The sequence below is a fragment of the Paraglaciecola aestuariivivens genome (assembly GCF_052983255.1).
In genome coordinates, this window is the sequence record NZ_JBRKBA010000004.1 from 230,687 (window position 1) to 288,357 (window position 57,671).

General features: G+C 40.2%; 56 protein-coding genes, 1 tRNA gene and 1 riboswitch (2 of these 58 running past the window's edge). Of the genes, 36 read left to right on the plus strand and 21 right to left on the minus strand.

The features are described from left to right. Positions 1-630, minus strand: partial view of a tRNA(Met) cytidine acetyltransferase TmcA gene (locus ACVCDT_RS07935; RefSeq protein WP_447132232.1) — the 5' end (the start) only. The gene continues 1,470 nt to the left of window position 1, outside the view; only the first 630 of its 2,100 coding nucleotides appear in the window; the start codon lies at positions 628-630; its stop codon lies beyond the left edge, outside the window. Between the two features lie 202 nt (positions 631-832). Next, a riboswitch (TPP riboswitch) is annotated at positions 833-938 on the plus strand. 55 nt (positions 939-993) lie between these two features. Between ACVCDT_RS07935 and ACVCDT_RS07940 the strand changes: the two genes are divergently transcribed. The 7 genes from ACVCDT_RS07940 to rimI all read left to right on the plus strand — a co-directional run bounded on the left by ACVCDT_RS07940 (position 994) and on the right by rimI (position 6,965). After that, positions 994-3,090 (plus strand): TonB-dependent receptor, encoded by a 2,097-nt coding sequence (locus ACVCDT_RS07940; RefSeq protein ID WP_447132233.1) that lies wholly within the window; start codon positions 994-996, stop codon positions 3,088-3,090. A 57-nt stretch (positions 3,091-3,147) separates the two neighbouring features. Next, the gene (locus ACVCDT_RS07945) at positions 3,148-3,405 is read left to right on the plus strand and encodes a hypothetical protein (protein ID WP_447132234.1); all 258 of its coding nucleotides are present in this window, start codon (positions 3,148-3,150) and stop codon (positions 3,403-3,405) included. Next, positions 3,405-4,013, plus strand: a complete 609-nt coding sequence (pnuC, locus tag ACVCDT_RS07950) for a nicotinamide riboside transporter PnuC (protein ID WP_447132235.1) — start codon at positions 3,405-3,407, stop codon at positions 4,011-4,013. The genes ACVCDT_RS07945 and pnuC overlap by 1 nt, the downstream gene beginning before the upstream one ends. Next, the gene (locus ACVCDT_RS07955) at positions 4,006-4,797 is read left to right on the plus strand and encodes a phosphotransferase (protein WP_447132236.1); all 792 of its coding nucleotides are present in this window, start codon (positions 4,006-4,008) and stop codon (positions 4,795-4,797) included. Before pnuC ends, ACVCDT_RS07955 begins: the two co-directional genes overlap by 8 nt. A gap of 126 nt (positions 4,798-4,923) precedes the next feature. Beyond that, positions 4,924-5,000 (plus strand) — tRNA-Trp (locus tag ACVCDT_RS07960). A gap of 983 nt (positions 5,001-5,983) precedes the next feature. Continuing rightward, positions 5,984-6,487 (plus strand): DNA polymerase III subunit psi, encoded by a 504-nt coding sequence (locus ACVCDT_RS07965; RefSeq protein ID WP_447132237.1) that lies wholly within the window; start codon positions 5,984-5,986, stop codon positions 6,485-6,487. A 28-nt stretch (positions 6,488-6,515) separates the two neighbouring features. Next, the gene (gene rimI / locus ACVCDT_RS07970) at positions 6,516-6,965 is read left to right on the plus strand and encodes a ribosomal protein S18-alanine N-acetyltransferase (protein WP_447132238.1); all 450 of its coding nucleotides are present in this window, start codon (positions 6,516-6,518) and stop codon (positions 6,963-6,965) included. Between the two features lie 21 nt (positions 6,966-6,986). Here the strand turns inward: rimI and ACVCDT_RS07975 are convergent, their stop codons facing one another. After that, positions 6,987-7,241: a helix-turn-helix transcriptional regulator gene (locus ACVCDT_RS07975; protein WP_447132239.1), complete on the minus strand. Its 255-nt coding sequence runs from the start codon at positions 7,239-7,241 to the stop codon at positions 6,987-6,989. Between the two features lie 403 nt (positions 7,242-7,644). Between ACVCDT_RS07975 and prfC the strand changes: the two genes are divergently transcribed. From prfC to ACVCDT_RS07990, 3 genes are read left to right on the plus strand one after another with little or no spacing between them, the layout of a single operon-like run. Then, positions 7,645-9,222 (plus strand): peptide chain release factor 3, encoded by a 1,578-nt coding sequence (prfC, locus tag ACVCDT_RS07980; RefSeq protein WP_447132240.1) that lies wholly within the window; start codon positions 7,645-7,647, stop codon positions 9,220-9,222. Positions 9,223-9,255: 33 nt separating this feature from the next. Further along, positions 9,256-10,992 carry an arginine--tRNA ligase gene (gene argS / locus ACVCDT_RS07985; protein ID WP_447132241.1) on the plus strand — a complete coding sequence of 579 codons (1,737 nt, stop codon included), beginning with the start codon at positions 9,256-9,258 and terminating at the stop codon, positions 10,990-10,992. A 26-nt stretch (positions 10,993-11,018) separates the two neighbouring features. Continuing rightward, positions 11,019-11,597 (plus strand): NADPH-dependent FMN reductase, encoded by a 579-nt coding sequence (locus ACVCDT_RS07990; RefSeq protein WP_447132242.1) that lies wholly within the window; start codon positions 11,019-11,021, stop codon positions 11,595-11,597. Positions 11,598-11,638: 41 nt separating this feature from the next. Here ACVCDT_RS07990 and ACVCDT_RS07995 read toward each other — a convergent pair whose 3' ends face one another. Together ACVCDT_RS07995 and ACVCDT_RS08000 are read right to left on the minus strand one after the other, a co-directional pair. Beyond that, complete coding sequence (locus ACVCDT_RS07995) at positions 11,639-12,067, minus strand: ATP-dependent zinc protease family protein (protein WP_447132243.1); 429 nt, start codon at positions 12,065-12,067, stop codon at positions 11,639-11,641. A gap of 15 nt (positions 12,068-12,082) precedes the next feature. Then, complete coding sequence (locus tag ACVCDT_RS08000; protein ID WP_447132244.1) at positions 12,083-13,108, minus strand: succinylglutamate desuccinylase/aspartoacylase family protein; 1,026 nt, start codon at positions 13,106-13,108, stop codon at positions 12,083-12,085. A gap of 144 nt (positions 13,109-13,252) precedes the next feature. On the opposite strand from ACVCDT_RS08000, the gene ACVCDT_RS08005 reads away from it, so the two are divergent. From ACVCDT_RS08005 to lysS, 4 genes are all read left to right on the plus strand, one after another. Next, a complete protein-coding gene (locus tag ACVCDT_RS08005) occupies positions 13,253-13,402 on the plus strand; it encodes a hypothetical protein (RefSeq protein WP_447132245.1) in 150 nt (49 codons plus the stop codon). Next, a complete protein-coding gene (locus tag ACVCDT_RS08010) occupies positions 13,386-14,234 on the plus strand; it encodes a mechanosensitive ion channel family protein (RefSeq protein WP_447132246.1) in 849 nt (282 codons plus the stop codon). Before ACVCDT_RS08005 ends, ACVCDT_RS08010 begins: the two co-directional genes overlap by 17 nt. 127 nt (positions 14,235-14,361) lie before the next feature. Beyond that, positions 14,362-15,460 (plus strand): peptide chain release factor 2 gene (prfB, locus tag ACVCDT_RS08015; RefSeq protein WP_447132247.1). Its coding sequence is split into 2 segments (ribosomal slippage): positions 14,362-14,436 and positions 14,438-15,460, totalling 1,098 coding nucleotides; the frame shifts between segments, so codons are not numbered across the junction. A gap of 32 nt (positions 15,461-15,492) precedes the next feature. Then, positions 15,493-17,037, plus strand: a complete 1,545-nt coding sequence (gene lysS / locus ACVCDT_RS08020; protein WP_447132248.1) for a lysine--tRNA ligase — start codon at positions 15,493-15,495, stop codon at positions 17,035-17,037. Between the two features lie 27 nt (positions 17,038-17,064). Here the strand turns inward: lysS and ACVCDT_RS08025 are convergent, their stop codons facing one another. Genes ACVCDT_RS08025 through ACVCDT_RS08035 form a run of 3 tightly spaced genes read right to left on the minus strand, consistent with a single transcriptional unit; the run spans position 17,065 to position 19,215 of the window. Further along, a complete protein-coding gene (locus ACVCDT_RS08025; protein ID WP_447132249.1) occupies positions 17,065-17,991 on the minus strand; it encodes a ketopantoate reductase family protein in 927 nt (308 codons plus the stop codon). Further along, positions 17,958-18,656, minus strand: coding sequence for a TIGR01621 family pseudouridine synthase (locus ACVCDT_RS08030; RefSeq protein WP_447132250.1), 699 nt, complete (start codon positions 18,654-18,656; stop codon positions 17,958-17,960). The genes ACVCDT_RS08025 and ACVCDT_RS08030 overlap by 34 nt, the downstream gene beginning before the upstream one ends. Before the next feature lie 10 nt (positions 18,657-18,666). Next, on the minus strand, positions 18,667-19,215 hold the full coding sequence (locus ACVCDT_RS08035) for an Hpt domain-containing protein (RefSeq protein ID WP_447132251.1): 549 nt from the start codon (positions 19,213-19,215) through the stop codon (positions 18,667-18,669). Between the two features lie 192 nt (positions 19,216-19,407). Between ACVCDT_RS08035 and gshA the strand changes: the two genes are divergently transcribed. Continuing rightward, positions 19,408-20,991, plus strand: a complete 1,584-nt coding sequence (gshA, locus tag ACVCDT_RS08040) for a glutamate--cysteine ligase (RefSeq protein ID WP_447132369.1) — start codon at positions 19,408-19,410, stop codon at positions 20,989-20,991. Positions 20,992-21,094: 103 nt separating this feature from the next. Continuing rightward, complete coding sequence (locus ACVCDT_RS08045; RefSeq protein ID WP_447132252.1) at positions 21,095-21,739, plus strand: transglycosylase SLT domain-containing protein; 645 nt, start codon at positions 21,095-21,097, stop codon at positions 21,737-21,739. Here ACVCDT_RS08045 and ACVCDT_RS08050 read toward each other — a convergent pair. Beyond that, the gene (locus ACVCDT_RS08050; RefSeq protein WP_447132253.1) at positions 21,732-22,373 is read right to left on the minus strand and encodes a hypothetical protein; all 642 of its coding nucleotides are present in this window, start codon (positions 22,371-22,373) and stop codon (positions 21,732-21,734) included. The two genes, ACVCDT_RS08045 and ACVCDT_RS08050, sit on opposite strands and share 8 nt — an antisense overlap. Before the next feature lie 161 nt (positions 22,374-22,534). After that, positions 22,535-23,110 (minus strand): endonuclease SmrB, encoded by a 576-nt coding sequence (smrB, locus tag ACVCDT_RS08055; RefSeq protein ID WP_447132254.1) that lies wholly within the window; start codon positions 23,108-23,110, stop codon positions 22,535-22,537. A gap of 97 nt (positions 23,111-23,207) precedes the next feature. Here smrB and prmB point away from each other — a divergent pair, with 97 nt between their 5' ends. The 4 genes from prmB (at position 23,208) to cspE (ending at position 27,067) form a co-directional block, all read left to right on the plus strand. After that, positions 23,208-24,161 (plus strand): 50S ribosomal protein L3 N(5)-glutamine methyltransferase, encoded by a 954-nt coding sequence (prmB, locus tag ACVCDT_RS08060; protein ID WP_447132255.1) that lies wholly within the window; start codon positions 23,208-23,210, stop codon positions 24,159-24,161. Between the two features lie 34 nt (positions 24,162-24,195). Further along, on the plus strand, positions 24,196-25,299 hold the full coding sequence (gene aroC / locus ACVCDT_RS08065) for a chorismate synthase (RefSeq protein WP_447132256.1): 1,104 nt from the start codon (positions 24,196-24,198) through the stop codon (positions 25,297-25,299). Positions 25,300-25,431: 132 nt separating this feature from the next. Continuing rightward, the gene (locus ACVCDT_RS08070; RefSeq protein ID WP_447132370.1) at positions 25,432-26,532 is read left to right on the plus strand and encodes an MFS transporter; all 1,101 of its coding nucleotides are present in this window, start codon (positions 25,432-25,434) and stop codon (positions 26,530-26,532) included. Positions 26,533-26,860: 328 nt separating this feature from the next. Further along, the gene (gene cspE, locus ACVCDT_RS08075) at positions 26,861-27,067 is read left to right on the plus strand and encodes a transcription antiterminator/RNA stability regulator CspE (RefSeq protein ID WP_006994582.1); all 207 of its coding nucleotides are present in this window, start codon (positions 26,861-26,863) and stop codon (positions 27,065-27,067) included. Positions 27,068-27,158: 91 nt separating this feature from the next. On the opposite strand, the gene ansA is transcribed toward cspE, so the two are convergent. Further along, complete coding sequence (ansA, locus tag ACVCDT_RS08080) at positions 27,159-28,166, minus strand: asparaginase (RefSeq protein ID WP_447132257.1); 1,008 nt, start codon at positions 28,164-28,166, stop codon at positions 27,159-27,161. Positions 28,167-28,288: 122 nt separating this feature from the next. Here ansA and ACVCDT_RS08085 point away from each other — a divergent pair, with 122 nt between their 5' ends. After that, positions 28,289-29,617: a M24 family metallopeptidase gene (locus ACVCDT_RS08085; protein WP_447132258.1), complete on the plus strand. Its 1,329-nt coding sequence runs from the start codon at positions 28,289-28,291 to the stop codon at positions 29,615-29,617. 124 nt (positions 29,618-29,741) lie between these two features. Here ACVCDT_RS08085 and ACVCDT_RS08090 read toward each other — a convergent pair whose 3' ends face one another. Beyond that, the gene (locus ACVCDT_RS08090; RefSeq protein ID WP_447132259.1) at positions 29,742-30,326 is read right to left on the minus strand and encodes a hypothetical protein; all 585 of its coding nucleotides are present in this window, start codon (positions 30,324-30,326) and stop codon (positions 29,742-29,744) included. A gap of 453 nt (positions 30,327-30,779) precedes the next feature. Here ACVCDT_RS08090 and ACVCDT_RS08095 point away from each other — a divergent pair, with 453 nt between their 5' ends. The 4 genes from ACVCDT_RS08095 (at position 30,780) to ACVCDT_RS08110 (ending at position 36,228) form a co-directional block, all read left to right on the plus strand. Continuing rightward, positions 30,780-33,167, plus strand: a complete 2,388-nt coding sequence (locus tag ACVCDT_RS08095) for a S8 family serine peptidase (RefSeq protein WP_447132260.1) — start codon at positions 30,780-30,782, stop codon at positions 33,165-33,167. Positions 33,168-33,318: 151 nt separating this feature from the next. Further along, positions 33,319-33,666, plus strand: coding sequence for a Fis family transcriptional regulator (locus ACVCDT_RS08100; protein WP_447132261.1), 348 nt, complete (start codon positions 33,319-33,321; stop codon positions 33,664-33,666). 457 nt (positions 33,667-34,123) lie between these two features. Further along, entirely contained in the window at positions 34,124-35,014 is an 891-nt protein-coding gene (locus ACVCDT_RS08105; protein WP_447132262.1) for a DMT family transporter, read from the plus strand. Further along, complete coding sequence (locus ACVCDT_RS08110; protein WP_447132263.1) at positions 35,011-36,228, plus strand: M24 family metallopeptidase; 1,218 nt, start codon at positions 35,011-35,013, stop codon at positions 36,226-36,228. The genes ACVCDT_RS08105 and ACVCDT_RS08110 overlap by 4 nt, the downstream gene beginning before the upstream one ends. A gap of 85 nt (positions 36,229-36,313) precedes the next feature. Here the strand turns inward: ACVCDT_RS08110 and ACVCDT_RS08115 are convergent, their stop codons facing one another. The 5 genes from ACVCDT_RS08115 to ACVCDT_RS08135 all read right to left on the minus strand — a co-directional run bounded on the left by ACVCDT_RS08115 (position 36,314) and on the right by ACVCDT_RS08135 (position 40,755). After that, complete coding sequence (locus tag ACVCDT_RS08115; protein ID WP_447132264.1) at positions 36,314-37,162, minus strand: peptidylprolyl isomerase; 849 nt, start codon at positions 37,160-37,162, stop codon at positions 36,314-36,316. A 73-nt stretch (positions 37,163-37,235) separates the two neighbouring features. Then, positions 37,236-37,601, minus strand: a complete 366-nt coding sequence (locus ACVCDT_RS08120; protein WP_447132265.1) for a hypothetical protein — start codon at positions 37,599-37,601, stop codon at positions 37,236-37,238. Further along, a complete protein-coding gene (locus tag ACVCDT_RS08125) occupies positions 37,601-37,777 on the minus strand; it encodes a DUF3820 family protein (protein ID WP_447132371.1) in 177 nt (58 codons plus the stop codon). Before ACVCDT_RS08125 ends, ACVCDT_RS08120 begins: the two co-directional genes overlap by 1 nt. Before the next feature lie 31 nt (positions 37,778-37,808). Further along, positions 37,809-39,614, minus strand: a complete 1,806-nt coding sequence (locus tag ACVCDT_RS08130) for an ABCB family ABC transporter ATP-binding protein/permease (protein ID WP_447132266.1) — start codon at positions 39,612-39,614, stop codon at positions 37,809-37,811. Positions 39,615-39,666: 52 nt separating this feature from the next. Then, entirely contained in the window at positions 39,667-40,755 is a 1,089-nt protein-coding gene (locus ACVCDT_RS08135; RefSeq protein WP_447132267.1) for a GGDEF domain-containing protein, read from the minus strand. A gap of 345 nt (positions 40,756-41,100) precedes the next feature. On the opposite strand from ACVCDT_RS08135, the gene ACVCDT_RS08140 reads away from it, so the two are divergent. Next, positions 41,101-43,185: a M13 family metallopeptidase gene (locus tag ACVCDT_RS08140; protein ID WP_447132268.1), complete on the plus strand. Its 2,085-nt coding sequence runs from the start codon at positions 41,101-41,103 to the stop codon at positions 43,183-43,185. Between the two features lie 66 nt (positions 43,186-43,251). On the opposite strand, the gene ACVCDT_RS08145 is transcribed toward ACVCDT_RS08140, so the two are convergent. Next, positions 43,252-44,370: a zinc-binding dehydrogenase gene (locus ACVCDT_RS08145; protein WP_447132269.1), complete on the minus strand. Its 1,119-nt coding sequence runs from the start codon at positions 44,368-44,370 to the stop codon at positions 43,252-43,254. A gap of 175 nt (positions 44,371-44,545) precedes the next feature. Continuing rightward, on the minus strand, positions 44,546-45,943 hold the full coding sequence (gene asnS / locus ACVCDT_RS08150) for an asparagine--tRNA ligase (RefSeq protein ID WP_447132270.1): 1,398 nt from the start codon (positions 45,941-45,943) through the stop codon (positions 44,546-44,548). 238 nt (positions 45,944-46,181) lie between these two features. On the opposite strand from asnS, the gene ACVCDT_RS08155 reads away from it, so the two are divergent. Both ACVCDT_RS08155 and ACVCDT_RS08160 read left to right on the plus strand, forming a co-directional pair. Beyond that, complete coding sequence (locus ACVCDT_RS08155; protein ID WP_447132271.1) at positions 46,182-46,574, plus strand: hypothetical protein; 393 nt, start codon at positions 46,182-46,184, stop codon at positions 46,572-46,574. A 109-nt stretch (positions 46,575-46,683) separates the two neighbouring features. Then, entirely contained in the window at positions 46,684-47,229 is a 546-nt protein-coding gene (locus ACVCDT_RS08160) for a DUF6817 domain-containing protein (RefSeq protein WP_447132272.1), read from the plus strand. Positions 47,230-47,302: 73 nt separating this feature from the next. Here the strand turns inward: ACVCDT_RS08160 and cysK are convergent, their stop codons facing one another. After that, the gene (cysK, locus tag ACVCDT_RS08165; RefSeq protein WP_447132273.1) at positions 47,303-48,304 is read right to left on the minus strand and encodes a cysteine synthase A; all 1,002 of its coding nucleotides are present in this window, start codon (positions 48,302-48,304) and stop codon (positions 47,303-47,305) included. 144 nt (positions 48,305-48,448) lie between these two features. Here cysK and ACVCDT_RS08170 point away from each other — a divergent pair, with 144 nt between their 5' ends. The 5 genes from ACVCDT_RS08170 (at position 48,449) to ACVCDT_RS08190 (ending at position 53,178) form a co-directional block, all read left to right on the plus strand. Then, entirely contained in the window at positions 48,449-48,898 is a 450-nt protein-coding gene (locus tag ACVCDT_RS08170) for an Lrp/AsnC family transcriptional regulator (RefSeq protein ID WP_447132274.1), read from the plus strand. A gap of 85 nt (positions 48,899-48,983) precedes the next feature. Beyond that, a complete protein-coding gene (locus ACVCDT_RS08175; RefSeq protein WP_447132275.1) occupies positions 48,984-50,357 on the plus strand; it encodes a Na+/H+ antiporter NhaC family protein in 1,374 nt (457 codons plus the stop codon). Between the two features lie 194 nt (positions 50,358-50,551). Then, positions 50,552-50,752, plus strand: a complete 201-nt coding sequence (locus tag ACVCDT_RS08180) for a hypothetical protein (protein ID WP_447132276.1) — start codon at positions 50,552-50,554, stop codon at positions 50,750-50,752. A 114-nt stretch (positions 50,753-50,866) separates the two neighbouring features. Then, on the plus strand, positions 50,867-52,654 hold the full coding sequence (locus ACVCDT_RS08185) for a GGDEF domain-containing protein (RefSeq protein ID WP_447132277.1): 1,788 nt from the start codon (positions 50,867-50,869) through the stop codon (positions 52,652-52,654). A 53-nt stretch (positions 52,655-52,707) separates the two neighbouring features. Then, positions 52,708-53,178 (plus strand): DUF2919 family protein, encoded by a 471-nt coding sequence (locus tag ACVCDT_RS08190; protein ID WP_447132278.1) that lies wholly within the window; start codon positions 52,708-52,710, stop codon positions 53,176-53,178. A gap of 8 nt (positions 53,179-53,186) precedes the next feature. Here ACVCDT_RS08190 and ACVCDT_RS08195 read toward each other — a convergent pair whose 3' ends face one another. Next, positions 53,187-53,600 carry a hypothetical protein gene (locus tag ACVCDT_RS08195; protein ID WP_447132372.1) on the minus strand — a complete coding sequence of 138 codons (414 nt, stop codon included), beginning with the start codon at positions 53,598-53,600 and terminating at the stop codon, positions 53,187-53,189. A gap of 167 nt (positions 53,601-53,767) precedes the next feature. On the opposite strand from ACVCDT_RS08195, the gene ACVCDT_RS08200 reads away from it, so the two are divergent. Next, positions 53,768-54,400 carry a hypothetical protein gene (locus tag ACVCDT_RS08200; RefSeq protein WP_447132279.1) on the plus strand — a complete coding sequence of 211 codons (633 nt, stop codon included), beginning with the start codon at positions 53,768-53,770 and terminating at the stop codon, positions 54,398-54,400. A 1-nt stretch (position 54,401) separates the two neighbouring features. On the opposite strand, the gene tcdA is transcribed toward ACVCDT_RS08200, so the two are convergent. After that, a complete protein-coding gene (gene tcdA, locus ACVCDT_RS08205; RefSeq protein WP_447132280.1) occupies positions 54,402-55,205 on the minus strand; it encodes a tRNA cyclic N6-threonylcarbamoyladenosine(37) synthase TcdA in 804 nt (267 codons plus the stop codon). 238 nt (positions 55,206-55,443) lie between these two features. On the opposite strand from tcdA, the gene ACVCDT_RS08210 reads away from it, so the two are divergent. Both ACVCDT_RS08210 and ACVCDT_RS08215 read left to right on the plus strand, forming a co-directional pair. Further along, positions 55,444-56,865, plus strand: coding sequence for a mannose-1-phosphate guanylyltransferase/mannose-6-phosphate isomerase (locus tag ACVCDT_RS08210; RefSeq protein ID WP_447132281.1), 1,422 nt, complete (start codon positions 55,444-55,446; stop codon positions 56,863-56,865). A 44-nt stretch (positions 56,866-56,909) separates the two neighbouring features. After that, a protein-coding gene (locus ACVCDT_RS08215) for a phosphohexomutase domain-containing protein (protein WP_447132282.1) crosses the window boundary here: on the plus strand, positions 56,910-57,671 show its 5' portion. It continues 684 nt past the right edge of the window; only the first 762 of its 1,446 coding nucleotides appear in the window; it begins with the start codon at positions 56,910-56,912; its stop codon lies beyond the right edge, outside the window.

Genomic DNA, 57,671 nt, shown 5'->3' on the forward strand with positions numbered 1-57,671 from the left:
AGACTTACCACGGCCTCTGTGGGCAGTGATAACTAAAGGTCTATTAGGTCTGCCCAAGGCTGTCTTTTTAATCAGTTCAACGCTTTGAGTTTGCTGACTAAAGTCTTTTGGTTTGGCATTTTGCTCAACAAAACAAGCTTGCCCTTTAAAACTTTGCTCAGTCAACAAAGCAACAGATTTATCTTGTTGAAATGAATCAGTTAAGTATTGAATAAATTGACTAGAAATTTGCTTAGTTTGGTAACCATAAGAAAGCCTATTGCTTTGTTCTGGATCTGGATAGCTAGGCCAATCGGCTAAAGCAGGACAGCAGATTATCATTAATCCTTGTGACTGTACTACGCCACTTAGCGCCATCACTGCATTAGCTCTAAAACCACTAAAACAGTTGATGATTAAATTGGCATATTCATGACCAAGCTTTGCGCGATAGTCTTGTATGGCAATGCTAGCCTGAGTTTGTGGGGCATCGCCTACCCACAATAGTGAATTGTTATTTAGGTATGGCAGCAAAGCCTTTAGGCTAGCCTCAACCCAAGCCTGTTGACCGCTTATGACCAATAATTGACGATGACAAAGTTTGGATTTGCGCTGCGTTAGCCAATTAATACATGAAGGTGAAAGATCCACGCTGCAACTTAATAACAATTTGATTTAGCGCTAGTGTAAAAAAATTCAACTAAGATTACGACACTAGTCTTTGCTTAGGGCCGAGTAAAACCCTTATTTTATTTAATTCATTGATATTTAAAAATAAATACCCTCTTGCAACTTGCAACAATTTAACTGCCTGCTAGACTACACGCGCTTTGAATTTAGAGTAACATTTAGCAAAGCAACCAGGGGGTGCCGAGATTACGGCTGAGATTTGTCTAAAGGCAAAAACCCTTACACCTGATCCGGATAATGCCGGCGTAGGAATGGTAACCACATTTCCCATTTACCTGCCGTAAAGCCGGATCTTTTCACAATTAATTGAAGAGATCCTAATAGATGAAAAAGAAAAGCCAACTACTGTTGAGTTTAATTAGTTTAAGTACATTGCAGGCTACGGCCATTGCTCAAGACAAGCTTGAATCTGAAGAACAAGAGCTTGAACATATCATAGTTCACGGTGCATTAAGTTCTACGCCTTTGTCTAAAATGGCAACCAGCATTGCCGTTATCGATGAACAAGCAATTCAAGCGCGTCAGGCTCAGCACCTAGAAGACCTGTTAAACCGCGCGGCTAATGTTAATTTTGCCAGTGGTGCGAGTCGAGGACGTTTTATTCAAATCCGAGGCATAGGCGAGCGTAGCCAGTTTACCGACCCAATCAATCCTTCTGTGGGTTTTCTAGTAGATGGTATAAATTATTCAGGTTTATTAGCCGGTGCCAGTACCTTTGATATTGCGCAAGTTGAAATCTTTAAAGGCCCAAACAGTGCGCGTTTTGGCGCGGATGGATTGGCCGGTATGATTAACTTTGTTAGCCATGAGGCCTCTGAACAAAGTAGTTTTGATGCCCAATTGGGCGCTGCAAATTATGGGAGTTGGCATCTTGGTGCGGCAACAGGTGGTGCACTCACCGACACTACCCAATACCGTGTCTCGGTTCATCAAAATACCAGCGATGGCTTTGTTAAGAATACCTATCTAAACCAAGAAGATACCAATGGGATAGATGAACTAACCTTGCGTGGAAAGTTAAACTGGCAAGTAAATAACGACTTAAGCATTAAAACTGTGCTGCATTTAATTGACGTAGATAATGGCTACGATGCTTTTTCGCTTAATCGTGACCGAACCACTTTGTCTGATCAACCAGGCACCGATGCGCAAAAAAGTGAAGCCTTAGGCTTAAGCTTTAATTATGCAGGAATAGATTGGGCAGACTTACAAATACACAGCAGCTTTATGCAAGCAGATCTTGCCTATGGTTATGATGAAGATTGGAGTTATGTTGGTATTGCGCCTGGTTGGGAATATTCGTCTACCGATTATTATTTTCGAGATCGCAATGATAAGTCGCTACAAGCTAAGTTAACCAGTAAAGAGCAAAACAACAACTGGGTTTTAGGTATGTACTTTGCCGACAATAACGAAGATTTAAATCGTGAATACACTTGGTTGTCTAGCCCCTTTACCAGCAATGTTAGCCGTAAAGACAGCGCGGTATTTGCTCAGTACAAACACAATATGTCAGACAGTCAATGGTTAACAACTAGTCTGCGTTTAGCCTCGCAAAGATTAAATTACCAAGACTCAAACCTAATAGCACAAGACCTTAAACATACCGATTGGGGAGCAGAAGTCAGTTATCAGCAACAAGTTAGCAACGAAAGCATGTTGTATGTGAGCTTGCTGCGTAGCTATAAAATGGGCGGCGTTAATGGCCAAGCATTAGGCAAGATTGACGACCAAGATATAGTTGAGTTTAGGCTGCTACTGTTAGATAACGCTAGCTTTAAACCTGAGTCTTTATTAGGGATAGAGTTTGGTATTAAAGGCGCTAACCAAGCGCGCACTTTAGAAATTGACTTTACTACCTTCTATCAAAAACGAAATGACGTGCAATATAAAAACTCAATAGTTAACGAGCAGTCTTTTGTGGATTTTTACAATAATGCTGCCAGTGGTAAAAACTACGGTATTGAAGTAAGCCTTGATTACCAATTAAGTGACACAACACAGCTTTTTGCTAACCTAGGTTATTTAAAAACCGAAATACACGGGATTACACGCCAAAGCGGTGAGACTATTGATAAAAGAGCACAAGCCCATGCACCTGAGTATCAGTTAAACGCAGGGGTAAATTGGCAAATTTCAAATAAATTAAGCTGGTTGCTAGAGTTAGATGCTAAAGACGAATACTACTATTCTTTTAGTCACGACCAAGTGTCACAAGGTTTTGTGATTGCCCACAGTAGTTTAGGTTATCAAGAAGATAACTGGCGTGTAAGTTTATATGTGCGCAATTTATTTGATAAAACTTATGCCAATCGTGGTTTTTATTTTGGCAATGATCCAAGAGATGAATACACCACACACTTGTATGAGCAATTTGCTGAGCCAAGAAGAGTAGGGGTTAACTTTAGTTTCCACTACTAATCATTTAACGTCCTGAATGCAGATAACATTCAGGCCTTTTTAATCTAAAGGACAGATATGCAACTTGTAGCCGAAATTTCACTCTACCCCTTAACACAACAATACATAGCGCCCATTCAAGATTTTATCGATAGGTTAAATAGCTATGCAGATATAAAGGTAAAAACCTCAGCCACTAGTACTATAGTTGCGGGGGAATATCTATCGACTATGCAATTGTTGGCTAAAGAAATGCAGCTTACTCATGAACAGGTCGGTCAGGCCATATTTGTGTGTAAATTTTTAAATGGCGATAAAATGAGTTCTGAAATTTGATGGAAAGCCTTTACGCCCAGTTAGCTGCTACTTCATGGTTAGAAGGCCTGGCGGTTTTGCTTGCTTTAGCCTATGTATGGATGGCCGCTCGCCAGAGCATTTGGTGTTGGCCTTGTGCTTTATTAAGCACTGGCATTTACATGTGGTTGTTTTGGCAAGTGACTTTGCCTTTTCACACTGTTTTAAACTTGTATTATTTGTTCATGGCTATTTACGGCTGGATGCAATGGAAAAAACATGACCAAAAAGAAAAAACGGTTCGTAGCTTAAGCTTGTATCAGCATGGATTTTGGCTGTTAATTTTAACCTTAGGGGCCTGGGCGTTAAGCCATTTAGCTAAAGGCTTTTTAGATGCATCCTATTTGTATCTAGACGCCTTTATTACGGTTTTTAGCGTATTTACCACTATATTAGTAGCGCATAAGATAAGAGAAAATTGGTTGTATTGGATGGTAATCAATAGCTTCTCTGCGTACCTTTATTTTGCTAAATCTTTGACTCTCACTGGTATACTGTTTTTATGTTATCTTGGTTTTGCTGTATATGGCTATATGCAGTGGAAAGTACAACCTAAAAAAGAACACAGCTTAAAAACAAGTAATGGATAATTTAGTTGTAAATCTAAAACAAGAGTTGGCAAGCCTGGCTTTTGTTGAACCTAAGTTTAAACTGACGCAATTTAATGGCGGCACTATTAACAGTAGCTACTGTTTAGAAACAGCGGGTAAAAAGTACTTTGTTAAAACCTTTGAGTCCGACCAAATGACTCAACTCGACAGGCAAGTATTATACGATATCCAGTTAAAACTAGCTGCCAAAAAACTGTCGGTAAAGCCTATTTACCTGTCTGTTATTAATCATTTTCAAATTGATGAGTGGTTTGAAGAGTCGACTTTAGATCAAGTTAATTTGTCTGACCAACAAATTGCCAAAGTTTTGGCCTCAACCTTGGCTAATATTCATGGCATCACCTTAGATGCGCCTAAATTAGACTTGCCTCAACAATGGGTTTTTTATCAACAGCAGTTGGGTATCAAACTCAATCAAGCACAAATAACTCAACAACAACAAATGGCGGATATTTGGTATAGCGCTTGCGACAAACTTAGTTTGTTCTGTCACAATGATTTAGCCTTGTCGCACATATCTCATACCTTCCCAGCTAAGATATTCGATTGGGAATACTGTTCTTTATCTAGCCCATATTTTGATTTGGCATCTTGTATTAAAGTCAATGGGTTAAACGCCACAGATCAAGCCAGTTTATGTGCCTACTATGCACGCTTTACTGAACAGCCCTTAACTACAGTTGTGGCTCAAGTAAAGCTAATGCAACCCTTAGTCGATTATACTTATAGCCTGTGGTATCGCTCTGCCAACCTTGGTGGTTAATTCGACAAAATAAGCCGAGTTTTGCTCGATTTGATTATTATCTGCGCGCTTGTGAATAATATCGGCAGTTGATAGCTAAAATCACTTTACCTTTTGATATCGGTCAGTATAATTCCGTTCCTCTGCAGGGGTGTAGTTCCAATTGGTAGAACGGCGGTCTCCAAAACCGACGGTTGGGGGTTCGAATCCCTCCACCCCTGCCACATAACTCCCCAAGATCAAAGCTTTCAAATTACCTAAATAATTCATTCATCGCTCAAAGTAAGAGGGATGAGAACACCCACGGTTCGACTAATTTTTCTGGAAAAAATTAGAACATGCAAAGCATGGCCCCGTAAGGGGAGAAAGGCAGGACGCCTGAAATACAAATTGTCTGGAACAATTTATTCACTACATCCATGTAGTTCACCCACATAGTGGGCTAGCTGAAGCTATTCTAGTTTGTTCCAACAAACTTAGTGAACCGCGCCAGCGCCGCGAAGCGGTCAGATGCAGGACGCATCTGAGTTAATCCCTCCTGCCACATAACTCCCCAAGATCAAAGCTTTCAAATTACCTAAATAATTCATACATCGCTCAAAGTAAGAGGGATGAGAACCCCCACGGTTCGACTAATTTTTCTGGAAAAAATTAGAACATGCAAAGCATGGCCCCGTAAGGGGAGGAAGGCAGGACGCCTGAAATACAAATTGTCTGGAACAATTTATTCACTACATCCATGTAGTTCACCCACATAGTGGGCTAGCTGAAGCTATTCTAGTTTGTTCCAACAAACTTAGTGAACCGCGCCAGCGCCGCGAAGCGGTCAGATGCAGGACGCATCTGAGTTAATCCCTTCTGCCACATAACTCCCCAAGATCAAAGCTTTCAAATTACCTAAGTAATTAATACATCTCTTAAAGTAAGAGGGGTGAGAACCCCCAGGGTTCGACTAATTTTTCTGGAAAAAATTAGAACATGAAAAGCATGGCCCCGTAAGGGGAGGTAGGCAGGACGCCTGAAATACAAATTGTCTGGAACAATTTATTCACTACATCCATGTAGTTCACCCACTTAGTGGGCTAGCTGAAGCTATGCTAGCTTGTTGCAACAAAGTTACTGAACCGCGTTGGCGTTGTTACTTGTATACAGACTTGGGCTTTTCATTTTTCTTCTTATAAAGTAGATTTAATGTTAATCTGTGGTCATGACAGACACTACTCAAACACAACTCACGCCTTATCAACAAGGGGTTTTAACCGAATTAGGAATAAGCACTTGGGGATTGCAAGAAAAGCAGTCGAGTCCCGCTAATGTTGAAGCTAAGTTAGATCTCAAGAACACAACTGATGCAAAAACAGTCTCTTCTGAGCTTAAAAAAGATCAAGCTTTGGCTGCTATCCAACGTATTAAACAAAGCACTCAACAAACAAAACGCTCAGAGCAAGTGTTGTTATCTGTGTCCTCGGAACTGGCAAATAGTCAGTTGTTAACCGATATCTTATTGGCATTTAATCTACTCGAAAAAGGGTATAAACCTTTGCCCGAAGCGCAACATCAAGAGTATCAAGACTTCCCTTTAAGTTGGGTAGAAGGTCATACCCTTAGTTTAGAGGGCAATAAGTTGACTACTCCAGACTACTCTAGACTTTCCCAAGCTCAGCATAAAAAACAATTGTTTAAGTTAATTCAACAAACACAGGTTGTTTAACTTGATTCAATATTCAATCTAAAAGCCCATGCTAAAAGTTGACTATCTGCCAGTCTCGGCACAGTACATAGAGCCTTGTTTTACTTTGCATAAACAAGGGCAGTACTCCCCTTGGTCACAAAAAGTCTTTGAAGATTGCCTTAAACCCCCTTATTTTGCTTATGCTATGGTGCTTGAACAGCAAGTCTTGGGGTATTACGTGGCTATGCAAGTATTAGATGAAGTTACTTTGATGGATATTGGGGTAAATAAGATTTATCAAAATCAGGGGTATGGCAATGCTTTGTTGGCCCATTTGTTTGAACAATGCCAAGTGCGTAATACCCAACAACTTTGGTTAGAAGTGCGTGAGTCAAATAAAGCGGCGATTCATTTATACGAAAAGCATAACTTTATTTTAGTAGAACAAAGAGTAGGTTATTACCCATCTGCCAAAGGCAAAGAAGATGCATTTATTATGTGTGCTTACCTAGGTTAGGGGGGCACTCCCCCAACTAGTTTATTTTTTTGCCGCAGTGACTTTTAATTCTTCAGAGGTATCAGGGCGCTCTAACGCCAACTTCACAAATTTAGAGGCATTGTAATTACAGCCTTCACACAGGGCGATAAATTGATTCATGCTAGGTGCACCAATATTTTTTTCCCAGTTTTCGTAGGTTTTGCGAGTTTTTACATTGGCTAATTGGGCCATTTTTACTGTGGTTAAACCTGCATCAAGACGCATCTTTCTTAGATCAGAGCCATTAATGTACATAAGATATTTCCTCATTTTTTAGTGTGGTTACTCAGGTCAAACCTAAGCTTTATTCGATTTAGAACTTAAGTGTATGAGTTAAACTAGCCTACAAAATAAAATGTGGATTTGATTACACGTGGGTGAATTAATTACGCAAGTTTAGGTAAGTTTTTGATGCTAAAGGTTAAATATATTTATCTAAAATAAATTTTTGCTAAAAGTCTATGTTATCTGCTCTGAGTCTTTTGGGGTTTTAGTTAACTAATTAACCTTGAACAAGATAAGCGCAGTTTAAAATTTAGCTAAATTAAGCCTATGAATAATCGTACAAAATACGTGGATATCAGCGACTTTTCTATGTATTTCATATACAATGCGCGGCCAAATTATTGAGAAACCGATTTAGTAAAGAGTATTTTGCATGCCATTCCAACAAGAAGTAGATAAACGTCGCACCTTTGCCATTATCTCTCACCCAGATGCGGGTAAAACCACCATAACCGAAAAAGTATTATTGTTTGGTAATGCCTTGCAAAAAGCTGGAACTGTTAAGGGTAAAAAATCTGGACAACATGCTAAATCAGATTGGATGGAAATGGAAAAAGAGCGGGGGATTTCGGTTACTACCTCGGTTATGCAATTTCCGTATCGCGACCATTTAGTTAATTTACTCGACACCCCAGGACACGAAGACTTCTCTGAAGATACCTATCGTACCCTTACCGCAGTAGATTCATGTTTAATGGTAATTGACGCGGCAAAAGGTGTAGAAGCACGTACCATTAAACTAATGGATGTAACACGTTTACGTGATACGCCCATCATTACTTTTATGAACAAACTAGACAGGGATACGCGCGATCCTATTGATTTGTTAGATGAAGTAGAAAACGTATTAAATATAAAATGTGCCCCAATTACTTGGCCAATAGGCATGGGTAAAGAATTTAAAGGCGTTTACCATTTGTTACGAGACGAAACTATCTTGTACAAAACCGGCATGGGTCACACTATCCAAGAAGTGCGAATTGTTAAAGGCTTAGATAACCCTGAGCTAGATGAAGCCATTGGCAGTTATGCCGAAGAACTGCGTGAAATGTTAGAGCTGGTTCAAGGTGCGTCTCATGAATTTGATCATCAAGCATTTTTAGCCGGTGAGTTAACCCCAGTATTTTTTGGTACGGCTATGGGTAACTTTGGGGTTGATCATATGCTTGACGGTTTAATTGAGTGGGCACCCGTGCCCCAAGGCCGTGAAACCAGTGAGCGTAAAGTCGAATCTAGCGAACCGACTTTTAGTGGTTTTGTGTTTAAGATACAAGCCAATATGGATCCTAAACATCGCGACCGTATTGCTTTTTGCCGCATAGTATCGGGCAAGTATGAAAAAGGCATGAAAATGCACCATACCCGCATTGGTAAAGATGTGCGGATTTCCGATGCATTAACCTTTTTGGCAGGTGATCGAGAATTACTCGAGCAAGCCTATGCTGGCGATATTATTGGCCTGCACAATCATGGCTCAATTCAAATAGGGGATACCTTTACCTCAGGTGAAAAGTTTAGATTTGCCGGTATTCCAAATTTTGCCCCTGAATTGTTTAAGCGTATTCGTTTAAAAGATCCGCTTAAACAAAAGCAGTTACAAAAAGGCCTGATTCAATTGTCAGAAGAAGGGGCGGTACAGGTATTTAGGCCTCTACAAAATAACGATTTAATTGTTGGTGCGGTAGGTGTGCTGCAGTTTGATGTAGTAGTAGCGAGGCTAAAAGGCGAATATAACGTTGACGCTATGTACGAGCATATCAATGTTCATACAGCGCAATGGGTAACAGCAAAAGACCCAGCTAAACTAGATGATTTTAGACGCAAAGCTCAAGCAAATTTAGCTTTAGATGGGGGCGATAATTTAGCTTATATTGCGCCAACTCGGGTTAACTTAAGCTTAGCCCAAGAGCGTTATCCCGATATTGAATTTCACACGACTAGAGAACACTAAGTCGTATTATTAGACAAAATGCTAAGAGCAAAGATGAATTTACACACTATTTTATTAGAAAAATTTAAAGCTGCGCTAATTGCCATAGGTGCACCAGCAGATACGCCCGCACCATTGAGTCGTAGTACTCGCCCTGGATTTGGTCATTATCAATTTAATGGTGCTATGGCCTTGTCTAAAGTGCTAAAGCAAAACCCGCGCGAGATAGCGCAAAAGATAGTAGATGCTGTCGATCTAACCGACCAAGCTGAAAAGTTAGAAGTGGCAGGGCCTGGCTTTATTAACATCCACTTAAAGCCCAGTTGGTTGGCAAAGCAACTGCAACAGGCTAATGCAGATCCCCGTTTAGGCGTAGAAAAAGAGCCTCAGCAAACTATAGTGGTAGATTACTCTGCCCCTAATTTAGCCAAAGAAATGCATGTTGGGCATTTACGTAGCACTATTATTGGTGATGCCGTAGCCAAAACTCTAGAGTTTTTAGGCCACAAGGTGATCCGTCACAATCATATGGGCGATTGGGGGACTCAATTTGGCATGTTATTGGCCCATTTAAGCGACCAGTTGGCTGCCAATAAAGTGGCTGAAACTGCGCTGTCTGATCTTGAAGACTTTTACCGCGAAGCCAAAGTGCGTTTTGACAACGAACAAGGCTTTGCAGATCGAGCCCGTGACTATGTGGTTAAATTACAAAGTGGTGACGCCCAGTGTATGCAACTGTGGCAAAACTTTATCGATGTATCCATTGCCCACAGTGAAGATGTTTATAGCAAGCTTAACGTAAGTTTAAAACGTTCAGATGTGATGGGTGAAAGCGCTTACAATCACGACTTAGCCGCCACTGTTGCTGACTTAAAAGCCAAAGGCATAGTAGTAGAAGATCAAGGTGCGCAAGTGGCGTTTTTGCCAGAAATGGCCGACAAAGACGGCAATCCTGCGGTATACATAGTGCAAAAGTCGGGTGGCGGGTATTTGTATGCCACCACTGACTTAGCCGCTATTCGTTACCGTAACGGTAAGTTAGGCGCAGATAGAACCCTTATTTTTACTGATGCCCGTCAAGCACTGCATTTTAAACAAACCGAAATCGTGGCGCGTAAAGCGGGCTTTTTACAAGCTAACCAGAGTTATGAACATTGTCCATTTGGCATGATGTTAGGAAGTGATGGCAAGCCGTTTAAAACCCGTACCGGTGGAACGGTAAAACTCGCCGAGTTGTTAGATGAAGCTGTGCAAAGAGCCCAAGTTTTAATAAACAAACGCGAGTCAGATTTAGACCCTCAAGCGCGTAAAGAGATAGCCAATAAAATCGGTATTGGTGCGGTTAAATATGCGGATCTTAGTAAAAACCGTACAACAGATTACATTTTTAATTGGGACAGCATGTTGAGTTTTGAAGGCAATACTGCGCCTTATTTGCAATATGCTTATACGCGTGTGCAAAGTATTTTCAGAAAAGCCGATCCTAGCGCAATTGATATGCAAGCAGACATGCAATTAAACGAATCACAAGAGCAATTATTAGCAGTTAAGTTATTGCAATATGTTGAGGCAATTAAACAAGTTTCAAATGAAGCTACGCCCCATGTGTTATGTACATATATTTATGAGTTGGCCAGTTTGTTTATGAGCTTTTACGAAGCTTGTCCAATCTTAAAAGAAGGGATTGACCAAGCTACCCAAAATAGCCGATTAATGCTAGCTCAATTAACGGCCAAAACCCTGCAGTCTGCTATGGACTTATTGGGAATCGAAACCATGGAAAAAATGTAAAACAACAAGAACAATAGAGGTAAGTGATGATAAAGATTTTAGCCTTTGCTGGCAGTGGAAGAAAAGATTCGGTTAATAAAAAAGTATTGGCAGTAGCGGCACAAGGCGCGCAAGAAGCGGGTGCCCAAGTCACTATTGTTAACTTAGAAGATTTTGATATGCCTATCTTTACAGAAGATTTAGAAGCAGAAAAAGGCATGCACCCCGGAGCCCAGAAATTTAAAGAACTATTGATCAGTCACGATGGGTTTTTAATTGCATCACCCGAGTACAACAGTGCTTACAGTGCGCTATTTAAAAATGCCATTGATTGGGCATCAAGAAAGACCGGTGACGAAGCTATTTTAGCGGCCTTTAAAGGCAAGGTAGCAGGCATAATGGCTGCTTCGCCTGGTGCCTTAGGTGGCATGCGGGTATTAGTGGTATTGCGTATGTTGATGGAAAACTTAGGCACTATGGTATTACCAAATCAAAAAGCCATAGGTGCAGCTATGAATAAATTTGACGCAGATGGCAACATGACCGATGAAAAAGTCGAGAAAGGCCTTAAAAATCTAGGTAAAGAATTGGTAGAAACAGTGGCTAAGTTAAAAGGCTCTGCTTAATCAACCATTGCTGGCGAATAAGCAAAGCTTAATTTAGCAGCTTATTTAGTCAGCAAAAATTCATGTTCGGGGTCGACAATTAGGCGCCCCGACATGGCTTCTCGCCCAAGCAACATCAAGTATTTCATTTCTGATCTATCTGTAAGCGTCAGTTCAATATTCCATTGCATATCGGCAATTAAAATATCGGTTTCAATTACTGGGCGTCTTTGCTTAGTGGCATTAGAGCTTTTCACTTTGCGCTGACTTTTTACTTTTGCTTCTCTTTGCACGACTTGATTCACATCATGCACATCTGGATGAATATCAAATTTTACCCAGGTTTCGTCATTTTTTTTAAATTCAACAATATTATCTACATGTAACGAAGAAGTGGTGGCGCCTGTATCTACGCGAGCCTCTAATCCATTTAGGGTAAGTTGCGGGAGATCACATAATTCAAGCGCACCCACTAAATGTTTTTCGTTCATTTACTCTTTGTCCTTTTAGTCAATAATGGTTGGATCATCCAACACTAAATTGTCTTGTAATAATTCTAAATGCTCGGCTACAGAATCAGGTTTTCTAAAATAGGCAATATGATACATAGCTTCACCTTCTTGGGTTAACGGAATATTTTGTTTACCTATTACTACGCCTTCTTCTGGGCAAGTGACTTGGCTTAGCTCTGTGCCATAAGGATCAGCTATGACGGCCAGTACGCTGCCTTTGCTAACATGATCCCCCAGTTGTGCCACATGGCGCACAAAACCACTTTCTGTGGCTCGTACCCAGCCACTTTGGCGGGCAATAAACTTTTTAATGGTATGGCCTTTACGCTCGCGTTTTCTTAACATGCCAATTTCGCGCATTACATTGATTATGCCTTTTACGCCAGCGCGAATAGAAAACTCGTCATACCTAAGGGCTTCACCTGCCTCGTATAATAACACTTTTACACCAGCATCACCCGCTGCTTGCCTTAAGGTACCAGGTCGAATATCGGCATTTAATAGCACAGGCAAACCAAAGGCTTGTGCCATAGCTAAGGTCTCGGCATCATCTAAGTTGGCTCGAACCTGAGGTAAATTACTACGGTGTATTGCCCCAGTATGTAAATCAATGCCTACATCACATTTAGCCACAATTTCGTTTAAGAATAAGTGGGCTAGTCTGCCGGCAATCGAGCCTTTTTTGCTTCCTGGGAAACTGCGATTAAGGTCGCGTCTGTCTGGTAAGTAGCGGCTTTGATTTAACACGCCATAGCCATTTACTATTGGCACGGCTATTAAGGTGCCACGCAAGGTTTTAATGGATTTGTTTTTTAATAAGCGATTGACAATTTCAATACCATTTAATTCATCGCCATGCACAGCCCCACTTACAAACATTATTGGGCCATCTTTTTTACCACGCTGAACATGCACAGGCATAGACATTCTGGTGTCTGTGTACAAAGGCGGCATAGGTAACTCTATGCGTTTGGTTTCGCCTGCTTTTATTTTAACGCTGCCAATTTCTAATTCTTGCATTTAGCTTAGACCTCGTAGTGAAAGCTGGTGTAAATGGTGATAATTAATGCTTAAGTTTTATTTTTTAAACTTGTGCTAATTTTGTGTTGACTGCCAAACAAGCCTAAGACTGGTATATCATTGGCCCTGCATAGGTCTTCACTTATGTTTTGCATATTACGTCTAGCAATGGCTTTTGGTAAAGGGTTATTTATCTTAAGGCAAATTCCATTAAATGCCCTGACTGAAGTTGTGTATAATTCGCCTTTTAGTCGTGGTTGTTGGGTTTTGTTACTGCATGGAATTTCTGATTAGTACCTTTGAAAATAAGATCGTATTAACTTTCACCATTACCTTTTTGGCATTAATAGCCAAATACATGTTGGTAAAGTTGATCCGTAAGCGTGCCAAAAGTAAAGGTGACGATAAGCGCGATTTAGTTAACAACGCCAAAAACTTTTTAAACTTTGTGTTAATTGTTTTGATATTAAGTTTATGGGCCGATGAAATTCAACGTTTTGCATTTTCTATTGCGGCTTTTTCTGTTGCTATTGTGTTGGCCACCCGCGAGTTTATTCAATGTGTTATTGGGTTTTTCTATTTAGTTTCTACGCGCCCTTTTCGCATCGGTGATTGGATTGAGGTAGGGGACTTTGTTGGCGAAGTCTCGGCCACAGATTGGATAAAGAGCACTTTGTTAGAGGTTGATTTGTCTACTTACGAGTACACAGGCAAAACTTTATTTGTGCCTAACAACAAGTTAATTACCAGCCCAATTAAAAACCTTAACTTTTTAAAACGTTATGCCACCCACCATTTTGTTATTACCCGTGACCAAAGTGTTAATCCTTACGCCATTCTTGATCAAGTGATGGCTAAGGCGACAGAATATTGTCGAGACTTTCACGAAGTGGCAGTGCGCTACAATCAAATGATTGAGAGACGTTTAGATGTGGCCATTACCGGCCCAGAGCCAATAGTCAAAGTGTCAACTTCTGATCTTGGGGATACACAAGTCGAAGTCACTATCTTTTGCCCAACCGAGCGGGCAATTGAAATAGAACAAGCCATTACCCATGACTTTATGCACTATTGGTTTGCGCAAAAACAGCAAGATGAAAAATTGTTGGCAGCAAGTGCAAATTAACCACTAAAACTATCATGGCGTTAAGGCTTAGCTAAAAGGCATAGCTAAGTACGGATTTTAACTATGATTAAGCGCTAAAATCCGTTAAAATCCGCGTCCTTTAATTTCGAGTTCTACTCTATTATTTATGTTTGAAATCAACCCTATACATAATGCTTTAGCAGATATAAAAGTACGCGCTGAATCGCTTCGGGGGTACCTTTGACTACGCTCAAAAACAAGAGCGATTAGAAGAGGTCAACCGCGAGCTAGAAAGTCCAGAGGTGTGGAGTCAGCCCGAGCGTGCACAAGCTTTAGGTAAAGAAAAAGTTGCCTTAGAAATGGTGGTGGACACCATAGATGTATTGGTTCAAGGAGTTGAAGATGTTGAAGGCTTAGTTGAGTTAGCGGTAGAGGCTGAAGACCAAGACACCTTTGAAGAAGCCGAAGCTGAACTTGCTGAATTAATTAAAAAACTCGAATCATTAGAATTTAGGCGAATGTTTAGTGGGCCTAACGACGCCAATGACGGATATTTAGATATTCAGTCTGGATCAGGTGGCACCGAAGCACAAGATTGGGCAAATATGTTATTAAGAATGTATTTGCGTTGGGGCGAAGCCCATGGTTTTAAAACAGAGCTTATCGAAGTCTCTGATGGTGATGTAGCAGGTATTAAAAGTGCCACTATTCGTTTTAGTGGAGACTATGCTTTTGGTTGGTTACGTACCGAAACGGGAGTGCACCGTTTAGTGCGCAAATCACCTTTTGATTCAGGTAATCGCCGTCATACCTCATTTGCTTCGGCTTTTGCTTACCCAGAAGTAGACGACGATATTGAAATTGATATCGACCCTTCTGATTTAAGGATAGATACATACCGAGCATCGGGGGCGGGTGGTCAGCACGTTAACCGCACCGATTCAGCTGTGCGTATTACCCATGAACCCACTAATATAGTGGTGCAATGTCAAAATGATCGTTCACAGCACAAAAATAAAGCGCAAGCCATGAAGCAGCTAAAAGCTAAGCTTTATGAACATGAAATGTTAAAACAGAACGAAGAAAAGCAAAACCTAGAAGATGGTAAGTCAGACATTGGCTGGGGTAGCCAAATTCGTTCATATGTTTTAGATGACTCACGTATAAAAGACTTACGCACCGGAGTCGAAACTCGTAATACTCAAGCGGTATTAGATGGCGACTTAGACAAATTTATTCAAGCCAGTTTAAAATCAGGCTTATAACATTCACACTTTAAGAGATATCAGGAAAGTCGATGACTGAACAAAACCAAGATGAAAACAAATTGATTGCAGAGCGCCGTGCGAAACTTTCTCAAATTCGAGAAAACTGTAAATCCAATGGTTTTCCCAATGATTTTCGTCGTGAATTTTACAGTGATGAATTGCAACAAAGTTATGCTGAATACGACAAAGCTGCTCTAGAAGAACTCGGTAAGGTGGTTAGTGTTGCTGGGCGTATACTAGCTAAACGTGGTCCCTTTTTATTATTGCAAGACATGAGCGGAAGGATCCAATCTTATGCCTCTAAAGATACCCAAAAAGACATCAAAGAGCGTTTTGGCAGCTTAGATATTGGCGATATTATTGGGGTTAAAGGGGTGTTACATAAATCTGGTAAAGGCGATTTGTATGTCGACATGGCTGAATACCAGTTATTGACAAAGTCGTTACGTCCATTACCAGAAAAGTTCCACGGTTTAGCAGACCAAGAAACTAAATACCGCCAGCGTTATGTTGATCTCATTACTAATCAGCAAACCCGCGATACTTTTATGATCCGCAGTAAAGTAGTGAGTGGCATTCGAAATTATTTAACCCAGCGCAACTTTATGGAAGTTGAAACTCCAATGTTGCAGGTTATTCCTGGCGGAGCTACTGCTAAGCCATTTACTACTCATCATAATGCTTTAGATATAGATATGTACTTGCGTATCGCGCCTGAACTTTATCTTAAGCGCTTAGTAGTAGGTGGTTTTGAGCGAGTATTTGAAATTAACCGTAACTTTAGAAACGAAGGCTTATCTACTCGACATAATCCCGAATTCACTATGTTAGAGTTTTATCAGTCTTATGCTGATTACCATGATTTGATGAACCTTACTGAAGACATGTTGCGCCAAGTTGCTCAAGACGTGTTAGGTACAACTATCATTAAAAACACGACTAAAGACGCTGACGGCAATGTTGTCAGTGAAGTGAATTATGACTTTGGTCAACCTTTTGCACGCTTGACTATGAATGAAGCTATTATCAAATATTGGCCTGAAGCCAATGTTGAGGCGATTAATGATCCAGAAAATCATTTGCCAGAATTAAAAGCCATGGCTAAGCAATTACATATTAAAGAGCCAGAAGTTGACGGCATTTGGGGAGCGGGCAAATATTTATGCGAAATATTTGAAGCCACAGCCGAAGAAAAACTTGATCAACCTACATTTATTACCGATTATCCATGGGAAGTGTCGCCACTAGCTCGTAGAAACGATGAGAACAGCTTTATCACTGACCGCTTTGAGTTTTTTGTTGGTGGACGTGAATTAGCTAATGGTTTTTCAGAGTTAAATGACGCCGAAGACCAAGCCGCACGTTTTAGAAAACAAGTGGAAGAAAAAGATGCAGGTGATGACGAAGCCATGCATTTTGATGAAGATTATATTCGTGCCTTAGAGTACGGCTTACCTCCCACCGCAGGTGAGGGCATAGGCATTGATCGTTTAGTTATGTTGTTTACTGACAGCCCTACTATTAAAGACGTGATTTTATTCCCGCATATGAAACCAGAATCACCTAGCGAATAGTCAGTTAGATCGAATTAAAAAAGGCACTTAGGTGCCTTTTTTATTATGTTCAAGTTGTTTAATTTGTTGATATAAAGCCAAGTTTTCTGGTACAGCAAGATTTAACTGCTTAGCTTGTTCAACAACATAACCATTAATGAAGTCAATTTCTGTAGGCCTGTTTTGTTTGAAATCTTGATGCATAGAGGAATAGTTATTGGCAGTGGCGTGTACCACTTGCATGACGTTGTGTTCTAGCTCTGTTGCTGTGACTGGGTAATCTAAAGCTTGCATCACTTTGCTTATCTCTAAACACAAATTTTGTATCAGTGGATAAAACTTTGACTCGGCGAGTTGACCATTCTTTATATTGTTTAATGCCGTCAATGGATTGATAAGTGCATTAATGGCTAACTTTTTCCACAAGGCAAACTCTATATCTGCATGCCAAGTATGCTGGGGAAAAAGCCTATTTAGTTGCTCACTGACTGTTTGTTTAATCTTAGGGTCAGTTTGGGTAATCCAACCAAAGTGTGCCTGACCTCTGCCTGTTTCATTTAAGCTATTAGCTTGAGGTTTAAATGCCGCATCACTGGTTGTGCCTGCCACTAGGTTTTGTTGCTTACACAGGCTTTTGACTTTGTGAATGGTTCCCATGCCATTATGTAACAGCACTAAGGTTTGCTGCGAAGCTAAAAAGGGGGTTAGCTCAGTTAACGCAGGGATCACTTGATAAGCTTTGATGGGCAATATAATTAATTCACAGTCTGCCAATTGTGCTTTAGTTAACGTTTTAGCTGGGAGCTCAGTGAGCTCACCTTGCAAGTTGGTGACCTTTTGAGGCAAAGCGCTGGTGTGTCTTAGTAAGTGCGCATAAGGCAAATTAAGTTGGTGACATCTATAGCCAATCAGTCCACCAATGGCGCCTTGCCCAACAATAGCTATGGGTGAAGAGGCGGTTTGATGATGGGCCATGATAAGGTCCAAGGAGATGTGAGACGGGTTAGTTTTTGTTGGGTGCTAAGAAGATTAAACACCTCTCCTTGTTTAGGTAAACAACAAAAGCTATAAGTTTGGTCTTTAAAGGTAAAACGCAAACAAAAAGCGTGTAAGTAAGTGCGATCAGCCGTGATCCCTTTATATAGTGTATCGCCTAAAATTGGACTGCCAAGACTTTTTAATGCCACTCTAATTTGATGAGTCTTGCCGGTTAAAGGCTTGAGCAAAAACAATCTTTGTCCCGAATCTAAAGCAAAACTAAAAAATTGCGTAATAGCAGGCGAAGCAGCGCTAGGAGCAAGCATCCATTTTCCATCTCTAACTTTTTTCATGCTGCCTTTGATTGCACCTTGTTTCTTTTTAGGCTTTTTTGCAGATACCGCCAGATAAAATTTTTCCACTTGCTTTTGTTCAAAGAGTTGTCCGAATAGGGCAGCTGATTCAGCACTTTTGGCCAATATAAGAAGCCCCGAGGTTACCTTATCTAGTCTATGCACAAGCCACAATTTATCGCATTTTAGTTGTTGATAAAGCAGGGGCAGTAGTCCCAAATGTTGTTGTTCGTTTTGTACTGAAATACCTATAGGTTTATCTATCACTATAAAATCGGCATTTTCAAATACTATGTCTATGGCTGGCAACAACTATCCTTTAACTTAATAAACGTATGGCTTTTGAGTAATCTAATTCTTTAACGGCTTGTTCTAATTGGAGTTTTACCACAGGCGACATGGAAATAGCTTGGGTATAATGTTTAAGCTTGCTGTCAGAAATAAACTCATTATGTTTTAGGGCTTTTAACAAAGTTGCTCTTTCGTCGTCTTGTTCAGGCTGAGCAAAGGCTTGTGATGGTTGGTCTTTTTCGGAATATTTTTCTATCACTTCACGAGTTTGTTGAAATACATTAGATATATATTGTATTTGCTCTTCAGTGATGCCTTCATTTATGCTTTTTTCAAAATGGCTACAAGCTTTGTGAAGGGCAACCATGCCTAAGTTACCCGCAACACCTTTAAGAGTATGAACATGTTGCTTGGCAGCACTTATATCATTTTCTTGTATTTGCTTAGCGAGTAAACTATCAAAATCATGGTGTTGAGAGATAAATTTACCTAGTATTTGTATCAACAACGAATGGTTGCCACTAAATTGGTTAGTAGCAAATTGCGCGTCAAAAATATCACTTTCGGTACTAGACAAAATAGAGATTCCTTTTATAAATAATGACAATAATAAATCCGAGATACCCTGTAACTCATTATTCTAGCAAAGATTTCTATGAATTTGTGGGTATCAATTGGGATTAACGACCGACATAGTTACTTTATCTTTAAACAGCAGGTAAACTACATTAAACAATGTAGCACTTTTAAACTTAAATTGGATGGTATTTTGCGAGTAAATAATGCAACTTTTGCAGAGCGTTTAAATGTATTACAACAAAAACAGATCACACAATCGTTAACTGGTATCAAACATGGTGTTGAACGCGAAACACTAAGAATCAATCCTAATGGCGGATTAGCGCAAACTCCCCATCAACAAGCGTTAGGCTCTGCCTTAACTCATGATTTTATCACCACAGATTTTTCTGAGTCTTTATTAGAGTTTATTACTCCTCCTGAAACTTGTGTTGACAAGACCCTAGCGCAACTTACTGATTTGCATAAATTTACTGTGACCAATATTGGTGAAGAACGTTTATGGCCTCTTAGTATGCCTTGTTTTATTGAAGATCAAGATGCTATTCCCATTGCCCAATTTGGCAAGTCAAATGTGGGTAAAATGAAAAGCCTTTATCGTATTGGTTTAAAAAATCGTTACGGTAGTATGATGCAAGCTATTGCTGGTGTTCATTTTAACTTTTCTTTGCCAGATGAATTTTGGCAACTTTGGTTAAAACAAGCAGAAAATCAACCACTTAATAAAGACACAAAATCTGCGGCCTATTTTGCCTTGGTGAGAAACTACCGTCAGTTCTGTTGGTTAATTCCTTACTTATATGGAGCCTCGCCAGCTATATGTGGGTCTTTTATTAAAGGCAAAGAAACCAAACAAGCATTTAAAAAACTAGGTAAGGGCACTTTATATTTGCCTTATGCCACCTCTTTAAGAATGAGTGATTTAGGCTATACCAATAGTGCTCAATCTGGATTAAACATTTGCTATAACAATGTTGATTCCTATATTGAGTCACTACGTGCGGCGATAAGTAAACCCAGTCAGCACTTTGCCAAATATGCCGAGAAAAAAGACGGCCAATATCAACAGTTAAATGCCAATGTATTGCAGATTGAAAACGAATTGTATTCACCTATTCGCCCAAAACAACCCACAGAATCGCTAGAAAAACCATCTGAGGCACTAGCCCGACGAGGCGTGAGTTACATAGAAGTGCGGGCCTTAGATGTTAATCCTTTTAGTCCTATAGGGATTGATAAAAATCAGTTTTATTTTCTAGATGTGTTTTTGCTGTATTGTGCGGTAAAACCTAGTGCCAGTATGACGGCAGAACAATTTAAAGAAACCGATAGCAACTTGACTGCAGTAGTCAGTCAAGGCAGAGATCCTCAGCTAACTTTAGTTAAAGACAAGCAGCCTATTGGCTTGCAACAATGGGCATTAAATATATTTGACGATTTGAGTGCGATAGCGCAAGTTTTAGATGCGGCAAACCAAAGCCAAAACTATAGCCAAGCGTTGGCACAGGAAAGACAAAAAGTAGAAGACCCGAATTTAACCCCTTCGGCAAGAGTACTGAATGCATTGTTAGACAATAATACAGACAATGGCAGCTTTGGATTGGCATTGGCAGAAGACTACAAAAACCTTCTAATGCAGGCTGATTATCGCTATATGAACGCCGAGCAATTAATTCAACATGCGCTAATATCCCTGGAAAAACAAAGACAAATAGAGCAGCAAGATTCATTGCCTTTTGATCAGTTTTTAGAAAATTACTTTGCAGAAGTTTAAGTATTAAAGAGTAGGCAAAAAAAAAGCCTGACATGCATCAGGCTTTAAAGCTACTACCAGGGAAAACACATAATAACTAGAACACGTTAATTAAGAGTCAAGCATGGGTCAAAAGTTCAGAAAAAAGTTTAACTTTATTAAATTAATCTTATCTTCTTTGTTTATGTGCTTATTTTTAGTGGGCTGCAGCACCAGTCCACCTAAAAACATGGGCAATATTTGTGATATTTTTTTTGAAAAACGTGAATGGTTTGATGCTGCGCAAGACATGAAAGAAAAGTGGGGGGTGCCTATTCATGTGCCCATGGCCATGATGTATCAAGAAAGTTCATTTAAAGCCAAAGCCCTACCACCTAAAGATTATGTGTTTTTTGGCTTAATTCCCTGGGGACGAGTTAGTTCTGCCTATGGCTACTCCCAAGCAAAAACGCCAACATGGGCTGATTACAAAAGAGAAACAGATAATTCATGGGCCGATAGAACTGATTTTGATGATGCATTAGATTTTATGGGGTGGTTTATTACTAAAACCCACAAAATCAATGGAATTTCTAAGTGGGATGCAGAATTACAATACCTTAATTATCACGAAGGTTGGGGTGGCTATCGTAGAGGCACCCAGCATAAAAAAGCCTGGCTAAAAAAGGTGGCTAAAGTGGTCAAGTCTAGGTCTTTGGTTTACGCAACCCAATTAAAGGGTTGCGAAAAAGAATTATCTAAAGGCTGGTTTTGGCGCTTATTTAGCTAATTAATTTGGTCTTTTTTCTTAAGCATAAAAAACTAAATGCGAGAACCAATAACCAAACAATCTTTGGCTCATTCACCGAAGCCGCCTTTGGAAGAGATAGAGCCCCGAACGACTTTAATTGAATCTGCGGCAATGAAGCCCGAGGAATCTCAACCTTTATGTTGTCAAAGGCGCTGGCAGCACTGCCTCTGGTTGATTGAATAGTAAAACGCGTAATATTCTGCCAATTCAAAACAATTTGCCCTAATAATTCAACCTCTAAAGAATTGATTAAATCTCTGCCCTTGTATCCTTTAAATGCCCATTCAGCGACACCGTCAGTTGTCGTAAAGTAGCTACCTACTTGCAGACTGATTAAGTTAAAGGCTTTATTTGTAGCTTCAGTTAATTCAAATATTGCAGTGGTATTCCAAGTTTCTAGGTATTGTCCAGCAAAGCCCACAGCAGTTAGATGGGGTTTTTCATCTAACTTTCCATTCACCAGATCAATTGGCGCTGTGATAATAAAGTCATCTTGCTGATATAACCCTGTATTACGAATATTATTATTTTCAAATGTAATAAGGGTGGCGTGTGAGGTGAAGGCGGCAAAAGTTGTAGATAGATATAGCAATATCTGTACAAGCGTTTTCATATTGTGTGTGACCCAATTATTATTATTATTTTATTATCTGTTTAAATTAGAGGTTAAGAAGAAATCCTTTATTTTTCAGGGTGATAGACTATTGGTTTAAGGCAATGTTGAAAACTAGACTTTAGTCTAATTCTATAGGCTAGGGAAAAGGACAGAGGGAACTAAAACTTATTTTGGTGACTTGTGACTTCAATTAAGACTAATAATGCAGCTTGTCCGCCCCATTCTTTTGGTGCTTGATGAAAACCCAGCACACTTGGGTGCTGCACTAACCAGTTTGGAATAGACTTTTTTAAGGCATAAGTGCCTTTGCCATGCATTATGGATACACAATAGACATGCTGTTTTTGAGCAGCGTGGATCAGAGCGGCGATTTCTAATTTGGCCTGATCTTTTTTTAAACCATGTAAATCTAAAATTAAATCTGGAACATAATCGCCACGTCTGAGGCGCTTCACTTCGTGGCTGTCGTATCCAGGTTTTACATAACTAAGGGCTTGTTCAAGGTTGAAATAGCCCTCATAACCGTCGGAAAACTCAAATGCAGCAACGGCTTGCTTAATTTGTGCCTGTGCCTGACGGTTTTTTTGGTTAAGCGCCCAATTATGCTTGCTGGAATGGCGCTGAGGCGGTATTTTGTCTTGCCTAAGTGGTGCCACATCGTTAAAGGCTTGCTTGAATAAATTAAGCTCCTCATCATCCGACTGATTTTGTCTGGTTTTAGGCAAATTCTTCATTAAGAGTTAGGCTAGTGGATTATGTGTAAAGCATAACAAATTATTCTTGTGTTATATATTGTGGCAGCATCAATCTAATTCAAATTTAAGCGATAAAATGAGTCAAACTAACCCAAATTCAAACAACTATTCTCACCTTACTTCAGATCTTAAAACTATGCTTGATTTGGTGCGCTGGTCAGTCAGTCAATTTAACCAAGCTGGCTTGTTTTATGGTCACGGCACAGACAACCCTTGGGATGAAGCTGTGTGTTTAATTTTACAACTATTAGATTTACCTCAAGACTTACCATTGCAAACCGGTGACCAACTATTTTTTAGCCGCTTAACCGAAGCCGAAAAAATTACTATCATAGAAGTGGTTAAGCGACGCGTGGAAGAGCGTATTCCTGTGCCTTATCTAACTAATCAGGCGTGGTTTTGTGATTTACCTTTTTATGTAGACGAGCGTGTGTTGATCCCGCGTTCTCCCATAGCTGAGCTGATTCAAGATAACTTTTCAGATTGGCTTGGTGAACACCAACCTGCGCATATTTTAGATTTATGCACAGGGGGCGGTTGTATAGCTATTGCCTTAGCCTACGCTTTTGAAAACGCACAAGTGGATGCTGTAGATATTAGTGCAGAGGCATTAGAAGTGGCTGAGCTAAACATTACAGAACATGGATTAAACCACCGTGTTTTTCCAATCTATTCAGACCTAATGGAAGCCTTACAAGGTCAAACTTATGATCTTATTGTTAGTAATCCACCTTATGTGGATGCTGAAGACATGGATGATTTACCCGATGAGTTTCATCACGAGCCAGAACTAGCACTAGCGGCTGGTACAGATGGGCTAGATTTAGTTGATAATATTCTACGCCAAGCGCCGCATCATTTAACGGATAAGGGCTGGTTATTTGTTGAAGTTGGCAATAGTGAAGTGCATATGCAGGCACGTTATCCAGAGCTTCCTATCCAATGGGTGGAATTTGAAAACGGCGGGCATGGCGTATTTGCTATAAGCAAGAACGATTTAGTTGAGTACTGGCGCTCAGTTGATCACTAAACTAGAGCAATTTTAAAGAATAGGAATTCAGATTATGGCAGGCAATACCTTTGGCAAATTATTTACAGTCACAACCTTTGGCGAGAGTCATGGTATTGCGATTGGCGGTATTATCGATGGTTGCCCGCCAGGCTTAGACTTATGTGAAGCAGATTTGCAAGTTGATCTAGACAGACGTAAACCTGGTACATCTCGCTATACCACAGCTAGACGTGAAGAAGATGAAGTTAAAATTTTATCTGGAGTCTTTGAAGGAAAAACCACTGGTACCAGTATTGGATTATTGATCAACAATAATGATCAACGCAGTAATGATTACTCAAAAATTAAAGACACCTTTAGACCAGGGCATGCTGACTACACTTATCAGCAAAAGTATGGCTTAAGAGATTACCGCGGGGGAGGGCGTTCTTCTGCTCGCGAAACGGCTATTCGCGTGGCTGCTGGTGGTGTCGCTAAAAAGTACTTAAAGCAACGCCATGGTATAGAGATCCATGGGTATTTATCCCAGCTTGGTCCAATAAAAATTGAGCAAGTGGATCATAGTGTGACTAATACCAATGCGTTTTTCTGCCCAGATAACAGCAAATTAGATGCGTTAGATAGTTATATGCGCGAGTTGAAAAAACAAGGAGACTCAATAGGGGCCAAAGTTTCAGTGGTAGCCAAGAATATGCCAGTTGGATTAGGTGAACCTATATTTGATCGTCTTGATGCCGACCTAGCTCATGCAATGATGGGCATTAATGCGGTTAAAGGCGTGGAAGTAGGGGATGGCTTTGCCACAGTTGAGCAAAAAGGCAGTGAACATCGTGATGCGCTTACCCCTGAAGGATTTGCTTCTAACCGTTCAGGCGGGGTGTTAGGTGGGATTTCTACCGGCCAAGACCTAACAGTGCATATGGCCTTAAAACCCACATCTAGTATTAGTGTGCCTGGTGAAACTATTGATATTCATGGCAACACCACTGAAGTCATAACCAAAGGGCGACACGACCCTTGTGTGGGGATTAGAGCCGTACCTATAGCAGAAGCCATGATGGCATTGGTTATAATGGATCATTTATTAAGGCATAGAGGGCAAAATGCAGATGTAGTCAGTACTACACCTAAAATTGCCGCCAGTAATCAACCTTAGCAGGCCTAGTGCCTGCTTTTTTTCTCCTTCATTTTTTAAGCGAAACAGTTGTCTCAGTCAGCCCACTCAGTTGTTAATCTAATTCTATTAGCTATTACCTACTTTTTTTATTACGGCCAGTTTGGCGTGTTAATGCCCTACTTAGGAGTATTTTTAGATGGGCGCGGCTTTAGCTCTAAAGAAATTGGCGAGGTGTTTGCTCTTATTACAGTAGCGCGCATAGTTGGGCCAAATTTATGGGCATTTTTAGCAGATAAGTCGGGCAGTGCTTTAAGACTATTGCAGATTGGCGCTTTTTTAACCTTTGTTAGTTTTTGTTTAGTGTATTTTATGCGGGAATTCTGGCCTATTACTATTAGTCTGGCTTTGATGATGTTGTTTTGGACAGCCATATTACCGCAGTTAGAAGGCTTGAGTTTAGATTGTGTGCATGGACACGCAGGCCGCTATGGACGTATTCGGCTTTGGGGAAGTGTAGGCTATATCTTCTTAACTATTATTACTGGAAAAATGATAGATAGCTTGTCTAGCGATGCGCCCGTCATGGTTGGGGCGCTGGTGTTATTTTGTTTGTTTTGTTTCACCTTAAGCTTAACTGAGCCTGCTAAGTCACTAAAAGCTGATGGACTGAAAAGTACCATTTGGCGATTGATCCATAGGCCCACCTTTTATGGGTTTATATTGTCTGTGCTGTTACTGCAACTGAGTTTTGGAGCCTTTTATGGTTTCTTTGCGCTTTATTTAGTTGACCTTGGCTATAGTGGCCAAATGATTGGCTGGTTAATTGCTATTGGGGTAGTGGCTGAAGTTTTGATTTTTATAAAAGCGGGGAAAATAATTGAAAAATTTAATGTCAGAGGGATTTTAATCATTAGTGTGTTAATGACTGCCTGTCGCTGGTTGTTATTAGCTAAATGGGCAAACAACCCAACAATCCTAGTATTCAGTCAACTTTTACATGCCTTTAGTTTTGGCTTAACTCACGCTGCATCTATGCATTTTATTCATCATTATTTTGGCAAGGCTTTTCAAAGCCAAGGACAAGCTATCTACATAAGTGTGGGGTTTGGAATTGGTGGTGCCTTAGGTGGCGTGGGGGCTGGGTATTTATGGCAACAGGGACAAGGCGCAGATCTAACTTTTACCTTAGCCGCAGTTATTGCCATTTTTTCAGCACTTAGTTTATTAATGGGCTCAAACTGGCCAGCACAAAAAAAGTCATACAGTTCATGAACATAATTTATTCACCTTGCGCAACTTTTGTGCAAGCAAGCTGTAAAATTTAGCGCAAGGCTAGTTTTATTCAATTGTGACATTTTTGTTACTAACTTATTGATACAAATAGTCTTGTTTGGTCAAATTAAGCTATAATAGTTGTTGACCTGAGGCAATTGACAGATATACTAACCCTGCTTGAAAGTAAGTTTGATATTTATGTACATTGTTTCGACGTTCCATAGCAGTACCCGGTCTCGTAGCTCATAAGTAATTGCAACACACTTCAGCACAACTAACGTCTCTTCGGAGACATAATTACTTTTGAAAATATATAGGAAAGACTATGTCTACAACTACTGGTACAGTAAAATGGTTTAACGAATCTAAAGGTTTCGGTTTCATTCAACAAGAAAACGGCCCTGATGTTTTTGCTCACTTCCGTGCTATCACAGGTACTGGCTTTAAAACTTTGGCCGAAGGTCAAAAAGTTGAGTTCACTGTAACTCAAGGCCAAAAAGGTCCTCAAGCTGAGAACATCGTAGTACTTTAATTATCAAATAATTAAAAGATTCTACAAAAAAGCAAACCTTAGGGTTTGCTTTTTTTATGCCTAAATTATAAAGCGGTAAGCTTATTTAAAATTATTCGGTTAACTCACCACGTAAGTTTGCTACAAGCTGACGTTTAATGTGGCTCACTGGTATATCTTTACTCAGTAAATAGTGCAGTTTTGCTAGCGCAGCTTCTGGGGTCATATCTTGACCAGAAATCACTCCAACTTCTCTAAGTACATGGCCATTCGCATAGCCAGTCATATTCACTTTCCCGCGCACACATTGAGTGCAATTTAATACAATAATGCCTTGCTCATCGGCTTTTGCCAGTTGTTCTAGAATGCTGGGGTTTTGAGGCGCATTGCCCACTCCAAAACTTAATAAAATTAACGCTTTAACAGGCTGCTGCAAGGTATTTTTAATCACATCTGCACTAATACCCGGATATAAAGTGACGACCCCTATAGGTTGCGACTTAACTGGACTAACCTGTAACTTTTTACTGCTGTCTAGGCCAAGAATGTTTTTGTTTACTTCAATATTGATCCCGGCTTTAAGCAAAGCCGGAAAATTGGGTGAATCAAAGGCGTTAAAACCATCTGCATCTAGCTTGCGACTACGATTACCTCTAAAAAGCTGGTTATTAAAAAATAAGGTGACTTCGGCAATAGGGTAGTTGGCAGCAATATACAAGGCATTTAACAGATTGACTTGGCCGTCTGAACGTAGCTGAGCTAAAGGGATCTGTGAACCTGTGACTATTACGGGTTTACCTAGATCTTCAAACATAAAGGATAAAGCAGAGGCGGTATAGGCCATGGTATCTGTGCCATGTAAAATAATAAAACCATCGTACTGCTGGTAGTTTTGATGAATATCATCAGCAATCTGCTGCCAATCGGCAGGACTCATATCAGAAGAGTCTATTAAGCTATCGTATTCATGGATAGTAAAATCTGGCATTTCGCTACGATGAAACTCTGGCATTTTAGCTAAAGTTTCAGATAAAAAACCTGCGGCCGGCACAAAGCCTTGAGAAGAAGGGCGCATACCAATGGTGCCGCCTGTATAGGCGATATAAATGTGCTTTTTCATAATGACATCTTGTTTTTATTTGCCATTACTTTACCTCTTGTGTTGTTATTTCACCAATAATTCCATTAAGTTATGCTCTAAGTGGCGCACAAATAAACAATAACCTACAAGTGAGTAACCCCATGAAATCAGCCTTAAGTCTATGTTTTATTTTGTTATTTTGTTTTAGTTGGGTGGCTAAAGCAGAAGTCTTACCTATGCGTGAACGAGCGCAGTTAATTAATAAAATTTTAGATGATAGGTTAGAAAACCTTTTGCCCCAACTAATGCGCCGCCAAGGCATAGATATGTGGGTGCTGATTTCTCGTGAATACAACGAAGATCCTGTTCTTAAAACTATGTTGCCGGCCAACTGGTTATCAGCCCGAAGACGCACAATATTAGTCTTGTTTGATCCCGGTGAAGGTCAGCCTATTCAACGATTGGCAGTAGCACGTTATGCTGTAGATAGTTTATTTAGTAAGTCGTGGGATAAAGAAAAACAACCTAACCAATGGGATAGTTTAGTTTCACTGATAAAACAAAAAGCCCCTAAAACAGTTGCCATTAATAATTCAACACATTTTGCTTTAGCCGATGGCATAACGGCCACTGAGTATCAAGAGTTTACTCAAGCTTTGGGCAAACACAGTGACATGCAATTGGTTTCATCAGAGAAGTTAGCCATTGCCTGGCTAGAAACGCGCACAGACTTGGAGATGCAGATCTATCCTCAATTAATCGCTTTGGGCCATCAAGTGATAGCTGAAGCTTTTTCTAAGCAAGTAGTAAAACCTGGCATCACCACTACTGACGATATTGTCTGGTGGCTTAGAGAAAAAGTGTTAGATCTACGCTTACAAACTTGGTTTCATCCTACGGTTTCATTACAACGTTCAAATCATGAAATATTCGATCATGTTAAAGCCTTTAGTGGACGGCCTATGGAGCAAACCATAATGCCAGGTGACTTATTACATATGGATTTTGGATTGAGTTATTTACGTTTACACTCAGATCAGCAACAGCATGCCTATGTACTTAAAGCTAACGAAACCGATGCTCCAGAATATTTAAAAAAGGCGCTTGCTAATGCCAATCGGCTGCAAGATATTTTCACAGCTAACTTTAAACTGGGGCGGTCTGGCAACGAAGTGTTAAAACTATCAAGGCAACAAGCCATAGCCGAAGGTATTAAGCCTTCTATTTACACTCACCCTATTGGTTATCATGGTCATGCTGCAGGCACTACTTTAGGCATGTGGGACTCGCAGGGCGGTGTAGCTGTGCAGGGGGATTATCCGCTGCATTTTAATACTGCTTATTCCATTGAATTAAATGCAGCTACTTATATAGAGCAGTGGAATAAAGAAATCCGCATCATGCTAGAAGAACAAGCGTATTTTGACCAGACTGGGGTGAGCTATTTAGATGGCCGTCAAACTCAATTCCATTTAATTCCATCAGATTAAAATCTCTGCAAACAATAATTATTGGTGCGTTAATTAAGCCAATGGCTTAGGTAAAATGGGTCGGTTGTTTGCACAAAGTTAAGCATGGATCCTGCAGCATTTGGACAGCCAGCAAAGAAGCCTATTAAGGTAAAGTGTTGAGCTGTATTTGTGCCTGATAGTTTCCAAGCTTATCTGTGGTTAAACTAACTAATTGCGGTTCATTCAGCTCTTGCTCCAACTTTGCATGCCAAAGCTTGATTTGCTGCCCTGCAAAGCGAATATCCACCATACCATTTAAATCAGTAATGGCAGCAGATTCTTGGGCAGTGACATAAATATAGCCTTTAGTCTGAGCATGTTGTAAGCATTCTACTGTGTGCAGGCCTGAGTGATTTAATCTTAATAAAGGGGCAGAGTCAGTGGGGCTGACTGAATGCCTGACTTCAGAACTGTTATGGGTTATCTGCTGTTCGTGAGTTTGCGTGTCCTCTAAATTAACGCGCAAGGCCTGACCTTTATCGATAACTTGTATCACAGGATAAAACTCTTGCCTGGTGTGAGTAATGATAGCGGGTATCTTAGGCATAAATAACTTGGCGGCTATTTCAACCACCACCAAAGCGTTAGCAACAGCTTGCCCATGTTGATCGACCACTTGTATTGGTTTTGGCCAAGCATCAACACTTAACAAATAGACTAGCGTTGCCAAAAAGGCTTTTTTAGCCATTTTTTATACTCCTAAGTTTGCGCTACATAGTGAATTAAGTAATGGTAGCTTTTTTACTCTCACATTCAGCATACGCCAGTTTTCTCTATGATTGCCAATTTAAATTGTGTTTTTTAAATAAAGGCATTTCTCCTTTGCATTATATTTTCTAATCCAAATTTAATTCGGGTTGACTTGCAAATTAACGAATTAAGCTAGGGACAATAAGCTTATATCAAATTTAATGGAACCATATAGTTTGATTAAAGTTGTTATCAATTTGTAAATAAATGTAATCGTTAGGTAAAAAAAGTCTTTGAACCTAGGAAAAATATCAGTAGTCTTTCTGCGCCCACTGTAAGAATAAACCCTTTTTCAGGAGCAGTTAGTGGGTCACGCCGACGGAATGCACATAACGAGGAATTAGCTAAAACGCTGATCCCTAATAAAAATAATAAACGTAAAGAGCATACAATGAATAATTTCAAGCGTAGGACTTTGCCTCTGCTTAGTACATCTGTACTTGCGGCCATGGCAATGAGCACATCTGTTTCTGCAATTGCAGGGAATTTACAAGAAGTTGATCAAGTCACTTACACTGGGGTCAATGCCGAATTTGCACAATGGCGCGCTCAGCAAAAAGACGCCAAATTTCAAGATAGTACCGACCAAATTATTGTCGAGTTTAAAAATCAAGGCAAAAAAGATAAGTCAGTAAAACGATTAATTAAGAAACTTAAAAAGTCGCTAAAAGATAAAACTAAGTTTAAAGACAAAGCCTCGGGCATGACACGCTATGTATTTAAATTTGATGAAAGTATAGATGCTAAGCAATATCAAGAAATATTAGATTTAGTACGTTCAGACGACAACGTATCTTTTGCAGAAATGGATCCTGTGCGTTATTTAATGGCAGAAACCACGCCTTGGGGTATTCCTAATGTGCAAGCTAATCTGCTTTCAGATAATGATGCTGGCAATATGACAGTCTGTATTATTGATTCTGGATATGAGCAAAGTAATCCAGATTTAGCTGCTAACAATGCAACAGGTACCAATGATTCGGGAACTGGAAACTGGTATCAGGCGGGTGGTTCGCATGGAACTCACGTTGCCGGCACTATAGCGGGCGTGAACAATACCCAAGGGGTAGTAGGGGTATTACCTAACACCAATGTTAACCTGCACATAGTGAAAGTATTTAACGAAGCAGGCTGGGGTTACAGTTCTGACCTTGTTACAGCAGTGAACACTTGTGTTAACAATGGCGCCAAAGTGGTCAATATGTCTTTGGGTGGGCCGTCTTACAGCGCCAGTGAAGATAGTGGTATGCAAAGTGCCGCAGCACAAGACGTGTTGTTAGTTGCAGCTTCAGGTAACGATGGCAATGCTACGCTTTCTTACCCTGCATCATATGACATAGTGATGGCTGTGGGTGCGGTTGACGAATCTGGCAAACATGCAGAATTCTCACAATATACTGCTCAAGTAGAAGTGGCAGCGCCAGGTGAAGCTGTGTTATCAACAGTGGCAGGAGACGGACGTTTAGGTACTATTACTGTGGGCTCCAGTACTTATGGGAATGATCGTGTTGTTCCGCAAACTCATTACATTCAAAGTGCTGGTAGCTATGTTGTAAGCAACATAAATGGCAGTGTATCGGGAAGCTTAGGTAGCTGTTCTATTTCTGGGGCAAGTTATAGTTGTTCAAATGTAGCTGGTAATATTTGTGTTGCTGAGCGTAATGGCAACCAAAGTGGCAGTGGTTACCCTGAAATTAATCCTGCAAAAGCCTGTGCTGATGCCGGTGCTGTAGGTGTGATTGTTTACAGTAATTCAGACCGTCCTGGCTTGCAAAATCCTTTCTTAGTGGATGCCAACAATGATGTAAACATGCCAGCAGTGTCTGTTAACCGTACTTTAGGTTTAGCCTTAATGGGTAAATTAGGTCAGTCGACCACCTTAACCGTCACCGGTAATCAAGATTATGCTTACTACAACGGTACGTCTATGGCTACGCCTCATGTTGCAGGTGTAGCAGCGTTAGCATGGAGTAACAACATTGCATGTACAGCCAGTGAAGTGCGTTCAGCCCTTAAAAACACTGCTGTTGACTTGGAAACTTCAGGTCGTGACGATAAAACAGGCTTTGGTCTAGTACAAGCCAAAGCCGCTTCAGACTACCTAGCTGCAAGTTGTGGTGGGTCTACTCCTCCTCCGCCTCCAACTGGTAATTCAACCCTAGAAAATGGTGTGGCGAAAACTAACCTTAGTGGTGCCAGCAATGCCGTACTAGAATTTACTATGGATGTGCCAGCAGGCGCCACTGACTTAGCTTTTGCCATGTCGGGCGGCACTGGAGACGCGGATTTATATGTTAAATTTGGCTCTAAACCCACAACTTCTAGCTATGATTGCCGTCCTTACCTTAACGGTAACAATGAAAACTGTTCATTTGCTTCACCTCAAGCAGGTACTTACCATGTTAAAGTGATTGGTTACAGTGCCTTTAATGGTGTGAGTTTAACTGGTAGTTATACTGAGGCCACGCCTCCTTCGCCAGGCTTTAGCACTACTGTAAGTAACATTTCTGCATCAAGAAGTCAGTGGAAGTATTACACTATTGAGATCCCTGCAGGTAAGTCTAACTTTAGCGTAGATACCTATGGTGGAAGCGGTGATGCTGACTTATACATTCGTTTTGGCTCGCAACCTACCACTAGCCAATACGATTGTCGCCCATACAAGAGTGGTAACACTGAATCTTGTTCTGTAAATAATCCTGCGGCTGGTACTTGGCATATTGGTATTCGTGCTTATAGTACTTTCTCTGGATTAAATATGGATGTGGCTTACGAATAAATCACTAAGTATTAAGTGAGTACAAAATCCCCGCTATTGCGGGGATTTTTTTTGGCGCCTGATATTCCCTATTGCTTGGTTTTAAATGATAAACTAGCCGGCCATTTTCAAATTAGAGAAGGGAATTGTTGATAGTAAGGCAGACATTGGCATGAAAAAAACCGTAAAAAAATTAGACAATAATCTTGTTAAAGCGCTCACCCAAGTGTGCGAAGAAGCAAAGCAACAAATATTCGGTTTTGAATGGCTTACCCATACTGCAGACTATTCGAATTTTCCTGCGAGTTTACAAATTACCTGTGTATTTGATACCCAGCAATCCGTCAGTCAAATGCAAGCAAATCAACAAGACCAGTGGTTGCGTAAACAAATACACTCTCAGTTGTTAAAAGCAGGAATATTATTAAAAAACGCTAAACAGCATATTTTTCACGACTCTGAAGAAGCTTGTTTATTAGAGCATAATGGAGACTGGAAACGCAGGTTAGCAGTAAATTAACTATTTTAAAGGTAGTTATTAAATTTTTTGCAAAGAGACTTTTCAAACCCTTGCTTATCGTGGAGTGATGGAGACATTTGGGGACATGCTGAATGATGAAAAAGAAATTGGCACCAGTTTACATTTTATCGATGATAGCAGTATAGGTACAAGGCGGATTACCTCGTACTCTCACTTTAAGGTTGATATTTAAATATATTATCATTGGCTTCCTGTGCATAAATATGTGTTAGAGGGATAATTAATCAAAACTGCTGTAATACGCATTGTAAAACATCAGTTATTAACCACTTATCTGCAACTTATTTCTGGCAGTACATTTTTCGAGAAGCTAAAAGTTTAGATAACTTATGACATTAAGGATTGGCTTTAGTAAATGAGCGTGAAATAGTCGATTTTATCCATAGTTATTACTCCCTAGTAAGCTTTAGCTACATTTAACCAATTGGATTTATTTATGCGTCTAAAAAACAATCCGTACTTTTGGGCTATGTTGGCAGTATTGTTTTGGTCTACTGTGGCCACCGCTTTTAAGATTGCATTAGATTATTTAAGCCCTTTAGAATTGGTGATGTATGCCACAACTAGCTCTGCCTTTGCGTTGTTAGTGACTTGCATAATTCAAAAAAAAGTTAGCCATTGCCCAAAAGAATTAGCTAAACGCCCCTTGTACTACCTTTTGTCAGCGTTGCTAAATCCCATAAGTTATTATTTTGTCTTATTTGGTGCATATAGCTTGTTACCTGGTTCGCAAGCACAACCGATTAATTATACTTGGGCAATATCATTGACCATTATGTCAGCGATATTTTTAAAAAGGCCCATACGCTTAGAGGATGGACTGGCTAGCTTTTTAGGGTACGCTGGGGTGTTTATTATTGCTACTCATGGCGACCTTACAGCATTTGAGTTTGACAGTACTTTAGGGGTTTTACTGGCTTTGCTTTCAACCTTTTTATGGTCGGCATATTGGATTTTGAATGCCCGTATTGAGGTCGATGCTACTGTGTCTTTAACCATAAGTTTTTGTATTGCTACCATTTTGTTATGGTTGTTTTTAGGGCATACAATTGACTCTGGAAATTTAACAGTTATTTCCCTCTCTGCGGTTATCTACATTGGTTTATTTGAAATGGGTATCACCTTTCTATTTTGGTCTAAGGCTATGAAGCTAACCGAAAATACATCTGTGATTGCCAACTTGATATTTTTGTCGCCCTTTATCTCTTTGAGCTTGTTATACTTTATCCGTGGTGAAATTATCTACCCATCTACAGTGATTGGCTTAATTATCATTATTGCGGCGCTACTTCTTCAGCAGTTTTCTTTTAAAAGCAGGAGTATATGATGACACTAGGTGTTGGCGGCATAAGCGAAGAAAAAGCGCTTAGTAGCTTAGAAAATATGACAGGGCAGGTTGAGCCCATTGGGTTAAACGAATATCAACAACGTGTATCAAAAGCACAAAGTTTGATGAAAGAAAAAGGAATAGACGCACTTTATTTAAATGCAGGTACCAACCTTGAGTATTTTACCGGTTTACCTTGGTACGCCAGTGAACGTTTAGTAGGCGCTATTTTGTTACAAACAAGAACGCCAACCTTAATAGCACCGGCTTTTGAACAGGGCTCCCTTGAACAAGCCATGGTGTTAACTTTGGATACATTGATGTGGGAAGAACATCAATCTCCCACGCAGATCATGCTTGACTTTATAAGTAAGCAAGTGGGTAACAATACAGTGTTGGCGATTGATGAGTCTACATCTTATGCACTGGTTTCAAAAATAGAAAATAATAAACAAGGCATAACACTGCGTGATGCTGTAGTAATCACCGGACAATGTCGGATGCATAAATCGGACAATGAGCTAAAAATTATGCAAAGCGCTATGGATATGACGCTTAAAGTACACCAAGCCACTGCTTCAATGTTGTACGAAGGGATCACCACAGCTCAAGTGCAGTCCTTTATTGATAAGGCACATAAAAAAGTTGGGGCGTCTGGTTCGAGTTTTTGTATCGTATTATTTGGCCAAGCAACTGCTTATCCTCATGGAGTGAACTACGAACAAAAATTACAAAAAAAAGATTGGGTGTTAATTGACACTGGCTGCAAGCTCTTTGGTTACCATTCTGACATTACTCGAACTTATGCGTTTGGCTCTCCAACAGCAGCACAAAAAGTATTTTGGGAGTACGAAAGAAGTTTACAAGAGGCGGCGTTTAACGCCGCACAGCTAGGGGAAACCTGTGCTTCAGTGGATAAAGCAGTACGTGACAAGCTTCAGCAACTTAATTTGCAAGCCAATTATAAACTTCCGGGCGTGCCTCATCGAACGGGTCACGGAATAGGCATGGATATTCACGAGTGGCCGTATTTAGTGGGTGGTGATCATACCGAATTAGCACCAGGTATGTGTTTTAGTAATGAGCCCATGGTGATTAACCCCGAGCAGTTTGGTGTGCGTCTTGAAGACCATTTTTATATGACAAAAAATGGAGCAAAGTGGTTTACCCAGCCATCTCGCAATTTGAACGACCCTTTTAACTTGGCAGGTTGAGGCTTTGTGACTGTAAATTATAGATTGGAAGCCTGTTAATCCTTGTTAACTGGCTAGATATTTAACATTGCATGATTAGCTTTATCTATTCTACCACTAAACGGCTTTTTAGTTGGTAATAACATAAGTCTAAATTGCCGTTTCCCTTAAAATGGTAAAACGCATTATCTAGGGTTTTAGCGCTGGATAAACGTTGTTTAACCTGTTCTGAGTTTTGCTGTTGCACTTGTATTTTTAGCAGGTGTTTTTTAGGAACGTCTCTAGCTAGTTTGGCCCAAAGTATTTTGCTGCGTTTGCTGGCATCTTCTATCACGCCGCTGGCGTTGTTTAGTTTTGCTCGGTTTAGGGCTTGCACCGCTGGCATGCCGTAAATTACGCGGCCTATGGAACTCATGTTTCTGTCTAAATGGCGGGTGGCTTGGCCAATTACTATGTAAAATTCTGTGCTGGCAGTGTCTGCTTCTACGCCTCTGGCAAAAGCAACTGCACCGGGGCAATGTAATAGCCATTCTTGTTTGGCTTGTGGGTCTCGCCCTGCAGCAAAACCATGTAAAAAACCTGTTTGTGGTGCAAGAAAATCTGGTGATTGCACTAACATAAAGTCAGATTTTTCTGGAGTAGGGCGGCTAAACTCTGGCTGTAAGTTGTTTTTATTATCGCTTGGCTTTTTTTCTGAATGATCACCGCCCTGTGCCACAAAACCATCTATAACACGGTAAAAATCTAAGCCGTCGTAAAAACCTTCTGCAACTAGATCTTTAAATCTTGCCACATGATTTGGCGCCATAAAAGGGGCTAACTCAATCACTACTGTGCCTGTTTTTAGTTGCATAAAAACCAGATCATCGGGCTCAGGTGTGCGCCACTCCTCTTGGGCGAAACTTAGCGGGCTGACTATAACCAAGAATAAAAAAATACGGCTTAAGATTTTCATATTAGATGCCTAGAAATAAATTGATAAAACAATAAGTTAGCCCAATGAAAAGTGCAACAAGCAAAATTACTTATCACTCAAAATTGAGTTTATCTAAGGCTGCTTGTCTTTCTTGTTCGGTTAATATGCCCACCAATGGGGTTAGGCGTCGATATTTTCTCAGTTGTGGTGAGTCTTCAAGTAAGGTCTGCATAAATAACTTTGGCTCATCTATATGTTCAAGCAAACTAATCCAAAATAAATAAGCGCCGTGACGCATTTTTCCCGACTCATAACGAGTTTCAATGGTGTCTAAAATTTGCGGGATATATTGGTGATTAGCCATGAGTTTTTCGGCCATGGCTTGATGCAAATGTAATATTTGTTTGTCCAGATTATCTTGTTGAGCAGTTTGAGGTCTATCGCGCATGCGCTGACGAGAATGTTGCTGATAAGGCATTAATTGTCTCTAAGTAGGGGCGCTAACATAGATTCCAAGCCGTTTACTTTAACTTCATGTATCAAGGCTAGTTGTTGGCCTAATTTGCCTTCGGGGAATCCTTTGTTGTTAAACCAGACTAAGTAGGGCTCAGGTAAGTGCAGCAGTTTTCGGCCAGCATATTTACCAAAGGGCATGTCTTGATTGATGGCGTCCAATAAGGCTTGTTTATCCACTAGTGCTCTCGTCTTGTTGATTGTTTTGCTGGGCTTGCCATAGTGCTTTATACGCACCGTTTTGGCTTAATAGTTGTTGATGGCTGCCTTGCTCTACTATTTTCCCATTATTCATTACCACAATGTTATCGGCATCCACTATGGTAGACAAGCGGTGGGCTATCACCAAACTTGTATGGCCTTGGGAAATTTCTTTTATAGCGCTTAAGATAGCTTGTTCTGATTGGCTATCTAACGAAGATGTTGCTTCGTCAAACACCATGATAGGTGGACGTTTTAGAATGGTTCTGGCAATAGCGACACGCTGTTTTTCACCACCTGACAACTTCAATCCGCGTTCACCCACTTTAGTTTGCTCACCATCAGGTAGTGAGGCAATAAAGTGAGTTAGATGGGCTAAGTTGATGGCTTGTTGCACTTCTTCATCTGAGGCATCGGGGCGGCCATATCTAATGTTTTCTAATATCGTATCGTTAAACAACACTGTATCTTGCGGCACTATGCCTATGGCTTTGCGTAATGAGTGTTGGTTGACCTTGCGAATATCTTGCCCGTCAATGCAGATTTTTCCGCGCGTGGTATCGTAAAATCTGAATAATAATTTAACTAAAGTTGATTTACCCGAGCCGCTTTCACCCACCACCGCCACTTTTTGGCCGGGTAAAATTTCAAAACTAATATCATGCAAAATTGTGCGATCAGGGCGATAACTAAACTGCACTTGTTCAAAAGTGATTTTACCTTGCTTGATACTTAAGTCTTTGGCCGTTTCGTCTATGGGTACATTAGGTTTTTTATCTAGCAGGTTAAACAGGTTTTCGATATTGGCTAATGAACCACGAATTTCGCGGTAAACAAAGCCTAAAAAGTTGAGCGGCATAAATATTTGCATGGTAAAGGCATTGATTAAAACAAAATCGCCTATGGTCATCTTGCCTTGCGCGACATTGTAGGCAGCTAGTGCCATCATGCTAGTCATTGCAATGGCGATAATTGAGGCTTGCCCACCGTTTAAGGCAAATAAAGATAAGCGATTTTTGCGCCGTGCCGCTTCCCAATTGGCAAGATCATGGTCGTATCTAAAAGCTTCATAATCTTCATTATTAAAGTATTTAACGGTTTCGTAATTTAATAGGCTGTCAATTGCTCGAGAGTTACTGCTGGAATCGGCTTGATTCACTTCGCGCACGTATTTAGTCCGCCAGTCTGTGGCTTTAACAGAAAACCCAACGTAACTGATCACTGAGGCCAAAATAATGAGCGCAAAACTCAGCCCATAATTATAAAATAATACCCCCACAACTACAGCAATTTCGAACAAAGTTGGGCCGATATTAAATACTAAAAAGCGCATCAAAAAGCTAATGCCGCTGGTGCCTCGCTCAATATTTCGTGAAAGCCCGCCAGTTTGCCTATTTAAATGAAAGTCTAAATCTAAGCTATGCAAATGACGAAAGACTTTTAATCCGAGATTGCGCATAGCGCGCTCGGTTACACGACCAAACAAGGTATCGCGTATTTCACCAAATAACACATTGGCTAGTCTTAAAACTCCATAAGCGGCGATTAGCCCAAAAGGTACCAAGACTAATTCAGTATCGGGCGATACTTGGTTTAAGGTGTCTACTGTATATTTTAAAATAAAGGGTAAATAAATACTGACCACTTTAGCGGCAATTAAAAATAACAGCGCTAGCCCAACTCTTAGTTTAAATTCAGTTAAGTAGGGCCAAAGTTGCAAAAAGATACGCCAGTTTAGGGGCGTATCAGGAGGAACAGGAAATCGATGTGAGCGCATAGTTTGCAAGCCCTAGATGCATGAATAGGCTAAAAGTGGGGGTGAAAACGCGTTAATCAATGATACAGAGGTTTCTACCTTGAGTTTTGGCTGCGTAAAGGTTTTTATCAGCTTTGGAAATAGCTTGATGAATGCTGTCTTGCTCGGTTAATTGGTGAATACCAAAACTAACAGTCACATTAAAGGTTTTATCCTTATGTTGAAACTCTTCGCTTTCAATTTCTTTACGTAACTTTTCAGCTAATAAAAGTGCTTGTTTACCTGTGGTTTCGGGTAATAAAAATAAGTATTCTTCGCCACCCCACCTAGCCACAGAATCTTGTTTACGTAGGCCTAATTTAAACTTGTTAGCAAAGTCTTTAATAATAGCATCGCCTTTATCATGGCCGTATTGGTCATTGATTTTTTTAAAGTGGTCGATGTCGCACATCATGACAGTTAAATCACTGGCATAACGTTTTCTGCGATCATATTCCTCTTGCAGGGCTTCAACCATTCCACGGCGATTTAATAAGCCAGATAATGGATCGTGCATAGCTTGTTTTTCAAACTCTTCACTCATTTCTCGCATGCGGCTGAATGAGCTTTGACGTGCGTACTCATAAAAAGCAAATAATAACGAAACGGTTAAAAACGAATAAAGGATCCGTGACTTAAATTCGTAGGTATAGGAATAAACTAATAACTTGTCGTCAGGAAAAAACATCACAACTGCAATCACAGTGATAAACAAACCTAAGTGTAAGGAGCCTTTTATCATGCCACCAAAGAATAAGGTCATGGGCGGCACAATATACAACCACAGTGGTCCTGTACCCTCAACGCCGCCAGTCACCACTAAATACAACATTAACAACATTAAAGAAATAATGACCAAGGTTGACGCAAATACAAAAGGATTTTTAATGCTAGTGGAGCGTAAAATAAGGTTAGAGGATAAAAAGATAAATCCTGATATGACTAATAGTATTCCCAATACCCAATCTGCGCGTAAAAGCGCACTAGAACCTAAAATAAAGCAGGTCATGTAGCCGATGAAACCAAATAGGTTGGTAATCATTACCTTTTGGCTGGATTCAGGATCTTGTTTGTCGTTGACCCCGTTATTTAAATAATCTTTGACTAACTTTTTTACATCCATAGATGACAATTATTCGGCTAAGCCGCATATCCTTGTTAATTGTGTGCCAATGCTTATTGTTTTGGTATCTGGCGCGTAAGGGAAAGTCCTCATTTTCACCTTTAGCTAAGTTTTCCATAGTAAAAGGAATAGGCGCAGATTTAAAGTGTAACTTTTGATTAGGTTTAGTGTAAACAAATTGTTAAGTGTCTGAGTTGGTTTAAATTATTTTTAGATAGATAGCTAAGTGTTAGGTCAAATTTACACTTAGACATAAACTCATTAGAAAATGGTTACAATTTTATTGACCAAATCTTGAAGCTTTAAGGTAGAGTGCCCCGTTTGTTTAAATAAATCGGGGAAACAATGAAAAAAACAATAATAAGTGCAGCTATATCTTCAGTATTTTTATTTACAGCATGTAGTAAGCAAGAAAATTCCGCTCAAACCAAATTATCAGAAAGCCCAGTTGAATTGTCTGCAAGTCAAGGTCAAGCAGAGCTAGGTAGCTTTGGGGTTGAGTTAGACGCACGCGACCTAACAGTTAATCCAGGCGACGACTTTTTTAAATATGCCGGTGGTACTTGGTATGACAACTTTGAAATGCCTAGCGATAAAACCCGCTTTGGCGCTTTTGACAAGTTGCATGAGCGCAGCGAAAACGAAATCAAAGCGATAGTGGATGAAATTTCTCAAGCCAGTGATTTAAATGCTGAACAGCAATTGGTGGCAAACTTTTATTCGGCCTATATGGATGTAGAGGCTATCAATGCTAAAGGCTTATCGCCAATTCAGCCTATGCTTGAAAAAATTCAGCAAATCGACAATAAAAAAGCCCTAACTTTAGCTTTTGGTAACGCATGGCGAGAAGGCACGGTTAGCCCAATTTGGGCAGGTTTAGGTTTTAACCGCTTAAATCCAGATCAATATCAAATGTCTGTTGGGGTAGGGGGCATTGGCCTACCAGATCGTTCTTATTATCTTGAAGATAATGAACGTTTTGAAAAAATTCGTCAGGCGTATGTTTTACATATTGCGCAAATGTTACGTTTTGCTGACTTAGCTGAGGCCGATGAAAAAGCCCAGCAAATCTTAGCTTTAGAAACACAAATTGCCGAGGTTCAATGGCCCCGTGAAAAGCGCCGCAACCGAGACTTAACTTTAAATCAAATTGAACGTGCTGAATTAGCCACATCTTACCCAAATTTTGATTGGGATAGCTTTTTCTCTCAAACCGGTTATGTGGTACCACATTTAAATGTTTCTCAACCAGAGCCTATTAACGCTGTTATACAGGTTATTAATGAACAACCTTTAGATGTATGGAAGGTTTATATGACCTACCACACTATATCTAACCATGCGTCTATGTTGTCAGATGAAATTTTTAACGCCAATTTTGACTTCTTTGGTAAAACTTTAAGGGGACAGCAAGAGCCACGCCCAAGGTGGAAACGCGCCATTTCAGCTATGTCTGGCACACAATCTCTTGGTTTTGCCATTGGTAAAACCTATGTAGAAAAACATTTTCCAGCTAGCTCAAAAGAGCAAATGGCTGAGTTAGTTGAAAACCTTCGTAAAGCCCTAGGCGAGCGCATTGAAAACTTAGATTGGATGGGTGAAGAAACTAAAGTGAATGCCCAAGCTAAGTTAGCGGCTTTTGTGCCTAAAATTGGCTATCCAGACAAGTGGCAAGGTTACGAAGGACTCGAAATTAAAGCAGATGATTTAATTGGTAATGCTGTACGCTTACGTGAGTTTTTCCGTGCAGACAGTGTGGCAAATGAATTAAATAAAACCGATCGTAATCGTTGGGGCATGACCCCGCAAATGGTTAACGCCTATTACAATAGTTCATTTAATGAAATTGTTTTTCCAGCTGCCATATTACGTCCACCATTTTTTGACCCTAATGCCGATCCTGCGGTTAACTACGGTAGCATAGGGGCAGTAATTGGACACGAAATGGGGCATGGATTTGATGATCAAGGCTCTAAATCAGACGCCAATGGTATTCAGCAAAACTGGTGGACAGATCAAGACCGCGCGGCCTTTGAATTAAAAGCCGATGCCTTAGCTGCACAGTACAGCCAATATGAGCCAATCGAAGGAAACTTTGTGAATGGGCGTAATAGTTTAGGTGAAAACATTGGTGATGTAGGCGGGTTAGCCATGGCTTATCATGCGTATAAACTTAGCCTAAATGGTCAAGAAGCCCCAGTGATAGATGGTGTGACAGGTGACCAACGCTTCTTTTTGGCATGGGCGCAAGTTTGGCGTGAAAAACGTACTGAGGAAAGCATGTTATCGCAGCTTAAAGGCGGTACTCATGCGCCAGGTCGTTACCGTGCATTGGCACCACGAAATCACGATGCTTGGTACGATGCCTTTAACGTGCAACCAGAAGATGAGTTGTACTTAGCACCAGAAGAGCGAGTACGTATTTGGTAGTTAATCAAAGCTAACTAAATTGGGCGCCTAAAGGCGCCCATTTTTTTGTTGTTCAATAACGAGTGATTATTTAGATGGATTGATTAAATACTTTTCACCGGTCTTTTTAGCATTGTACTTTAAGGCAATTTTAGGCTGAATAGCTTCTTCTAAACTTAACTCTCGACTAAATGAAGAAGCAAAAGTGCTATCAATTTCATCGGCTACGCGTTTATGCAGCAGCAAGATTTTGTCTACTGGTAACTTGCCTAAAAAGCGCATTAATAACCAGCCGCCAATGCCCCAGGTCATACCATAGGCACGATTTAAGATAGTAGGAGAAAAGTCTAAGCCGCCATAAATGTAAACTTGTTTATTGGCATCACTACCGTAGGTATTAAAGCCTACCGCATCTTTGCTTCCCACCATTTCCATGGCGGTTAAAATATCACTAACTAATTCTCCTCCCCCTATGGCGTCAAATGCCAAAGTCGCGCCTGTTGCTTCTATGGCTTGATATAGGTCGGTTTTAAAGCTTTCTTGTGATGAATCACAAATGTATTTGGCACCTATTGCTTTTAATATATCTACTTGTTCTTGATTACGAACAATATTGACCAAGGGCACATCTTCAGCCAAACAAATCTTATTTAACATTTGTCCTAAGGCTGATGCAGCAGCCGTATGGACCAACGCTTGATGACCTTCCATACGCATGGTTTCTACCATACCTAAGGCAGTTAATGGATTAACAAAAGACGAGGCTGCTTGCTTAGCTGTAGTGCCTGGATTGTGTACTAAGCAGGCTTGAATAGGCACGCAACAATATTGAGTATAAGTTGCGCCAGATAATACCCCAACAGTTTTACCCATCAGAGCTTGAGCCGCTGGGCTATCACCTGCAGCAACAACAGTTCCTGCACCTTCATTGCCTATTGGTAGGGTTTGATCTAGTCGTGATTTAATCCGTGGCAACATGCCTTTGAATACTGGCGCGGTCAGCATTTTTTTGTTTGGATCATATTCTGCTTCGGCTAAATTGGCCGGACCAAACATAGGCCACATATCTGAAGGATTGATAGGCGCAGCTTCTATTTTTACTATCACTTCATGGGGCTTAGGTTTAGGAATAGGTACTTCTTTAATTGGCATTTCTAATTGCCCTGACGAAGTAATTAAAGTGAATAGCTGTTGAGTGCTGTGCATGGTATCTGTTTCTCCTGACTTTCAGTAATAAGCGAATACGTTAACCTAAAGGTTGTAGTACCACTATTTTTATCATGAACATATATGGATAAATTTTTGATATAGCAAGTTTAAGGCAAAAAAATAGCCACCTAAAGGTAGCTATTTAATGAATTGCTGAGTGGATAACCCTAGCTTAATAATTAGCGTTGCCAGGAGTTCGTGGAAAGGCAATAACATCACGTACGTTTTGCATACCAGTCACATAAGCCACTAAACGTTCAAAGCCTAAACCAAATCCAGAGTGGGGCACTGTGCCGTAGCGACGTAAATCACGATACCAGCTGTAGTCTTCTTGACTCAATCCCATTTCTGCTAAACGTTGGTCAAACACATCTAAACGCTCTTCACGCTGCGAGCCACCGATGATTTCGCCTATACCCGGGGCTAACACATCCATTGCTGCCACGGTTTTGCCGTCGTCATTAATACGCATATAAAACGCTTTAATGTCTTTCGGGTAGTTTTGCATAATGATAGGTGCGCCTACATGCTCTTCGGCTAAATAACGTTCATGCTCTGAAGAAAGATCTACCCCCCAACTCACAGGAAATTCGAATTTTTTGCCACAGTTTTGCAAAATTTCAATGGCATCAGTGTAGTCCATGCGTACAAAATCTTGCTCTATGACTTTTTCTAAGCGTGAGATGGCGTCTTTGTTAATACGCTGAGCAAAAAATGCCATATCGTCGGCGCGTTCAGTTAACACGGCTTTAAAAACATATTTTAATAAGTCTTCTGACAATTGCGCAATGTCGGCTAAATCAGCAAAGGCAACTTCTGGCTCTATCATCCAAAATTCGGCTAAGTGTCGGCTAGTATTTGAATTTTCAGCTCTAAAGGTGGGGCCAAAAGTATAAATTTTTGACATGGCAGTGGCGTAAGTCTCGCCATTTAATTGCCCAGAAACGGTCAAAAAGGTTTCTTTGCCAAAAAAGTCTTGGCTGTAATCCACTTCGCCCTTATCGGTTTTAGGGATATTCAACATGTCTAAAGTAGAGACTCTAAACATCTCACCTGCGCCTTCAGTATCGCTAGCGGTTAATATTGGGGTACTTACCCAGCAATAACCTTGTTCGTGGAAAAAGCGATGAATGGCTTGGGATAAACAGTTACGTACACGGGTAACTGCGCCACCTACATTTGTGCGGGCACGTAGATGCGCATGTTCACGTAGGTATTCCATGCTATGGCGTTTAGGAGCCATAGGGAAGGTGTCTGGATTTTCTACCCAGCCCACTATGTTAATGTTTTGGGCTTCAATTTCTAATGATTGACCTTGACCCTGAGATTCTTTTAACACACCTGTGACTTCTAGCGAGCAACTCGTAGTGAGCTTTTGAACATCGCTATAATTTTCTAAACTATTTAGCGCAATAACTTGAATAGGATCGAAGCAACTTCCGTCATGTAAGGCGATAAATGATAACCCTGCTTTTGAATCACGACGAGTTCTTACCCACCCTTTAACTGTGACTTGGTCACCAACTGAATATTTACCGGCAAAAATCTCTGCCACCGGGGCGTGCGCCATTTACTTCTCTCCAATTTGTGGAAAAATATTTCCTATTAATAAAACTACATATGTTCAGAATAGAAATCACAAAGCCTTAAAATAGCTATAGAATCTGAACAAAATGCCGAAATTAATCACCAGTAATTGAAATTTGATGACATTGTGCTACTTGGCTAATCTCGCAAGGGGTGTAATCTTACTCAGGTAGCGCGTAGACTCAAGAAAAATCGACAATTTAACGAGTATTTATAGGCAAATGAAAAACTCAGCAGCAAAGCAAGGCAACGATCCTAATCGACGCAAGCTTCCGCGGGAAAAAGACCGCTTTTTTCAATGTTTAGTGGCATTGAACGTTTTAGGCTGGTTTGTTTTTTTAGGGGCCTTATTGGTTTTTCACGATGCGCGCCCCGAATTTGTGTCTGGGGTACAAGCATTTTGGGGAATTGAAGGGCGTCAGCAGTGGCATCAAAGTTTATTAGGATATTTAATAGGGTTGTTAAGTTTGTGTGTGTTGATCAGCCTAATAGTGTTGATTATGAAACGCCAACGTAACCGCCGAGAACAAGATTATTATGGAATTAACGGCTATGTTTTAATGTTTACTGCCGCTTCAAGTTTAATTATTTTATATTTTGAATTTAATCCTTAGTCTTTCATCATAAGTCAATATCTGGCTTAATAAGTCTCTCATGCTTAAGAATAATTAAAATTATTGCAACAACACAGATAAAGAGCCCTTGTGTATTGCAGGGAGTTGTATGGATCAAATATTTTTAAAACTTATACAGTTAGGCGCTGGAAAGTTTGAACATGCAGATGCCAAGTTAATCGCGCACCTTGAAGGCACAGCTTGTTTGTTAAAAGAGTGGCATGCCAGAGAAGAGTTACAACAAGCTGGGTTATATCACCTTGTTTATTCTACCAGCGCAGACAAAAAAATAACTCCAGCTCAACGCCAAGACGTAGCCACTGTGATTGGGGATAAAATAGAAAAACTGCTCTACGACTTTTACCAATGTGAAGCCCTGGGCGTTTTTGAACCGTCTGCAAATCAAAACTCTAAGGCTAGCGAGTTACTGGCAAGTATCAGCAATAAAGTTGCCATATCGCAGCAAAGGTTAGCCCAGCTAACTGAGTTAAAAGCAGCGATTATGGTGGATAAATGTATCTACGCCCCCGAATATGCAAGGCCAGATACAGGCGCCTTAGCTTACCTTTTTAAGGCCTTAGAAAGCTTATTAAGTGAAAGTGCCAAGCGTAAAATTGCTTTTGTCTTAGCAACCTTCTCAGCTCCCAATACTTAATTATCCTCTGATCTTTTAGTTGTTAACCCTAACCCTATGCCAACTACCAGATTAGGGCGGGCTAATTAAGCCCTTAGTCTTTAAATAATTCAGTACTAAAATAACGTTCAGCAGTATCAGCCATAATAGTGACAATATTTTTACCGCGGTTTTGTAGTCTTTGCCCAACTTGAATGGCGGCATAGGCGGTGGCGCCTGAAGAAATCCCCACTGGTAAACCTTCTAACCTTGCTAATAGTCGTGCGTGCTCTATGGCTTGCTCATCGGTGACAGTTAAAATTTCATCTAATAAGTCTGTTTGTAACACATCAGGAACGTGCCCTGAGCTTAATCCTTGAATTTTATGAATGCCCGATTTTCCTTGGCTTAAAACAGGGCAAGAGGCGGGTTCAACTGCAATAATTTGAATGTCTTGGTTTAAGGATTTTAACGCCTTAGCTATCCCTGTTATGGTGCCACCTGTGCCGATTCCTGCGACTAAAATATCCACTTTACCTGCAGTGTCTCGCCATATTTCTTGTGCAGTACTAGCAAAGTGAGTGGCCGGATTCGCTTGATTTGCAAATTGATCAAGCATGACTGCATGGGGATTTTGGGTGACCAATTGCTTGGCGTGGTCAATGGCCCCTTTGGTTCCTAACTCTTTGGCAGTGGTAACCACTTTAGCGCCATAGTGTTTAATTAGTTTTTGTCTTTCAATCGACATATGCTCGGGGATCACTACTGTTAATTTAATCCCTCGCAAGGCGCATACCCAGGCACAGGCTACCCCATTGTTGCCCGATGTAGGCTCGATAATTTCGGTCTTGTCGGTAAAGCTATCTGAGCACATCAACGCATCTATCATGGCAATGGCGGGTCGATCTTTAATAGAGCCAGCTGGGTTAAAATATTCTACTTTAGCTAAGATATTTGCTTCTACATTATAGGTTTGCGCCAATCTAGATAGTCTGACCATAGGGGTCTGGCCAATTGTTTGGGTGATATCATCGTAAATTTTACCTTTTGTTAAGATATCAGGCGTTTCGGCTGAATGTGAAACAATATTAACTGCAAGGTTTTGTTGCTGTGGCATAGTAAAATAATCCATTGGCTAAAGGTGTGAATCTCAGGCTATTTTGCCATGCTGGGATAAGAATAAATTTTTAAAAAATCTACAAACATGCTAAAACTTTAAAAATTAATGCTGTTAAAGATGTGAATTTGGAAAAAATTTTCTATGGATAAATTGGATCGTGAAATTTTACGTTGTTTGCAACAAGATGCCACATTAGCTGTTGCTGAGATTGCCGAGAGAATTGGCTTAAGTACCACGCCATGTTGGCGACGTATTCAAGCCCTAGAAGCAAAAGGCGTGATTGAAAAGCGTGTGGCATTAGTAAACGCCCAAAGTTTAGGCTTAAATATGACGGTTTTTGTGCAAGTTAAAGCGGCCAAACACGATGCAACTTGGTTAAAAAAGTTTGCTCAACATGCACAAAGCATTGAGCAAATCGTCGAATTTTACCGCATGAGCGGTGAATATGACTACATGCTAAAAGTTGTGGTGGCAGACATGCCCGCATTTGATGTATTTTATAAAAAACTTGTGGGTGGAATTGATTTGTCTGATGTCACATCAAGCTTTGCTATGGAACAAATCAAATACACCACCGCACTACCTGTTTAATATTATCTGCCATGGGCTTTTAATTAAGTCTCTTTGTTTGATGTATTTACCCATTAAAAACGAGTTATCAAAATAAGGTTATTTCATGCATTGGTATTCTATTTTACCCCCTATTATTGCCATCATTATTGTATTTTGGCGTAAAGAAGTCATTTTGGCCTTAGTTATGGCTATTTTGAGCGCAGAGTTTCTACTGGCTTACCAAAATCAAACTGAGGTTTTATTTACTGGTTTTATTGGTTCAATAGAGCGGGTAGTGGAGATAGTCACTTCGGCTGGAAATAGTCGGATACTGTTATTTAGCGTGTTGATCGGGGCGCTTTTGGCTTATATGCGTCATTCAGGCGGGGTTACCGCAACGGTAGAAATGCTGATTAACAAAGGGGTGGCGAAAAACCGCAAACAAGTTGGGTTACTCACTATGTTTACTGGCATGGTGGTGTTTATTGAGTCTAATCTTAGTGTGTTAGCTTCTGGCATATTGTCTCGAGGTTTATACGACAAATTTAAAATGAGTCGAGCGCGTTTGGCCTATGTGATTGATAGCACCAGTGCACCTATTTGTATTCTAATTCTGTTAAACGGCTGGGGCGCCTTTGTTCTTGGCTTGTTAAGTAATTACGAATTAGAGCAAAGTGCAGTGTCAATTTTATGGGGTACAGTGCCTTTGAATTTTTACGCCATAATCGCGCTAATTATTGTGCTCTATACTGTGCTAGCCGACAAAGTACATGGCCCTATGCGCCAAGCAGAACAAGAGTTAGCCAAATTAGAAGGTGAACAACAAGCGGTTAAAGGCACCAAAGCCAGATTTATGCTGCTGCCTTTAGCAACTATGATCTTCAGCATGATAGGTTTTATGTTGTGGACAGGTAATGGTGACTTAGCCAGTGGTAGCGGCAGTAAGTCGGTGTTATACGCAACTTTATTAGCCTGCTTTATGGCCTATGTTTTATTGCTTACGGGAAAACGCTTTTCGCACAAGGAATTAGTGGATACAGGATTTAAAGGAATGGGCGAGATTTTACCTTTAGTAACTATAGTTTTGTTCTCTTTAACCTTAGGTGCAAGTTTAAAAGAATTAGGCACAGGGGTATTTGTTGCTGGGGTTGTGGGAGACTACTTGCCAATTAGCCTAATTATTCCTGTGTTGTTTTTGGCCGGGGCTGTGATGTCTTTTACTACCGGAACCTCTTGGGGCACCTTTGCGATTCTTATTCCAATTGGAGTGCCGTTAATTCAAACCTTAGGTTTGCCACCATCTTTAGTTATTGCCGCGATTTTAGGCGGTGGAGTATTTGGTGATCACTGTTCGCCTATATCAGATACCACAGCTGTATCTTCTATAGCCTCAGGTTGTGATTTATTAACCCATGTGCGTACACAAATGCCTTATGCCTTAGTTGGGGGGGCGTTAGCATTTATTGCTTATTTTGTGGCGAGTTTAATCATGATTTAACTTATCCACTAACCAAAAAGACAATATTGATGAAACGCACCAAATTTTATCAGTTCAGCTAAAAATTAGGTTTATTTCTACAAGTCTATTAATAAATGTCTATTTAACTTGTTGAAAATAAAGAGATTAATAGTTGGCCTTGGTTTTGCTTAGTGATAGTAACTAATGTGTTATTATCACTAACGAGACCTGTTATGCACAATAAAAAACTATTTTGTTTGGTGTTTGTTTTATTTTCTTGCATTGAGTTCAGCCAATTTGCTTATTCTCAAGATCAGCTGGTAGCGCCTAATGATGTGCCAGCGGATTTTGCAATCTGTGTAGAGCAAACTAGTTACACAAATCAGCCTGACAAGCTTGACGAACTTGCTCTTTCTAGCTGTTTAGCAGAATAAATAGCCTAGACGCGAATATAATCGACTCAACCAAGTGTTTGATCTTAGACAAAAATTGTCGATTTTGTGGATTGAGCTGGAAATATTCCGCAGTTAACATTATGTTTAAAGGCTATGAATAAGGCACTACTTTTCGCCTTAGTGCTTGCCTTAAAAGTCACTGTTTTAGGCATAATGTATTTTGGTTTTTCCCTAAAGGTCCAGGCCGATGGGGTAAATGAGTTCATTTTGCAAAGCAAAGTGACGACTTATGATTGTCCCGCTGACGAGTTTATTCCTAAATTAGAACACTATCTGCAACAAAGCCTCACGGCTTCCCAGAGAATTCAGTTGCTTGTGCATAAATCACATTGGTTAATTTGCATGGGTAAAAATGACCAAGCCTATCAATTATTAAATGCATTGTTAGCCAAGCCAGAACTTGAAAAAGGTTCAGAGAGCCATGCCAGTATTCTGTATCAACTAGGCTTTATCTTAGATGTACAAGACAACCCCAAACGCTGCGATTTTTATCAACAAGCCGAGCAACTTGCCAAAGATTCATTTAATGATATTTATCTCAGTGCAAAATTGGGGTTAATTACTGTTTGTCAGCAAGATCAAGATCTTGGAGTAAAATTAGGGCGATTATTTGCCTTATTAAAACGCTTCACTTTGATAGATGATCAAGCAGCAATAGCGCATATTCACAATAGTATAGGGCTAATGTTTAGCGCAATAGGACAAATGTCACTGGCCGCCCAACAGTACGAAAAAAGTTACCAAATTGGACTTAATGTTTACGAAGAAAAAAATCAACTGGCGCCCTTAATTAGCGTTATTACAGCCTACTCTGGCAGTGGAGACTATCAAAAAGTAGCACAGCTAATTCAAGAATTAGGTGAAAGAAACTTAGCTATCAACACCCCGCTTACCAATAATTGGTTTCACTTTGCCCAAAGTCGGCATGCGCAGCGCACTGGCGATTACGAATTGCTAAGGCAAAGCCTGCGCGCTTGGCAGGTGTTTATTGAGCAAATATCCAATCAAACTATGCAAAAACTATTTAACTGGTATCGCGCTGTTTTGTGTTTACATGATCAAGACAAAATTTGTGTGGCGAGTTATTTGGCCAGTTTTAAAGATGATCCTCAGGGGTTAACTGGGCGATTAGCCAGAGATGTACATTTCATTGGCTTTTTGGTCAAAGCCCAATTGTTTCTGGGAGATTTAGAGGCGGCCAAGCAGAGTTTTGAAAATTACCAAAAGGTAACCCAGGAAAAAGTTAGGCGCCAACAGTCATCGGCTAGGGTATTAGGGGTTGCGCATTTACATAATGAAATCATTGGATTAGAAACCAGTTTGGCTGAGGCTGAGCAAAAGCGCTGGTATGCCATTGCTTTGGTCATAATATTAACTCTAGTCTTATTAGGATTAGGCTATTACATTGTTAGAAATAGTCAGTTTAATCGGCATAAATTTGATAAATTAACTGAGCTACTTAGTCAAAAGTGGTTGCTAGCCAAAATTAGAAAGGTGAAAAAAAGTCAAAGCGGCAAAGTTAATGCTTTAGGCGTATTAGAATTGACTAATATTCAAGATATTATTCAAATTTATGGGGCAAAAGTAGGGCAAAACGCAATTAAACAAATTGCAGACGCTTTAAAACAAATTACCCGTAAACAGGAAATGTTAGGCAGAGTAAAATCGAATTTATTTTTACTTTGCCTTGCCAATGTAGAAGATAAAGTCGCGTCTGAATTGTTTGCGCGTATCCAACAAAACTTAGAGCGGGTGATTTTATCTATTGAAGGGCAACATGGCATTGAAATTTGCACAAGTATACATATTTATAATACAACTAATGACCTTGCCGATATTCATGAAGTATTAGCGGAAATCAGCCAAGCGTTAAATAAATAATAAGCACCGACCATACTCTTCTATAGTTGTTGTAAGGAAGTCTCACAATTAAATTGTTATTACCTTTAAAGTATTATGATGATGCAGGGCGAGTTAAGCCTGCAATGGGCTTGTACCTATTAATCTTGTACTTATGTCGCAGTATTTTAGTGTTAATTGGTGCCTTAACTATGCGCGAATATACTGATCAATTACTGGCAATTGTTTACCCAGAACAACACTTTTTGTACCTTAGTTTACTAATTGCACTGCCTGCTTTGTTCACTTTATTTATTTTGGGGTTTAGAGAGAAAATTTGGTTGTCTGGGCGGGAATGGATATTTTTATTGATAAAACCTTTACTGGCCTTGTCTATTTTAGCCGATTTAATTTTACATATAGTGTTAGCCAACAGCCAAGCCTGGGCGTTTTCATGGGTGTTAGCAGCGAGTTTGCTAACCGACTGCTTGGCCTTGTTTTATATAATAAAAGATCAACACATACGCTTAATGGTAAAAGATTGGCGTAAAGGCCAAGTTTACTAAGCGGAAATTTATTGCAAGCTATTGGCGACGGCTTGGTCAAAGTAATTTTTAACACTGATTTGACTGTCGTTTACTAATCGCTGATAACAAATTCCAGCAAAGGCGTAAGTGTTTCCCGCATAGTTTAGTACCACATAAGGGGCATCAGGATCAGACTCATCATAATTCCAATTTCCGCCAATTTTTTTACGGAATATTTCACCCACATAGGCTCCATAAATATTGCAAATAGTAAAGACTGCATTTGGCTCAAGAGCTTGATCTTTATATCTAGCCAGCCAACTTAAGATCACCTCGTCAACTAATTCAATGCTTTGTTCTGTCACATCTAAGAGTATATTGAACTCTTCTTCTGTGGTGGTTATGGCATTTTGAGCACTGTCTATCATGATTTCAGTCAATTCAGCTGAGGTCATTTGCATCATATTTCTCGCTTTTTATATTTTTTACTATTGTGTTGTTTATTAATGAATTTGTCGAATACAAATACTAATTTCGCTTAAGTCTATTTTATTTTTTTAAAATTGTTGACTGATCTAAGTGGTTTTTAGCACGTATCATTTAGGTGTTTAATCAACAGGTGTAGTCGTTGAAATATTCGTTTTTCTTACCCTTTTCGGCTCTCATAGTAGTGTTAGGTTTTGCTGCCATTGAAAATTACAGCATATTGCCCAACGGCTTAACCTTATTAAAACAGTTACAACAAACATTCGATGGTTACTTTTACGCAGTAATAGTTTGTATCATATTGCTCGAATCTATTGTTTACGTTGGTTTTTATTTTCCTGGGCAATTTTTTGCGGTGTTATTGGTGGTGTTAGCTAATCCACAAGCAAAAGATTTAGCCTATTTGACTTTAGCTATGGTTGTGGCTGCTACTTTAGGCTCTTATATAAATTACCACTTGGGCCGATTATGGCCGCAATCAACCACTCAGGCTGGCAAAGTGTCAGTTAAAAAATTGCTGCTAGCCATGATACACATCAATTCATTGGCATTTTTTATGTTTCACCAAGGCGCCACTCAGCAGAGTAAAAAAGTCATATTTCTTGCCGCGCTGCTGAATTTGCCTTATTACTTAATGCTCATTTGGGCGACATCAGTATTCAGCCAAGAGGTGTTACAAATGGCTGAAAATACTTGGTTACTGGCCACAATAGTGAGTATTTGGTTGGCGATTAGTGTTTATCTTGATTTGCGCAATAAGCCCAGCAAAACCTAAGTTAATTGTTAGCCTGTTGGTGTTTGGCTAGAATTTTATTGATCACTCGGGCTACTGCCACAAAACCAAAAGTAGCAGTGACAGCCACAGCTGCACCAAAGCCATTGTTACAATCGAGTTTAACACTGCCATCTTGTAGCGTTTTTTTACTGCAGACACTACCGTCAGCTTGCGGGTAGCGTAATTGCTCTGTGCTATACACACAATCTACTGCAAAACGTCGTTTTACATTGGTACTAAAGCCATAAAAACGACGTAATTCGGAACGTAACTTAGCCGCTAAGGGATCTTGAATGGTTTTGCTTAAATCTGTCACACTAATTTGGGTGGGATCGATTTGTCCTCCGGCCCCACCTATAGTAATAATTGGAATTTTATTACGCTTACAATGGGCGATCATGGCCGCTTTAGCTTTAATGCTGTCGGTGGCATCTACCACATAATCAAAACCAGCATTTAACAAAGTCGCGGTGTTTTCTGGGGTGATAAAGTCTTCTATTGAGGTGACCTGACAATCAGGATTAATTTGCCGAATACGTTCGGCCATCACATCAACTTTGGCCTGACCTATAGTGTGGCTAAGGGCGTGAATTTGTCTGTTAGTGTTAGTTACACAGAGATCATCTAAATCAATTAAAGTGATTTTGCCTATAGCCGTTCTGGCTAAGCCTTCGGCAACCCAAGCACCTACACCACCAATGCCAACCACACAAATGTGCGATTGATTTAAAATATCGGTTTCGGTTACACCATATAAACGTTGGGTACCACCAAAACGATGGGAAAAAGAGTCGGGAGTTGCCATAAATACATTTAGTTAATTTAGTTTTAGCGGATTATACCAGTGTCAATTAGGTTTAAGGTATCTGTGACTCGGCTTTTTTAAACAATAATGGCTGATATTGTTCAATTAATGGCCTTAGTCGAGGTTTTGTTGATTGAACATAGCCCCAAGCTTTAATACTATTCATCTATATGAATTATCAGCAATTTTAGATTTTTGCGATAAACCTCAGGCAGTAACAAGGAATAAGGAATAAAAAATGAAACCTGTTGTCTTAGCTGGTGGAAGCGGTAGCCGTTTATGGCCTAAATCAAGAGCGGCATTGCCTAAGCAATTCCTAAGTTTAACCAGTGAATTGACCATGTTACAAGACACTATAGGTCGGTTAGCTGGCACTAATGCTGAACAACCCATAGTGATTTGCAACGAAGCTCATCGCTTTCTTGTTGCTGAACAAATGCGTCAACAAGACATTAAACATGGTGGAATTTTACTCGAGCCTATGGGGCGTAATACCGCACCAGCTATTGCTCTTGCTGCCTTACACGCGAGTTTACATGGTGAAGATCCTACCTTATTAATATTAGCTGCTGATCACCTTATCAATCAGCCAAGTGAATTCCATAAAGCCATTGCTCAGGCTGATGTATTGGCCAATCAAGGTAAATTGGTCACCTTTGGCATAGTGCCTGACTCGCCCCATACTGGTTATGGTTATATTAAACGTGGCGATAAAGTGGCAGGACATGACGTTGGCTTTGATGTTGCTGACTTTGTAGAAAAGCCTGATTTGGCTACAGCACAAGAGTATGTCGACTCAAAAGCATTTTATTGGAATAGCGGCATGTTTATGTTTAAGGCCAGCCGTTATTTACAAGAGTTAGAAAAGTACGCGCCAGAAATGCTAGATATTTGTAAACAAGCCATAGCCACAGAATCCACCGATCTAGAATTTGTAAGAGTGGATGCCGGTATATTTGAAACCTGTCCTGATGATTCCATTGACTATGCGGTAATGGAAAAAACCGATGCCGCTTGTGTGGTACCACTAGATGCGGGTTGGAGCGACGTGGGTAGTTGGTCATCTTTGTGGGAAACCGCTAAACAAAAAGATGCTAATAACAATGTGGTAATAGGCGATGCCATTTTAGATGGGGTAAACAATAGCTACATTAATGCCGAGCAAAGACTTATTTCCGTAGTAGGCTTAGACGATGTGGTGGTGGTCGAAACCAAAGATGCAGTGCTGGTGGCGCATAAAGACAAAGTGCAAAATATTAAAAACGTGGTTAATCAACTTAAAGATGAGCAGCGCCCAGAATGGGAGTTTCATCGCGAAGTCTTTAGACCATGGGGCAGTTATGATTCCATAGATAATGGTGAACGTTTTCAAGTTAAAAGGATCACGGTAAACCCCGGCGAAAAACTATCTGTGCAAATGCATCATCATAGAGCTGAGCACTGGATAGTTGTGTCAGGTACAGCAAAAGTCACCAATGGCGATAAGACTCTATTATTGTCAGAAAATCAGTCAACCTATATTCCTATTGGTGCTGTACATGCTCTAGAAAATCCAGGTTGTATTCCATTGGAGTTAATTGAGGTTCAGTCTGGCAGCTATTTAGGCGAAGATGACATAGTGCGTTTTTCTGATAGATATGGCCGTGTTGACGCAAAATAAGCTAACCAGGTCAAAAATTAAGTGGCCAAGTAAAAAGAGATTTTATGAAAATTACCTGTTTTAAAGCCTACGATATTAGAGGCAAGTTACTTGAACAACTAGACGAAACTGTGGCCTATCGCATTGGTCGGGCCTTTGCTGAATATATGCAGAGTAAAACCGTTGTAGTTGGAGGAGATGTACGCTTAACCTCTGAGCCTCTTAAATTAGCACTGGCCGCCGGATTGATTGATGGTGGAGCCAAAGTTACTGATTTAGGCATGACAGGTACCGAAGAAATTTATTTTGCCACTAAACATTTAGCAGTCGATGGCGGCATAGAAGTAACCGCTAGCCATAATCCAATAGATTACAATGGCATGAAGTTAGTAAAAGCCGATGCTAAGCCTGTTAGTGGTGATACAGGTTTGTTTGCTATACGTGACTTAGCCGAAACCTACAGTACTGAATTAGTCAAACAAAGGCTCACGCACTTTAGCCAAAGGTTAGTGACAGAGGCTGAGTTTATACAAGGCCAAGGCTCGGTAAATGTAGAAAAATTAACCCAAAGTGGGCAATATTCTGTACTTAACAACATGTCTGACTATGTTGCACATATGTTGTCTTATATTGATGTTAAAAATATTACGCCACTTAAACTAGTAGTGAATGCCGGCAATGGGGCTGCAGGTCATGCCTTGGACGCTATTGAGCAGGCCTTACAAAGCGCTGGAGCACCTATTAGTTTTGTTAAAGTGCATCATCAACCCGATGGCAGCTTTCCTAATGGCATTCCAAATCCATTATTACCTGAAAGTCGGGCAGAT

Coding starts and splice junctions, on each gene's coding strand:
- ACVCDT_RS07940 (WP_447132233.1), top strand. CDS start 994: ATGAAAAAGAAAAGCCAACTACTGTTGAGTTTAATTAGTTTAAGTACA.
- ACVCDT_RS07945 (WP_447132234.1), top strand. CDS start 3,148: ATGCAACTTGTAGCCGAAATTTCACTCTACCCCTTAACACAACAATAC.
- pnuC (WP_447132235.1), top strand. CDS start 3,405: ATGGAAAGCCTTTACGCCCAGTTAGCTGCTACTTCATGGTTAGAAGGC.
- ACVCDT_RS07955 (WP_447132236.1), top strand. CDS start 4,006: ATGGATAATTTAGTTGTAAATCTAAAACAAGAGTTGGCAAGCCTGGCT.
- ACVCDT_RS07965 (WP_447132237.1), top strand. CDS start 5,984: ATGACAGACACTACTCAAACACAACTCACGCCTTATCAACAAGGGGTT.
- rimI (WP_447132238.1), top strand. CDS start 6,516: ATGCTAAAAGTTGACTATCTGCCAGTCTCGGCACAGTACATAGAGCCT.
- ACVCDT_RS07975 (WP_447132239.1), bottom strand. CDS start 7,241: ATGTACATTAATGGCTCTGATCTAAGAAAGATGCGTCTTGATGCAGGT.
- prfC (WP_447132240.1), top strand. CDS start 7,645: ATGCCATTCCAACAAGAAGTAGATAAACGTCGCACCTTTGCCATTATC.
- argS (WP_447132241.1), top strand. CDS start 9,256: ATGAATTTACACACTATTTTATTAGAAAAATTTAAAGCTGCGCTAATT.
- ACVCDT_RS07990 (WP_447132242.1), top strand. CDS start 11,019: ATGATAAAGATTTTAGCCTTTGCTGGCAGTGGAAGAAAAGATTCGGTT.
- ACVCDT_RS07995 (WP_447132243.1), bottom strand. CDS start 12,067: ATGAACGAAAAACATTTAGTGGGTGCGCTTGAATTATGTGATCTCCCG.
- ACVCDT_RS08000 (WP_447132244.1), bottom strand. CDS start 13,108: ATGCAAGAATTAGAAATTGGCAGCGTTAAAATAAAAGCAGGCGAAACC.
- ACVCDT_RS08005 (WP_447132245.1), top strand. CDS start 13,253: ATGTTTTGCATATTACGTCTAGCAATGGCTTTTGGTAAAGGGTTATTT.
- ACVCDT_RS08010 (WP_447132246.1), top strand. CDS start 13,386: ATGGAATTTCTGATTAGTACCTTTGAAAATAAGATCGTATTAACTTTC.
- lysS (WP_447132248.1), top strand. CDS start 15,493: ATGACTGAACAAAACCAAGATGAAAACAAATTGATTGCAGAGCGCCGT.
- ACVCDT_RS08025 (WP_447132249.1), bottom strand. CDS start 17,991: ATGGCCCATCATCAAACCGCCTCTTCACCCATAGCTATTGTTGGGCAA.
- ACVCDT_RS08045 (WP_447132252.1), top strand. CDS start 21,095: ATGGGTCAAAAGTTCAGAAAAAAGTTTAACTTTATTAAATTAATCTTA.
- ACVCDT_RS08050 (WP_447132253.1), bottom strand. CDS start 22,373: ATGAAAACGCTTGTACAGATATTGCTATATCTATCTACAACTTTTGCC.
- smrB (WP_447132254.1), bottom strand. CDS start 23,110: ATGAAGAATTTGCCTAAAACCAGACAAAATCAGTCGGATGATGAGGAG.
- prmB (WP_447132255.1), top strand. CDS start 23,208: ATGAGTCAAACTAACCCAAATTCAAACAACTATTCTCACCTTACTTCA.
- aroC (WP_447132256.1), top strand. CDS start 24,196: ATGGCAGGCAATACCTTTGGCAAATTATTTACAGTCACAACCTTTGGC.
- ACVCDT_RS08070 (WP_447132370.1), top strand. CDS start 25,432: ATGCCCTACTTAGGAGTATTTTTAGATGGGCGCGGCTTTAGCTCTAAA.
- cspE (WP_006994582.1), top strand. CDS start 26,861: ATGTCTACAACTACTGGTACAGTAAAATGGTTTAACGAATCTAAAGGT.
- ansA (WP_447132257.1), bottom strand. CDS start 28,166: ATGAAAAAGCACATTTATATCGCCTATACAGGCGGCACCATTGGTATG.
- ACVCDT_RS08085 (WP_447132258.1), top strand. CDS start 28,289: ATGAAATCAGCCTTAAGTCTATGTTTTATTTTGTTATTTTGTTTTAGT.
- ACVCDT_RS08090 (WP_447132259.1), bottom strand. CDS start 30,326: ATGGCTAAAAAAGCCTTTTTGGCAACGCTAGTCTATTTGTTAAGTGTT.
- ACVCDT_RS08095 (WP_447132260.1), top strand. CDS start 30,780: ATGAATAATTTCAAGCGTAGGACTTTGCCTCTGCTTAGTACATCTGTA.
- ACVCDT_RS08100 (WP_447132261.1), top strand. CDS start 33,319: ATGAAAAAAACCGTAAAAAAATTAGACAATAATCTTGTTAAAGCGCTC.
- ACVCDT_RS08105 (WP_447132262.1), top strand. CDS start 34,124: ATGCGTCTAAAAAACAATCCGTACTTTTGGGCTATGTTGGCAGTATTG.
- ACVCDT_RS08110 (WP_447132263.1), top strand. CDS start 35,011: ATGATGACACTAGGTGTTGGCGGCATAAGCGAAGAAAAAGCGCTTAGT.
- ACVCDT_RS08115 (WP_447132264.1), bottom strand. CDS start 37,162: ATGAAAATCTTAAGCCGTATTTTTTTATTCTTGGTTATAGTCAGCCCG.
- ACVCDT_RS08120 (WP_447132265.1), bottom strand. CDS start 37,601: ATGCCTTATCAGCAACATTCTCGTCAGCGCATGCGCGATAGACCTCAA.
- ACVCDT_RS08125 (WP_447132371.1), bottom strand. CDS start 37,777: ATGCCCTTTGGTAAATATGCTGGCCGAAAACTGCTGCACTTACCTGAG.
- ACVCDT_RS08130 (WP_447132266.1), bottom strand. CDS start 39,614: ATGCGCTCACATCGATTTCCTGTTCCTCCTGATACGCCCCTAAACTGG.
- ACVCDT_RS08135 (WP_447132267.1), bottom strand. CDS start 40,755: ATGGATGTAAAAAAGTTAGTCAAAGATTATTTAAATAACGGGGTCAAC.
- ACVCDT_RS08140 (WP_447132268.1), top strand. CDS start 41,101: ATGAAAAAAACAATAATAAGTGCAGCTATATCTTCAGTATTTTTATTT.
- ACVCDT_RS08145 (WP_447132269.1), bottom strand. CDS start 44,370: ATGCACAGCACTCAACAGCTATTCACTTTAATTACTTCGTCAGGGCAA.
- asnS (WP_447132270.1), bottom strand. CDS start 45,943: ATGGCGCACGCCCCGGTGGCAGAGATTTTTGCCGGTAAATATTCAGTT.
- ACVCDT_RS08155 (WP_447132271.1), top strand. CDS start 46,182: ATGAAAAACTCAGCAGCAAAGCAAGGCAACGATCCTAATCGACGCAAG.
- ACVCDT_RS08160 (WP_447132272.1), top strand. CDS start 46,684: ATGGATCAAATATTTTTAAAACTTATACAGTTAGGCGCTGGAAAGTTT.
- cysK (WP_447132273.1), bottom strand. CDS start 48,304: ATGCCACAGCAACAAAACCTTGCAGTTAATATTGTTTCACATTCAGCC.
- ACVCDT_RS08170 (WP_447132274.1), top strand. CDS start 48,449: ATGGATAAATTGGATCGTGAAATTTTACGTTGTTTGCAACAAGATGCC.
- ACVCDT_RS08175 (WP_447132275.1), top strand. CDS start 48,984: ATGCATTGGTATTCTATTTTACCCCCTATTATTGCCATCATTATTGTA.
- ACVCDT_RS08180 (WP_447132276.1), top strand. CDS start 50,552: ATGCACAATAAAAAACTATTTTGTTTGGTGTTTGTTTTATTTTCTTGC.
- ACVCDT_RS08185 (WP_447132277.1), top strand. CDS start 50,867: ATGAATAAGGCACTACTTTTCGCCTTAGTGCTTGCCTTAAAAGTCACT.
- ACVCDT_RS08195 (WP_447132372.1), bottom strand. CDS start 53,600: ATGCAAATGACCTCAGCTGAATTGACTGAAATCATGATAGACAGTGCT.
- tcdA (WP_447132280.1), bottom strand. CDS start 55,205: ATGGCAACTCCCGACTCTTTTTCCCATCGTTTTGGTGGTACCCAACGT.
- ACVCDT_RS08210 (WP_447132281.1), top strand. CDS start 55,444: ATGAAACCTGTTGTCTTAGCTGGTGGAAGCGGTAGCCGTTTATGGCCT.